The sequence below is a fragment of the Mesorhizobium sp. genome, from assembly GCF_004963255.1.
Taxonomy (GTDB): Bacteria; Pseudomonadota; Alphaproteobacteria; order Rhizobiales; family Rhizobiaceae; genus Mesorhizobium.
This window is the reverse complement of the sequence record NZ_SUGA01000019.1, coordinates 46978-99564: the sequence shown is the minus strand read 5'-3', so window position 1 is coordinate 99564 and position 52587 is coordinate 46978. Positions and strand designations below refer to the sequence as shown.

At 64.8% G+C, this 52587-nt stretch carries 67 protein-coding genes and 1 riboswitch (1 of these 68 only partly in view); of the genes, 36 read left to right on the top strand and 31 right to left on the bottom strand.

Annotation, left to right across the window (positions count from 1 at the left end; all coding sequences use genetic code 11):
- Both E5X34_RS20000 and E5X34_RS19995 read left to right on the top strand, forming a co-directional pair.
- Positions 1–24, top strand: partial view of a hypothetical protein gene (locus tag E5X34_RS20000; RefSeq protein WP_292568160.1) — the end only. It extends 162 nt beyond the left edge of the window; the window shows 24 of its 186 coding nt (coding positions 163–186); the start codon falls outside the window, past its left edge; it ends in the stop codon at positions 22–24.
- Between the two features lie 523 nt (positions 25–547).
- Positions 548–700 carry a hypothetical protein gene (locus E5X34_RS19995; protein WP_189476340.1) on the top strand — a complete coding sequence of 51 codons (153 nt, stop codon included), beginning with the start codon at positions 548–550 and terminating at the stop codon, positions 698–700.
- 29 nt (positions 701–729) lie between these two features.
- Here E5X34_RS19995 and E5X34_RS19990 read toward each other — a convergent pair whose 3' ends face one another.
- Together E5X34_RS19990 and E5X34_RS19985 are read right to left on the bottom strand one after the other, a co-directional pair.
- Positions 730–882 (bottom strand): hypothetical protein, encoded by a 153-nt coding sequence (locus E5X34_RS19990; RefSeq protein ID WP_292568158.1) that lies wholly within the window; start codon positions 880–882, stop codon positions 730–732.
- A 114-nt stretch (positions 883–996) separates the two neighbouring features.
- Positions 997–1179: a hypothetical protein gene (locus E5X34_RS19985; RefSeq protein ID WP_292568156.1), complete on the bottom strand. Its 183-nt coding sequence runs from the start codon at positions 1177–1179 to the stop codon at positions 997–999.
- Positions 1180–1423: 244 nt separating this feature from the next.
- Here E5X34_RS19985 and E5X34_RS19980 point away from each other — a divergent pair, with 244 nt between their 5' ends.
- Positions 1424–1573 (top strand): hypothetical protein, encoded by a 150-nt coding sequence (locus E5X34_RS19980; protein ID WP_108702822.1) that lies wholly within the window; start codon positions 1424–1426, stop codon positions 1571–1573.
- A gap of 34 nt (positions 1574–1607) precedes the next feature.
- Here the strand turns inward: E5X34_RS19980 and E5X34_RS19975 are convergent, their stop codons facing one another.
- Together E5X34_RS19975 and E5X34_RS19970 are read right to left on the bottom strand one after the other, a co-directional pair.
- Positions 1608–1943: a hypothetical protein gene (locus E5X34_RS19975; protein WP_292568154.1), complete on the bottom strand. Its 336-nt coding sequence runs from the start codon at positions 1941–1943 to the stop codon at positions 1608–1610.
- 232 nt (positions 1944–2175) lie between these two features.
- Entirely contained in the window at positions 2176–2931 is a 756-nt protein-coding gene (locus E5X34_RS19970) for an SDR family oxidoreductase (RefSeq protein ID WP_292568152.1), read from the bottom strand.
- Between the two features lie 98 nt (positions 2932–3029).
- Here E5X34_RS19970 and E5X34_RS19965 point away from each other — a divergent pair, with 98 nt between their 5' ends.
- From E5X34_RS19965 to E5X34_RS19945, 5 genes are all read left to right on the top strand, one after another.
- On the top strand, positions 3030–3932 hold the full coding sequence (locus E5X34_RS19965; protein WP_292568150.1) for an AraC family transcriptional regulator: 903 nt from the start codon (positions 3030–3032) through the stop codon (positions 3930–3932).
- Positions 3933–4107: 175 nt separating this feature from the next.
- Complete coding sequence (locus E5X34_RS19960) at positions 4108–4932, top strand: Ku protein (protein WP_292568127.1); 825 nt, start codon at positions 4108–4110, stop codon at positions 4930–4932.
- Positions 4933–5041: 109 nt separating this feature from the next.
- Positions 5042–5299, top strand: a complete 258-nt coding sequence (locus E5X34_RS19955) for a metal-sensing transcriptional repressor (RefSeq protein ID WP_040973109.1) — start codon at positions 5042–5044, stop codon at positions 5297–5299.
- Positions 5300–5307: 8 nt separating this feature from the next.
- The gene (locus tag E5X34_RS19950; RefSeq protein WP_292568125.1) at positions 5308–6660 is read left to right on the top strand and encodes a cation diffusion facilitator family transporter; all 1353 of its coding nucleotides are present in this window, start codon (positions 5308–5310) and stop codon (positions 6658–6660) included.
- Entirely contained in the window at positions 6657–7370 is a 714-nt protein-coding gene (locus E5X34_RS19945; protein WP_292568123.1) for a sulfite exporter TauE/SafE family protein, read from the top strand. The genes E5X34_RS19950 and E5X34_RS19945 overlap by 4 nt, the downstream gene beginning before the upstream one ends.
- Positions 7371–7374: 4 nt before the next feature.
- Here E5X34_RS19945 and E5X34_RS19940 read toward each other — a convergent pair whose 3' ends face one another.
- Positions 7375–8322, bottom strand: coding sequence for a DMT family transporter (locus E5X34_RS19940; RefSeq protein WP_292568121.1), 948 nt, complete (start codon positions 8320–8322; stop codon positions 7375–7377).
- Positions 8323–8529: 207 nt separating this feature from the next.
- Entirely contained in the window at positions 8530–8934 is a 405-nt protein-coding gene (locus tag E5X34_RS19935) for a VOC family protein (RefSeq protein ID WP_292568119.1), read from the bottom strand.
- Between the two features lie 104 nt (positions 8935–9038).
- On the opposite strand from E5X34_RS19935, the gene E5X34_RS19930 reads away from it, so the two are divergent.
- Positions 9039–9671, top strand: coding sequence for a TetR/AcrR family transcriptional regulator (locus tag E5X34_RS19930; protein ID WP_292568117.1), 633 nt, complete (start codon positions 9039–9041; stop codon positions 9669–9671).
- Positions 9672–9756: 85 nt separating this feature from the next.
- Here the strand turns inward: E5X34_RS19930 and E5X34_RS19925 are convergent, their stop codons facing one another.
- The 3 genes from E5X34_RS19925 to E5X34_RS19915 all read right to left on the bottom strand — a co-directional run bounded on the left by E5X34_RS19925 (position 9757) and on the right by E5X34_RS19915 (position 11626).
- A complete protein-coding gene (locus E5X34_RS19925; protein WP_292568114.1) occupies positions 9757–10230 on the bottom strand; it encodes a hypothetical protein in 474 nt (157 codons plus the stop codon).
- Positions 10231–10481: 251 nt separating this feature from the next.
- On the bottom strand, positions 10482–11222 hold the full coding sequence (locus E5X34_RS19920; RefSeq protein ID WP_292568112.1) for a CbtA family protein: 741 nt from the start codon (positions 11220–11222) through the stop codon (positions 10482–10484).
- 194 nt (positions 11223–11416) lie between these two features.
- Positions 11417–11626 carry a CbtB domain-containing protein gene (locus tag E5X34_RS19915; protein WP_042638334.1) on the bottom strand — a complete coding sequence of 70 codons (210 nt, stop codon included), beginning with the start codon at positions 11624–11626 and terminating at the stop codon, positions 11417–11419.
- Positions 11627–11771: riboswitch (adenosylcobalamin (AdoCbl) riboswitch) on the bottom strand.
- Positions 11772–11856: 85 nt separating this feature from the next.
- Between E5X34_RS19915 and E5X34_RS19910 the strand changes: the two genes are divergently transcribed.
- On the top strand, positions 11857–12429 hold the full coding sequence (locus tag E5X34_RS19910; RefSeq protein ID WP_292568110.1) for a histidine phosphatase family protein: 573 nt from the start codon (positions 11857–11859) through the stop codon (positions 12427–12429).
- 142 nt (positions 12430–12571) lie between these two features.
- Complete coding sequence (locus tag E5X34_RS19905; RefSeq protein WP_292568108.1) at positions 12572–12844, top strand: PilZ domain-containing protein; 273 nt, start codon at positions 12572–12574, stop codon at positions 12842–12844.
- A gap of 238 nt (positions 12845–13082) precedes the next feature.
- Here E5X34_RS19905 and E5X34_RS19900 read toward each other — a convergent pair whose 3' ends face one another.
- Positions 13083–13604, bottom strand: a complete 522-nt coding sequence (locus E5X34_RS19900) for a DUF6428 family protein (RefSeq protein WP_292568106.1) — start codon at positions 13602–13604, stop codon at positions 13083–13085.
- 42 nt (positions 13605–13646) lie between these two features.
- Between E5X34_RS19900 and E5X34_RS19895 the strand changes: the two genes are divergently transcribed.
- From E5X34_RS19895 to arsC, 3 genes are read left to right on the top strand one after another with little or no spacing between them, the layout of a single operon-like run.
- Positions 13647–13997 (top strand): metalloregulator ArsR/SmtB family transcription factor, encoded by a 351-nt coding sequence (locus E5X34_RS19895; RefSeq protein WP_127883016.1) that lies wholly within the window; start codon positions 13647–13649, stop codon positions 13995–13997.
- A gap of 32 nt (positions 13998–14029) precedes the next feature.
- Positions 14030–14728 carry an MIP/aquaporin family protein gene (locus E5X34_RS19890; RefSeq protein WP_292568177.1) on the top strand — a complete coding sequence of 233 codons (699 nt, stop codon included), beginning with the start codon at positions 14030–14032 and terminating at the stop codon, positions 14726–14728.
- Positions 14725–15135, top strand: a complete 411-nt coding sequence (gene arsC, locus E5X34_RS19885; protein WP_292568103.1) for an arsenate reductase (glutaredoxin) — start codon at positions 14725–14727, stop codon at positions 15133–15135. Before E5X34_RS19890 ends, arsC begins: the two co-directional genes overlap by 4 nt.
- On the opposite strand, the gene E5X34_RS19880 is transcribed toward arsC, so the two are convergent.
- Positions 15132–15650, bottom strand: a complete 519-nt coding sequence (locus E5X34_RS19880) for a GNAT family N-acetyltransferase (RefSeq protein ID WP_292568101.1) — start codon at positions 15648–15650, stop codon at positions 15132–15134. The genes arsC and E5X34_RS19880 overlap by 4 nt on opposite strands.
- A gap of 47 nt (positions 15651–15697) precedes the next feature.
- On the opposite strand from E5X34_RS19880, the gene E5X34_RS19875 reads away from it, so the two are divergent.
- The gene (locus E5X34_RS19875; protein WP_292568100.1) at positions 15698–16891 is read left to right on the top strand and encodes an MFS transporter; all 1194 of its coding nucleotides are present in this window, start codon (positions 15698–15700) and stop codon (positions 16889–16891) included.
- Between the two features lie 203 nt (positions 16892–17094).
- Here the strand turns inward: E5X34_RS19875 and E5X34_RS19870 are convergent, their stop codons facing one another.
- Positions 17095–17820, bottom strand: coding sequence for an outer membrane beta-barrel protein (locus E5X34_RS19870; RefSeq protein WP_292568099.1), 726 nt, complete (start codon positions 17818–17820; stop codon positions 17095–17097).
- A 405-nt stretch (positions 17821–18225) separates the two neighbouring features.
- Between E5X34_RS19870 and E5X34_RS19865 the strand changes: the two genes are divergently transcribed.
- Positions 18226–19191: an AraC family transcriptional regulator gene (locus E5X34_RS19865; protein WP_292568097.1), complete on the top strand. Its 966-nt coding sequence runs from the start codon at positions 18226–18228 to the stop codon at positions 19189–19191.
- 216 nt (positions 19192–19407) lie between these two features.
- Here E5X34_RS19865 and E5X34_RS19860 read toward each other — a convergent pair whose 3' ends face one another.
- From E5X34_RS19860 to E5X34_RS19810, 11 genes are all read right to left on the bottom strand, one after another.
- A complete protein-coding gene (locus E5X34_RS19860; RefSeq protein ID WP_095815885.1) occupies positions 19408–19692 on the bottom strand; it encodes a photosystem reaction center subunit H in 285 nt (94 codons plus the stop codon).
- A 223-nt stretch (positions 19693–19915) separates the two neighbouring features.
- On the bottom strand, positions 19916–20239 hold the full coding sequence (locus E5X34_RS19855; RefSeq protein WP_292568095.1) for a DUF2934 domain-containing protein: 324 nt from the start codon (positions 20237–20239) through the stop codon (positions 19916–19918).
- 78 nt (positions 20240–20317) lie between these two features.
- Positions 20318–21427: a mandelate racemase/muconate lactonizing enzyme family protein gene (locus tag E5X34_RS19850; RefSeq protein WP_292568093.1), complete on the bottom strand. Its 1110-nt coding sequence runs from the start codon at positions 21425–21427 to the stop codon at positions 20318–20320.
- A gap of 55 nt (positions 21428–21482) precedes the next feature.
- A complete protein-coding gene (locus E5X34_RS19845) occupies positions 21483–23921 on the bottom strand; it encodes an FAD-dependent oxidoreductase (RefSeq protein WP_292568091.1) in 2439 nt (812 codons plus the stop codon).
- A gap of 134 nt (positions 23922–24055) precedes the next feature.
- On the bottom strand, positions 24056–25054 hold the full coding sequence (locus E5X34_RS19840; RefSeq protein ID WP_292568089.1) for a L,D-transpeptidase: 999 nt from the start codon (positions 25052–25054) through the stop codon (positions 24056–24058).
- Between the two features lie 148 nt (positions 25055–25202).
- Complete coding sequence (locus E5X34_RS19835) at positions 25203–25487, bottom strand: DUF982 domain-containing protein (RefSeq protein WP_292568087.1); 285 nt, start codon at positions 25485–25487, stop codon at positions 25203–25205.
- 27 nt (positions 25488–25514) lie between these two features.
- The gene (locus E5X34_RS19830) at positions 25515–25817 is read right to left on the bottom strand and encodes a DUF982 domain-containing protein (RefSeq protein WP_292568085.1); all 303 of its coding nucleotides are present in this window, start codon (positions 25815–25817) and stop codon (positions 25515–25517) included.
- A gap of 200 nt (positions 25818–26017) precedes the next feature.
- Positions 26018–26245 (bottom strand): hypothetical protein, encoded by a 228-nt coding sequence (locus tag E5X34_RS19825; RefSeq protein ID WP_292509249.1) that lies wholly within the window; start codon positions 26243–26245, stop codon positions 26018–26020.
- A gap of 88 nt (positions 26246–26333) precedes the next feature.
- The gene (locus E5X34_RS19820) at positions 26334–26534 is read right to left on the bottom strand and encodes a hypothetical protein (RefSeq protein WP_292568082.1); all 201 of its coding nucleotides are present in this window, start codon (positions 26532–26534) and stop codon (positions 26334–26336) included.
- An 87-nt stretch (positions 26535–26621) separates the two neighbouring features.
- Complete coding sequence (locus E5X34_RS19815; protein ID WP_292076311.1) at positions 26622–26825, bottom strand: hypothetical protein; 204 nt, start codon at positions 26823–26825, stop codon at positions 26622–26624.
- A 175-nt stretch (positions 26826–27000) separates the two neighbouring features.
- On the bottom strand, positions 27001–28245 hold the full coding sequence (locus tag E5X34_RS19810) for a phospholipase D-like domain-containing protein (RefSeq protein ID WP_292568080.1): 1245 nt from the start codon (positions 28243–28245) through the stop codon (positions 27001–27003).
- A 143-nt stretch (positions 28246–28388) separates the two neighbouring features.
- On the opposite strand from E5X34_RS19810, the gene E5X34_RS19805 reads away from it, so the two are divergent.
- Together E5X34_RS19805 and E5X34_RS19800 are read left to right on the top strand one after the other, a co-directional pair.
- Complete coding sequence (locus E5X34_RS19805) at positions 28389–28886, top strand: hypothetical protein (protein WP_292568078.1); 498 nt, start codon at positions 28389–28391, stop codon at positions 28884–28886.
- Complete coding sequence (locus E5X34_RS19800; protein WP_292568076.1) at positions 28867–29151, top strand: hypothetical protein; 285 nt, start codon at positions 28867–28869, stop codon at positions 29149–29151. The genes E5X34_RS19805 and E5X34_RS19800 overlap by 20 nt, the downstream gene beginning before the upstream one ends.
- A gap of 48 nt (positions 29152–29199) precedes the next feature.
- On the opposite strand, the gene E5X34_RS19795 is transcribed toward E5X34_RS19800, so the two are convergent.
- A complete protein-coding gene (locus tag E5X34_RS19795) occupies positions 29200–29400 on the bottom strand; it encodes a hypothetical protein (protein ID WP_292076302.1) in 201 nt (66 codons plus the stop codon).
- 64 nt (positions 29401–29464) lie between these two features.
- Positions 29465–30352 (bottom strand): transcriptional regulator GcvA, encoded by an 888-nt coding sequence (locus E5X34_RS19790; protein WP_292568074.1) that lies wholly within the window; start codon positions 30350–30352, stop codon positions 29465–29467.
- A gap of 124 nt (positions 30353–30476) precedes the next feature.
- On the opposite strand from E5X34_RS19790, the gene E5X34_RS19785 reads away from it, so the two are divergent.
- From E5X34_RS19785 to E5X34_RS19770, 4 genes are all read left to right on the top strand, one after another.
- Entirely contained in the window at positions 30477–30938 is a 462-nt protein-coding gene (locus E5X34_RS19785; RefSeq protein ID WP_292568072.1) for a VOC family protein, read from the top strand.
- A gap of 32 nt (positions 30939–30970) precedes the next feature.
- Positions 30971–31699: an SDR family oxidoreductase gene (locus E5X34_RS19780; protein WP_292568070.1), complete on the top strand. Its 729-nt coding sequence runs from the start codon at positions 30971–30973 to the stop codon at positions 31697–31699.
- 207 nt (positions 31700–31906) lie between these two features.
- Positions 31907–32713 carry an alpha/beta hydrolase gene (locus E5X34_RS19775; RefSeq protein ID WP_292568068.1) on the top strand — a complete coding sequence of 269 codons (807 nt, stop codon included), beginning with the start codon at positions 31907–31909 and terminating at the stop codon, positions 32711–32713.
- Positions 32714–32823: 110 nt separating this feature from the next.
- Positions 32824–33858 carry a nitronate monooxygenase gene (locus E5X34_RS19770; RefSeq protein ID WP_366664889.1) on the top strand — a complete coding sequence of 345 codons (1035 nt, stop codon included), beginning with the start codon at positions 32824–32826 and terminating at the stop codon, positions 33856–33858.
- A gap of 160 nt (positions 33859–34018) precedes the next feature.
- On the opposite strand, the gene E5X34_RS19765 is transcribed toward E5X34_RS19770, so the two are convergent.
- Positions 34019–35563: an alpha/beta hydrolase gene (locus E5X34_RS19765; protein ID WP_292568064.1), complete on the bottom strand. Its 1545-nt coding sequence runs from the start codon at positions 35561–35563 to the stop codon at positions 34019–34021.
- A gap of 311 nt (positions 35564–35874) precedes the next feature.
- Between E5X34_RS19765 and E5X34_RS19760 the strand changes: the two genes are divergently transcribed.
- The 3 genes from E5X34_RS19760 (at position 35875) to E5X34_RS19750 (ending at position 37668) form a co-directional block, all read left to right on the top strand.
- Positions 35875–36417, top strand: coding sequence for a class I SAM-dependent methyltransferase (locus E5X34_RS19760; protein WP_292568062.1), 543 nt, complete (start codon positions 35875–35877; stop codon positions 36415–36417).
- Between the two features lie 252 nt (positions 36418–36669).
- Complete coding sequence (locus E5X34_RS19755; RefSeq protein WP_292568061.1) at positions 36670–37002, top strand: hypothetical protein; 333 nt, start codon at positions 36670–36672, stop codon at positions 37000–37002.
- 141 nt (positions 37003–37143) lie between these two features.
- Positions 37144–37668 (top strand): cupin, encoded by a 525-nt coding sequence (locus E5X34_RS19750; protein ID WP_292568060.1) that lies wholly within the window; start codon positions 37144–37146, stop codon positions 37666–37668.
- 31 nt (positions 37669–37699) lie between these two features.
- Here E5X34_RS19750 and E5X34_RS19745 read toward each other — a convergent pair whose 3' ends face one another.
- On the bottom strand, positions 37700–38059 hold the full coding sequence (locus tag E5X34_RS19745; protein ID WP_292568059.1) for a hypothetical protein: 360 nt from the start codon (positions 38057–38059) through the stop codon (positions 37700–37702).
- A 195-nt stretch (positions 38060–38254) separates the two neighbouring features.
- Here E5X34_RS19745 and E5X34_RS19740 point away from each other — a divergent pair, with 195 nt between their 5' ends.
- The gene (locus E5X34_RS19740; RefSeq protein ID WP_292568058.1) at positions 38255–38569 is read left to right on the top strand and encodes an EthD family reductase; all 315 of its coding nucleotides are present in this window, start codon (positions 38255–38257) and stop codon (positions 38567–38569) included.
- 105 nt (positions 38570–38674) lie between these two features.
- Positions 38675–38977, top strand: coding sequence for a DUF982 domain-containing protein (locus tag E5X34_RS19735; RefSeq protein ID WP_292568057.1), 303 nt, complete (start codon positions 38675–38677; stop codon positions 38975–38977).
- A 118-nt stretch (positions 38978–39095) separates the two neighbouring features.
- Here E5X34_RS19735 and E5X34_RS19730 read toward each other — a convergent pair whose 3' ends face one another.
- The 3 genes from E5X34_RS19730 to E5X34_RS19720 all read right to left on the bottom strand — a co-directional run bounded on the left by E5X34_RS19730 (position 39096) and on the right by E5X34_RS19720 (position 41191).
- Positions 39096–39392, bottom strand: coding sequence for a DUF2934 domain-containing protein (locus E5X34_RS19730; protein ID WP_292568056.1), 297 nt, complete (start codon positions 39390–39392; stop codon positions 39096–39098).
- A 79-nt stretch (positions 39393–39471) separates the two neighbouring features.
- A complete protein-coding gene (locus tag E5X34_RS19725; protein WP_292568055.1) occupies positions 39472–40029 on the bottom strand; it encodes a DNA-3-methyladenine glycosylase in 558 nt (185 codons plus the stop codon).
- Between the two features lie 13 nt (positions 40030–40042).
- Positions 40043–41191 (bottom strand): amidohydrolase, encoded by a 1149-nt coding sequence (locus E5X34_RS19720; RefSeq protein WP_292568054.1) that lies wholly within the window; start codon positions 41189–41191, stop codon positions 40043–40045.
- A 265-nt stretch (positions 41192–41456) separates the two neighbouring features.
- On the opposite strand from E5X34_RS19720, the gene E5X34_RS19715 reads away from it, so the two are divergent.
- The 7 genes from E5X34_RS19715 (at position 41457) to E5X34_RS19685 (ending at position 49244) form a co-directional block, all read left to right on the top strand.
- Positions 41457–43367, top strand: coding sequence for an EAL domain-containing protein (locus tag E5X34_RS19715; RefSeq protein WP_292568052.1), 1911 nt, complete (start codon positions 41457–41459; stop codon positions 43365–43367).
- Positions 43368–43482: 115 nt separating this feature from the next.
- Positions 43483–45636, top strand: coding sequence for an ATP-binding cassette domain-containing protein (locus E5X34_RS19710; protein WP_292568050.1), 2154 nt, complete (start codon positions 43483–43485; stop codon positions 45634–45636).
- A gap of 463 nt (positions 45637–46099) precedes the next feature.
- Positions 46100–46510: a DOPA 4,5-dioxygenase family protein gene (locus tag E5X34_RS19705; RefSeq protein ID WP_292568048.1), complete on the top strand. Its 411-nt coding sequence runs from the start codon at positions 46100–46102 to the stop codon at positions 46508–46510.
- A gap of 203 nt (positions 46511–46713) precedes the next feature.
- Positions 46714–46989: a PepSY domain-containing protein gene (locus E5X34_RS19700; RefSeq protein WP_126061599.1), complete on the top strand. Its 276-nt coding sequence runs from the start codon at positions 46714–46716 to the stop codon at positions 46987–46989.
- Entirely contained in the window at positions 46967–47557 is a 591-nt protein-coding gene (locus E5X34_RS19695) for a cytochrome b/b6 domain-containing protein (protein WP_292568046.1), read from the top strand. Before E5X34_RS19700 ends, E5X34_RS19695 begins: the two co-directional genes overlap by 23 nt.
- A 123-nt stretch (positions 47558–47680) precedes the next feature.
- The gene (locus E5X34_RS19690; protein WP_292568044.1) at positions 47681–48217 is read left to right on the top strand and encodes a cytochrome b/b6 domain-containing protein; all 537 of its coding nucleotides are present in this window, start codon (positions 47681–47683) and stop codon (positions 48215–48217) included.
- A 493-nt stretch (positions 48218–48710) separates the two neighbouring features.
- Positions 48711–49244: a flavodoxin domain-containing protein gene (locus E5X34_RS19685; protein WP_292568042.1), complete on the top strand. Its 534-nt coding sequence runs from the start codon at positions 48711–48713 to the stop codon at positions 49242–49244.
- Between the two features lie 49 nt (positions 49245–49293).
- On the opposite strand, the gene E5X34_RS19680 is transcribed toward E5X34_RS19685, so the two are convergent.
- Complete coding sequence (locus E5X34_RS19680) at positions 49294–49644, bottom strand: hypothetical protein (protein ID WP_292568041.1); 351 nt, start codon at positions 49642–49644, stop codon at positions 49294–49296.
- Positions 49645–50002: 358 nt separating this feature from the next.
- On the opposite strand from E5X34_RS19680, the gene E5X34_RS19675 reads away from it, so the two are divergent.
- Both E5X34_RS19675 and E5X34_RS19670 read left to right on the top strand, forming a co-directional pair.
- On the top strand, positions 50003–52042 hold the full coding sequence (locus E5X34_RS19675) for a hypothetical protein (RefSeq protein ID WP_292568040.1): 2040 nt from the start codon (positions 50003–50005) through the stop codon (positions 52040–52042).
- A 28-nt stretch (positions 52043–52070) separates the two neighbouring features.
- Positions 52071–52587: hypothetical protein (locus E5X34_RS19670; RefSeq protein WP_292568038.1), on the top strand; the 517-nt coding region annotated here is incomplete at its 3' end.

Below are 52587 nucleotides of genomic sequence, written 5' to 3'. Positions count from 1 at the left end.
GGCAGCCGGCTTACGCGGGCTTGAGCGTTCGTGCGTCCGGGATCCGGGTGATTCCAGGCAGGAACGTTTCGGCCCTGGCCGCTCGGACCATTGCGCCGGCGCATAGGACCTCAGCGACAATTGCGGGAGCAGGTGGAAACGGACACTGTGTCCGGGCGCCGGCTACCCCCCAAGGAAACCCAATAGTCGGCGCTTTAGCCCGGCTTGCCTGTAAGAGAGCCGTACTCTTTTACCGCCAAGGCAAGCCGGGCTACCCCACTCCCCGAACGCTCCAAGGCTGGTCCGTCGTAAAAGCGCGGCGCCGAAGAATGTATGGCCGTGGGCCATTCCAATGCTGCGGAACGAAAAGCAGGTCGGGCGCGTTCTAAAGCGCTTGCGATCTTTCAGATTCGCTCCATGCGCTTTAGTTTTTTGATTTCTACGCATGTCTTTATCCCGAAACCGGTTCCCGCTTTCGGGAGACATGCTTTAGGCCCCGATGTCGAGGAGTCCTCACCTTCACAAGACCGAAAGGCCGGTTCAGGCTTCAACAGACGAGGCGGAGCGCTTGGCGCGTGCGGAAAAGAACGCCAGGCTGAAGGAGCTTCGCACCCATGCTTCCTGGCTGGTGCTCGATCCGCAGGCGCATTTCCAGGAGGAGATCGACTGTTCGGCACTGTTCGGCGACCTGTCGATCCGAAAGGTCGGCCGCGAGGGCTAGGACAATTCCAGAAACGGGCTTTCAGCCCGTCACGCGACCTGCAATCCGGCCGCGCCATCCTCGCGCGCGATCTCGATCAGCCGCGCGATCGCCCATGGCGTCATCAGCGCAAAGAAAGCAGTGAGATCGAGTAAGAGCGACCGCGCCAGATCGAACCCGCTGTGGTCGTAGCAGACTGCCATAACGCCTTACCCCCTTTTGACCCACCCGCATCGCATGTGATTTCGCGCACTCGTCAGCATGATCCTGATTTGCATCGAATACAAGGGGTCGCTAATTCAACCGAATTTGGCCTCTCAGGCGCAGTCCTTCAACTCCACAACCTCGACGCCGAGGCGGAAAGCCTGGCCATCGGCGTAGGAACGCGCATATTGCTCGGCTTCGAAGGGGAAGATGAGCGTCGTACCGTAGGCGGTGACACGCACCGTCCACTTCTGTCCCCTGACGAGTTCAACACCGTGAAGCTTCGCCGTCGCCATCTCACCCTCCTCAGATCCGGCACGCTCGCAACATTTGCATAACGTCGCGAAAGTCATTTGAATACAAATAATTCGACTTAATCGTGTCGTTGCGATGTCGATTCCGACATTGGGTCGTCTGCGTCCGTGAAATGGTTCACCGACAGAAGCGTTTTTGCCGCCGGCCGCGCGCGGGCATCATGGTGAATCGGAACCGAGGCAGGCCCCGGGGGGTTGGAGTCATGGCCCCGCACAGGAGGTGCCCATGATCCGCAAACTGAAAACCGGCGAATACCGGCTCTATTCGCGCAAGATCGATCCAAGGACCGGCAAACGCCGCAATCTCGGCACGTTCAAGTCGCGCGAAGCGGCCGAAAAGCACGAACGCGAAGTGCAGTATTTCAAGCGGCACTAGTTGGTTTTCGTTTTCGCCTCCGGTGGCGATCGCATCACCCGTGCGGCGTCGGCTGCGTGCGCGGGCGAGGGTGGCCAGACACGTTCGAGCCGATATGGTCGAGGTCGCAACGTCTCGTCACCATCTCGACCGACCCGGTGTCGACGGTCACCCGCCCCAGCACCTGCACTGTCGTGCGTCCGAGATCCTCGTCGACATGGACGACGTCGCCCTCCAGCCTCAGCTTGTCGCCTGCCTTGGCGTTTGGCTCGACCATCGAATAGCGATGGCCGTTGCCGTCGAGGCTCAGCGTCACGCGGTCGTTGACTCGCTCGACCACGGTGGCGATCACAGCCACCCTGTCGCCGATCTCCACTCCCGGCCGTGCCATCGACGTCTCCTTTCCGCTCCGTGGTTTCGCCGCCGGAGCCGGCTGACGGCACGATGAGCGCCGGCAACCACTGAAACAAACGGGAAAACAAGGATTTGGTTGCCGCCCAATTGCCTGTCGAGAGGCGACGGAGGAGCTGAATACAAGGAGAAGTCCGAGGCCGCGCCTGTCGAGGCAGGCACGGGCCCGGTGTATTGCAGGCGAATGGGCAGCGCCGAAGCCTCGGTCTGGACTATGCGGCCTGCGCCAGGGCGACTGCGTCCGCGCCAGCGGGAAAGCGCAGTGTGCCGGTCGTGTCGTTGACGGCCCGCCAAACGCCCTCGGCGACATCGATTTCCCTGGTGGTCAGCGCCCCGGCCATCGCCGGATCGGCGAGATTGCCGAAGACTGCCCTGGCAAAGTCGGCATAGGCCTCGGGGATAAGGTCCTGGACATTGACGCCGGTGTTGGCGGTGAACCTCGTCGTCGGTCCGTAACCGGGTTCGACGAGCTTGGCTCGGACGTTGAAGGGCGCGAGCTCCAGCGCTAGCGAGCCGGTGAAACCTTCGATCGCCTGCTTGCTCGCCGTATAGGCCGCCGCCAGCGGGAAGGGCGCCAGCGTGGCGCTCGACGTCACATTGACGATGACGCCGGAACGGCGCTCGCGCATCTGCGGGATCACCGCCCGGGTCATCGCCATGACGCCGAACGTGTTGGTCTCGAAGACCTTGCGGATATGCGCCATCGGCGTCGCCTCGAAAGCTCCGGCGATGCCGATGCCGGCATTGTTGACCAATGCGTCGATCGGCCCGGCCGCTTCGAACGCCGCCGCGATGCTTTTGTCGTTCGTCACGTCGAGCGGCAGGATGCGCAGCGCCGGCGAACCCGGCAGCACATCCTCGCGCGGGTTTCGCATCGTCGCGACGACGTTCCAGCCATTCGAGAGGAAATGGCGCGCCGTCTCCAGGCCATAGCCCGAGGAAGCGCCGGTGATCAGGATGGTTTTCATGGGGTCCTCACTGTTCGGTTTGTACGGCGGCAAGTTACCGGCAGCAGACAGGACTATCTATGATTGACGGTCCTGATTTTGTTTGCAAGAGTCCTGAAATGGTCGACCCGCTCTCCGAAGTCATAGCCTTGCTCAGGCCGCGCGCCGTGTTCACCAAGGGCATCAGCGGCGCCGGGCGCTGGGGTGTCCGCTACGCGGACTTCGGCCATCCGAGCTTCGCAGTCGTCATCGAGGGAGCCTGCCTGCTGGCGGCTGACGGCCAGCCGCCCTTGACGCTCGAGGCCGGCGATTTCGTCCTGCTGCCGAAGACGCCCGGCTTCACCATGACCGGCTTCGAGCCGGTCGTTCCGACGCTGATAGATCCCAACCTTGCCATGGCCGCCAAGGAGGAGGTCCGGCACGGCCGGCAGGACGGCCCGCCGGACCTGCGCATGCTCGGCGGCTACTTCCTTTTCGACGGCGAGGATTCCGGCCTGCTGGTTTCGCTGCTGCCCGCTCAGATCCATGTCCGTGGCGTCGAGCGGCTGTCGGTCCTAGTGAAGCTGCTGGTCGAGGAGACGGCGGGCCGGCATTCGGGGCGCGACCTGGTGCTGACCCGACTGATCGAGATCCTGCTGGTCGAATCCCTGCGGCAGGCGCAGACGTCCGGCGCGCCGGCTGGCCTGCTGCGCGGCCTGGGCGACGCGCGGCTGGCGGAGGCGATCCGCCGGATGCATGCCGATCCGGCGCGGCCGTGGACGATCGCCGAGCTGGCGAAGAAGGCCGCGCTTTCGCGCTCCGCTTTCTTCGACCGCTTCGTGCGCGGCGTCGGCGTGCCACCGATGGAATATCTCTTGGCCTGGCGCATGGCGCTGGCGAAAGACCTGCTGCGCCGTCAGGAGGCCGATGTCGCCGAGGTAGCCGAGCGCGTCGGCTACGGCTCGGCCAGCACCTTCAGCACCGCCTTCAGCCGCTATGTCGGCCAGCCGCCCGGACGCTACGCCAGGGCGGCCGCGCATTAGAGCAATTCCAGGAAAAGTGTGAGCTGTTTGCCGTCCGGAATTGCGTTAAACAACGGGGGTAGAGCGGTTCGCCGTTTCCGTGAAACGGTGAAACGCCCTTGCGGTGCCTTCGCCGCGCGGAACCACGCGGGTCGCCAGATGTTCCTGTTGATCGCAACGACAACAGGAATGGCACATGGTTGCGCCACGCGCGGTCTGGAAGGGTTTTCTCAAGGTCGGGTCGGTCTCGTGCGGCGTGAAGCTGGTCGGCGCGACCAGCGAAGCCGGAAAAGTTCATTTCAGGATCCTGAACCGCAAGGACGGCCTGCCGGTGAAAAGCGCCTATGTCGACGAGCAGACCGGCGATATCGTCGAGACCGAGGACCAGACCAAGGGCTTCGAGGCGGAGAAGGACGATTTCATCGAGATCGAACCTGATGAGATCAAGAAGCTGAAACTCACCTCGGCGCATACATTGGAAGTTGACGAGTTCGTCGCCCTTGACGAGATCGACACCCGCTATCTGGAAAAGCCCTATTACCTCATCCCCGCCGATGGCGCCGCGCTCGAGGCCTTCAGCGTGCTGCGCGAGGCGATGAAGAAGAAGCGCGTCGCTGCAAGATCCTGCGTCGTGCTCTACCAGCGCGGCCGCGAGGTCGTCATCCAGCCTTTCGGCAAGGGCATGCTGCTCACCGAACTGCGCACCCGCGACGAGATGGTCTCGGAGAAGAGCGTCTTCGAAGACCTGACGTCACCGAAATACGACAAGGACCTGCTCGAGATTGCCGAGCTTCTGATCGACAAGAAGGTGACGAAGTTCGATCCTTCGAAATTCGAGGACACCTATGAGGATGCGCTGATCGCGATGATCGACGCCAAGCGCAAGGGTAAGAAGCCGCCCAAGGCCGCGCCGCCGCCAAAGCAAAATGTCATCGACCTCGCCTCGGTGCTGAGAAAGAGCCTCGCCAAGGAAGGCATCAAGGCGCCCTCAAAAGCCAAGCCTGCCCGCAAGTCGGCCTGATCGGCCGGCTGACAGGATCGTCCAAGTTCGATCGGCGGATCCGCTCACTCAGCGAGAGCTAGCCCTTTGCCTGATTGCAGTATCCTACCCTGGGGGATAGGATGTAACCATGACGATACACAGCTCCCATCCTGACATCATCGCCCGGCTCAAGCGCGCGCATGGCCATCTTGCCGCCGTGCTCACCATGTTCGAGCAGGGCCGCTCCTGCCTTGATCTCGCGCAACAGCTCCATGCCGTCGAAAGCGCCGTCGGCAACGCCAAGCGCGAGCTGATCCACGACCATATGGAGCATTGCCTTGTCGAGGGCGGCGAGCCGACCAGGGACACGCTTAAAGAGCTGAAGCAGCTCACCAAATATCTGTGAGGCCGCTCATGTTGACGAGGATTCTCGACTGGTTCGGTTTCGGCTCGCACGGGCATGACCACGGCGGTCATGGCGGGCACGATCATGGCGGGCAGGGGCATGACCATCATGGGCCGCACGGGCACACGCATGGCGTCATCGATGCGACGATCGCCACGACTGAGCGCGGCATCTGGGCAATCAAATGGTCGTTCGTCATCCTGGCGATAACGGCCGCGCTGCAGCTCGCCGTCGTCCTCTTTTCGGGCAGCGTGGCGCTGCTTGCCGACACCATCCACAACATCGCCGACGCGACGACCGCTATCCCGCTCTGGATTGCCTTCGTGCTGGCGCGACGCAGGCCGACCCGAACGTTCACCTACGGCTTGGGTCGCGTCGAGGATCTTGCCGGCATCGTCATCGTGTTGATCATCCTGGCGAGCGCGCTGGTTGCCGGTTATGAAGCGATCGATCGCCTCTTCAATCCGCAGCCGGTGCGGTTCCTGGGCTGGCTGGCCGCTGCCGGCGTCATCGGCTTCCTCGGCAATGAGGCGGTGGCCATCTTCCGCATCCGCGTCGGCCGTCAGATCAACAGCGCGGCCCTGATCGCCGACGGCTACCACGCGCGCACCGACGGGCTGACCAGCCTCGCCGTCGTCGCCGGCGCGGTCGGCGTCTGGCTTGGTTACCCGCTTGCCGACCCGATTATCGGCCTGCTGATCACCATCGCCATTTTCGGCATCGTCTGGCAGTCGGCGCGTTCCGTGCTGACGCGCATGCTCGACGGCGTGGAGCCGGGGCTGGTCGACGAGGTTCATCACGCCGCTGATCATGTCGCCGGGATCGACAGGGTGGTCGACGCGAAGGCCCGCTGGCTCGGCCACAAGCTGCATGTCGATGTGGAGATCGCGGTCAATGACGGGCTGCTGCTCGCCGCCGCCAACAACATCGCCGCTTCGCTCAAGGCCGAGCTCTTCGCGCACATTCCCGCGCTCGACGTCGCCACGGTGCGCTTTGCCGCGCCCGAGGCCGAGGGTAGCCACCACCACGCGCCTGACCCGTTCCTGGTATCGGGCAAGCTGGCCAGCGGACTGCTCGAGATCGTCGACACGCCGCAGGGCGAGCGTATGCGGCTGCGCCTCTCGCGCCATGCCGAGGGCTTGCAAGCGAACGTCGCCATCGAACGCGCCGGCGGTGCCGTCGAAAGCCTGCCGCTGTCGCCGGTCGGCGGCGACCATCACTATCTGCAAAGCCTTGTCGCGCCCGCAGAACCACACGAGTTCAGCGCCAGGCTGCAACTGGCGGCCGGTCAGGACAGCGAGGACCTGCCCTTCGCCATGGCCGAGCCGGAAGGCCACCACCACGAGCACGCGCATGGATGATACAGGCGCTCTTTGACTATCAACGCGAGATTTACCTGGCGGTGGCGCAGCACCTCAAGGCGTTCGCCGGCGACGGCAACTGGCTTACGCTCCTTGCGGTCCTGCCGATGGGCGTCGTGTTCGGGGCGGCTCACGCGCTGACGCCGGGCCATTCGAAGACACTGCTCGCCGCCTATATCGCCGGCTCGCAGGTGAAATTGGCTCGCGGATTGCTCGCCTCGCTTGCCCTTTCCTTCACCCATATCACGCTGGCGGTGCTTATCGCGGTGCTGGCGCTGCCGCTCGTGTCGATTTCGCTGGGCAGCGTCGGCCGCGCTACCGCGCTGGAAGCGCTGAGCCGTGGGCTGCTGGGTCTGATCGGCGTGTGGATAATCTGGCGCGCGCTACGCGGCCGTCACCATCATCACGTCCATGAGGGCGAAGCGGTCGGCTTCATGGCTGGACTGATCCCTTGCCCGCTGACGCTGTTCGTCATGACTTATGCCATTTCGCGCGGCATACCCTGGGCCGGACTTGTCTTCGCTGTCGCGATGATGGTGGGCGTCGCGATCACGCTCGGTATCGTCGTGCTGCTGGCGGTGCTGTTCCGCAGCGGATCGGTTGCCGCGCTGGAACGGCTGGGATCGAGCACGGCCGGCGTGGCCACCTTTCTGGAGATCGGGACCGGGATGATTCTGGTTGGCGCGGCATTGCATCAGATCTTCGGGTAGCGCGTCACCTCACGCTGATCAGCGCGGTGCCGGCGATGGCCAGCAGCGCGCCGGCCCAGGCGGCCGCGGTCGGCCTTTGGCCGCTGCGCAGCCACACCATCGGCAGGATGATGACCGGCGTCATCGAGGATAGCGTCGAGATGATGCCGACATTGCCGGTGCGCAACGCGGCCATCAGGCAGGACATGCCGAGCGAGGTGCCGACGAAGGCGGATAGCACGGCGAGCCCGACCGTGCCGAACTGGACGGCCTCCCTTCTGCCCTTGCCGAACGGCGTTGCCGTGAGCGCGATGAACAGGATGACGGCGAGGCCGGAACGCAGCGCCATGGCCGAGAACGGCTCGACGCCGGCAGCCATGGCCGGTCGCGCCAGAAGGGTGCCGATCGCCTGGCCGAGCGCCGTCGTGACGCCAAGCACGATGCCTGGTCCCATGCGGCCGGTGAGCGGCGGGCCGGGCACGGTGCTGACCGGCACGGTGGAAGGGGTGACGACCGGCATCGCCGGCGCCAGGTCGCCGCGCTTGAGGAAGCGCCGCGGCATGCCGATGGCAAGCACGATGCCCGCCAGCACCAGCGCCACGCCCAGCGCCTGCCAGCGGCTGATGGTTTCGCCGAGCACCAGATAGCCGAGCGCCAGCGCGAATGGCGAGGTGAGCGAGAAGAGCAGCGCCGTGATGCGCGGGCCGACCGAATAGATGGTGGCGAAATAGGTCGTGCTGGCGATGCTGATGCCGGCGAAGCTCGACCCGGCGAGCAGCCAGAATTCCCTCGCGCCGATCGTATGCCAGCCGCCGATCGCCAGCGACACCGAGCCGGTCATCACGAAGGTCGCGAGCATCTGCCAGCGGGCAAGCTGAAGGAGAGGAACGCGCCCCTTGAGCTCGCTGAGGAACATGGAACTCAGCGCGCTGCACAAGGCGGCGGTGACGGCAAGGGCTTCGGAGACGAACATGGTTGGCGGCTGCGGCGATTCCACCCAGGATTGGGCAGGCGCCGATGCTTACGTCAGCTCGCCGCAATGCGCTAGCCCGGCGACCGCATGGGCGGATGCACCGGGACATCAAGTCGAGAACACGGCGGGCTTGGCCCGAACACAGGAGCGGTGGGGCGGTGCCCTGCTGCTTCCTGTGTGTCATTCCGCAAAGGGCGATACGACGGTCTATTGCATGGCTGCGGGGTTCATCCAAAGGAACTCCCAGACATTGCCATCCGGGTCTTCTATGTGACGGTTGAACATGAAGCCGAGATCCTGCGCCGGGTTGGGATCGGCGCGGCCGCCCGCCGCGACGCCTTTCTCGATGGCCGCGTTGACCGCGTCCTTGCTGTCGACGGTCAGCGCGATCAGCATTTGGCTCTCGCGCCTTGCATCGCCGATCGGCCGGGCTGTGAACTGGCTGTAGTGCTGGTGCGTCAGCAACATGACCCCGATCGATTCGGAGAACATGATCGAGCTGGCCTGGTCATTTGAGAACTGCGGGTTGAGCGTGCCGCCGATCGCGAGATAAAACTGGGTCGCCGCCTGCAGGTCGCGCACCGGCAGATTGAGGAAGACCATGTGGGTCATCGAGTTGAAATCTCCGTTTCACTGACGGGTACTAGTCAGTCTAGTACTGTAGCGATGGCTATCATGCGGGAACGGTACCGTCTAGTACCGATCGAGGAGCGCTTATGAAAATTGCTGTTGAGACCAGATCGGCCCGCAAGGATCGTGAGATCATCGAGGCGGCGACCGCCGCGTTCATCGCCAAGGGCTATGATGGGACCAGCATGGAGGAGATCGCCACCAGGGCAAGTGCTTCCAAGCAGACCGTCTACAAGCACTTCAAGGACAAGGAGACGCTTTTCAGCGAGGTCGTGGAGTCCACCGCTTCTCAGGTCAACGACGTTGTCGAGTCCGTGACGATGCTGCTTTCCGAGGCAAAATTCCTGGAGGGCGGCCTGCAGCAGCTTGCCCGGCGATTGACCACGACGTTGATGAACGACGAGTTGCTGAAGCTCCGGCGTCTGATTATCGCCAATGCCGATCGGATGCCGCAGCTTGGCCGTAGCTGGTACGACAAAGGCTTTGAGCGCATGCTTGCCTCGGTGGCGGAGTGCTTTGAAAAGCTCACCAGCCGAGGCTTGTTGCAGACCGGCGATCCTCGTTTGGCGGCCAGCCATTTCTTTGGAATGCTGCTTTGGATTCCGATGAACGAAGCGATGTTCACCGGAAGCAACCCGCGCTCGAAAGCCGACCTTGAGCGCCACGCCGATGCCTCGGTCGAAGCGTTCCTCGCCGCTTATGGGGTGCGCTCGAAGTAGTGGCGGCGCCTGACGCGACCTGCGCAGCGCAACGAACCGCGTTATGTCGCCTGGTATCTCGACGTAGTTGGCCGGCCCGAGTCGGTTAAACAGCGCCTACCCATTTCGCGCCGAAGATCGACCACGCAGCCGTCATCAGCGCCGCCATCGTGACCAGCAGCACAGCCAGGCTCGGCAGGTGGAACACCATGTCCCGCCATCTGGGCTCGATCACCGCGCCGGTGCTGAAAGCCTCGCCGCTGAACTGGCAAAGGATCCAGGACGCGCCGCTGCGCACCATGTCTTCGTCGACGTCGGAGATCAGCGCCTTCGCCTGGCGTTCGGCCGCTGGCATCGTCGCCATATAGGTGAGCAGCGCCTTCGCCGCGGCGAGATAAGCGTGGCTGCATTCGTTAAAGGGGCTTTCCTCATCGCCGAGGCTTCCCGGCATCAGGCCCCAGAGGCAGTAGGTGAATTGCAGATTGCCGTGATTGTAGAGCCGCCGGAAGGTCGGGTCGGTCACGGTCTGGCGCTGGGCAAGGTCGAGGATATCGCCGCGATAGCGCGCGATCACCGCCATCTGGCCGTGGGTGAGGCTGGGGATCTGGATGCCCGGGGGAGGCGGAGCGGAGGAGCCACTATGCGCCTGCGCCGAGGCTGCCGCCAGCAGGGCGAACAGTGCCGCAACCGAGCAATTCCAGGAAAAGTGTGCCGCGGTTTTCCGTCCGGAATTGCGAGAAAACAAAAGACCAAAGCGGCTCAGCGGTCGTGTCGACCGTTGAGCCGCTTTGGCCGCCAGGGCAAGGAACCGTGGCGGCCAGCGCATGGGCTTCAGGCGTAGCGGCGGGCGGAGCCGCGCTGGTCGCGCACCGCGACCACGCGCTCGACAACCGCGCCGAAGCCGAGCCCGACGACGGTCCACAGCACCAGCTGGATGCCGAGCGAGGCGACGCGGAACTGCCACAACACCGTTGCCGAGAAGTTCTCCGGCACTTCGTTGATGTCGGGCAGGGCCGCCTTCACCAGCGCGAAGACGACGATGAAAGCGAGCCCGGCGACGATCGAGGCATTCCAGGCGCCGAGCCTGCTCCACAGCCGCTGCGCCAGGCCGACCGCCGCCACCATCGCGGCGATCGAGATGACGATCATGATGAAGAACAGTTCGGTGCGGTAGGCGATGGTTTCGGGATTGCCGACCGCGGGCGGGTTGGCCGGGTATTTGAGGCTCGGAACCACAATCACGGCAAGGAAGCCGAGCAGCGCCAGCAGCGCCGAGGTGCCGCGCGGGCCGAGCGAGCCCAGCCGGCCATAGGCATAGGCGAAGACCAGCGAGAACAGCCCGCCAAGCGCCGCGCCATAGACCAGCACGCCGGTCGCGAGACCGATGCCTGCCTGCGTGGCGCGGCTGACCATCTCGGGCTCCGGCGCCTCGCCGGCGGCCTGCGCCTGCTGTTCCTCGAAGGCGATCGCCTTGTCGACCTGCGGCTCGCCATAGACGCGGGCGAAGGCGAACGCCAGAATCCCCGCCACCAGCCCGACAAGCATGCCGCGCAGCAAAAGTTTTCCGACCATGTCAGAGTCCCTTCAAGCAATTTCCCGGAAAAATTAAGCGTTTTTCGCCCGGAATTGCGTTAGGCCAAAACTCAGAACGGCATCAGCGATGCCGAAGCCGCTCCAGAGCAATTCCAGAAAAGTGTGCAACGGTTTTCCGTCCGGAATTGCGTCAGACCAAAACCTAGGACGGTTCAGCCTTCGCTGAACCGCTCCTAGTGGCAGGGGAAGCCGAGCAGGTGGCGGCCGTCATGCACGAATTCATGCACCATCGTGCCACGGATCAGCGAGGTCGCGCCTTCTTCCGCGCCGACGAAATAGATCATCAGCATCAGCATCAGGCCGGCGAAGATTGCCCAGGGCAGAAGCTCGCGGACGGGAATCGCAACCGGGCCGTAGGTCGGGGCGAAGGTGGTGTCGGACATTTTGACCTCCTACTGGGATGCTGCGTCCCGTTGATCCAACTATGCTGCGGAATAAGGCCTGACTTTCGGCTGGTGCCGATCACAGTGGCGCGACCGTGCCGGACTCGCACCGGCTTCCAATCCCGTATAGCGCTAAAACACTTGTCAGCACTTCGTTCGCCTGTCAACGACATGTAATGGCCAACGCGGCTTCGCCTGGCCGAAATTTCACTGGACCACGGAGTTTTGGGATGCTCGCCCGCCTGACGATGATCGCAAGCGGCGCGACGCCCGGTATGCGCAAGGGCCGCTTTCCGACGGACGAGGCGCCGGAGGCGAGCGCCTTCGACAGCGCCGGCGCGATCGCTTCGTCGCTGCGCCGGGCCGACCGCGTCTGGACAAGTCCGGCGCTTGCCGCGCGCAGGACGGCCGAGGCGCTCGGCCTGGAAGCGACCGTCGAGCCGCTGCTTGCCGAGCAGGATTTCGCGCGCTGGGCCGGCAAAAGCTTCGAGGAGGTGCAGGCTGAGGACCCGGCAGGCATGGCGGCCTGGTTTGCCGATCCGGACGCAGCACCCCATGGCGGCGAATCGCTTGCCGCGGTGGCCCGGCGGGGTGCCGCTCTGATGGAGCGGCTGGCCGGCGAGCGCGGCCACACCATCGCGCTCACCCACGCCGTGCCGATCCGCGCCGCCATCGTGCATGTGCTGGGCGCGCCGCTCTCCTCGGTCTGGAAGATCGACGTCGAGCCGCTGTCGTTCACCGAGTTCCGCAGCGACGGCCGCCGCTGGGTGCTGCACGCGAGCGGGGTCGCCGGCGCGAGATAGCGCCGGAACAGCTTTTCTGCTGACAATGGGCCGCGGTGAAGACGAATCCTGCTGTTTCAGCAATCGCTAACGGAACGGAAACGCCTTGCTGCTATGGTGCTGCCCTGTGGCGAGGAGAGCCTTGCCTTAGGAGCCGCCGGATATGGCCAATTATCCCGAGACCGAGCGCCGTCTTCATGCGCGCGAATTCGTGCTCAAGGAAGCCACGATCATTGCCGGAGCCGTCAGGATCGGCTGCTCGGTCAGGAATCAGCACGAGCAGGGCGCGGAGTTGCGCGTCGCCGCCGATACGGAGATCCCGGAACGCTTCCTGCTCGAGGTCCCAGCCGACGATATGACCTATCGCGCCCTGGTGCGGTGGCGGCGCAACGATCGCATCGGCGTGGCGCTCTACAGCAACGCGCCGAGGGGCTGACGCGCGGTTCTCAGCAATTCGTGACTTGATCCTGTCCGGATGGAATGCAACCCGGCACATCGGGAACGCAACCGCGGCGCGTGCGTTCATGAGGGCCGATCAACTGGGATTTTCGCGCATGAGCAGGACAGCCGTTTGGGTGGCGCTGATCGCTATCATTCTCGTGGGCCTCTATTTGTTGCAGGCCAATGGCATGATCAGATTCTGAAGCGGCGGCGCTTGGGCGCCGTTCGCCGGGTCAGCAGCAGCTGTTCTCTCCGCAGCACGGCTTGCCCGCGGCCGCCTGTTCCTTCAGCCAGCGGTCACGCGGCTTGCAGCTCGCTGGCCGCGGCGAAAGCTCGACCTCGATGGCGCCGCCAACGACGCTTGGCTGGGCCGCGCGGTGCAGTTCCATCGGGCGGACGCCGTCGCTGACCTCGAAGGTCAGCTTCGCCGACTGGTCGAGGGCCACGTGATCCGAGACGTTGCGGATGATCGCCGCGAACTTGCCGGCCGGCATATGGACCGGCCCGCCTTCGTCCACGTCCCATAGCTGGACGAAGATCTCCGACCAGGATTCCGGATTGGCCTCGCAATCCAGCGCCGAGAACTGGCCCGCCTTCACCTCGGTGACATGATAGCCTGGTTTAACAGGCCGCCCGTCATAGCGGAAGACCAGCGGCCTGTCCTTGTAGTCGGCCAGCGCGCCCAGCAGGTCGCCGATGGTCAGGTCGGAGGGGTCGATCGGGGCGGCGTTTTTATGATTGTCAGAAGACAGCATGTCGGCTATTCCTCATTTCAATATTTCAAGGATTATTGAAACGTGGATGAACGTCAAGCCCTGATCGCCTTTGGCGCGCTGTCGCAGGAAACCCGCCTGCGCCTGCTGCGCCTGTTGGTCGTTGCCGGACCGGAAGGCATTTCCGCCGGTTCGCTCGCCGAACAGGTCGAGGTCTCGCCCTCCAATGTCAGCTTCCACCTCAAGGAACTGGAACGGTCCGGCCTCGTCACCGCGCGGCGTGATGCCCGCTCGATCGTCTACAGCGCCGAGTACGACGCGCTGTCCGGCCTGATCCGATTCCTGATGGAGGATTGCTGCTCGGGCCGCCCGGAAATCTGCGCGCCGGCGCTTGCCGCGCCTTGCTGCCGGCCGGGCGAGGGGACCACGCAATGACTGCCGCGCCCTTGGCCCAGCGGGGCAAACCGATGAGCGGCTTCGATCCATTGCGCCGGTTGGTCGCCGAAGCCCTGGGCACCGGTCTGCTGGTGGCGACGGTCGTCGGTTCCGGCATCATGGCCGAGACGCTGACGCACGACATCGCGCTGGCGCTGCTCGGCAACACGCTCGCGACCGGCGCCATGCTGGTGGTGTTGATCACCATCCTCGGTCCGATCTCCGGCGCGCATTTCAATCCCGCCGTTTCGCTGGTGTTCTGCCTCAATCGGTCGCTGCCTGCCCGCGATCTCCCTGCCTATATCGCCGCGCAGTTTGCCGGCGGCATCGCCGGCACCATCGCCGCGCATCTCATGTTCGCCCTGCCGGTTCTGGAGGTCTCGACGAAGCTGCGGACCGGGCCGGCGCAGTGGTTTTCCGAAGGCGTCGCGGCATTCGGCCTTGTCGCCGTCATTCTCGCCGGCATTCGCTTCGACCGGCGGGCCGTGCCGTGGCTGGTCGGGCTCAATATCACTGCGGCCTATTGGTTCACCGCGTCCACGTCCTTCGCCAATCCTGCGGTTGCCGTTGCGCGCTCGCTCACCAACAGCTTCTCCGGCATCAGGCCGGTCGATCTGCCGGGCTTCATCGTCGCCGAGCTGCTCGGCGCCCTGATCGCGCTTGCGCTGATGGGCTGGCTCCTCAAGCCCGAAACCGTTCAGCAATCCCATCTCTTGAAAGCCGAACCATGACGGTCACGATCTACCACAATCCCGCTTGCGGCACCTCGCGCAACACGCTCGCCATGATCCGCGCCAGCGGCGAGGAGCCGGTGGCGATCGAATATCTGAAGACGCCGCCGAGCCGCGAGCGGCTGCTCGAACTGATCGCGGCGATGGGGATCACACCCCGCCAGTTGCTGCGGGAGAAGGGCACGCCTTACGACGAGCTAGGCCTCGCCGATCTGACATGGAGCGACGAGGAGTTGGTCGATTTCATGCTTGCCCATCCGATCCTCATCAACCGGCCGATCGTCGAGACGCCGAAAGGGACAAGACTGTGTCGGCCGTCGGAAGCAGTGCTGCCGCTGCTCGACAATCCGGTGCGCGAATTCGTCAAGGAAGACGGTGAGAAGGTCGCCTATACGTCCGTCGCTTAGGGCGCCAGATGCTTCATGAAATAGATGGACGCCCTGGGTTTGCCGAACGGGTCGACGGAATGATGCGGCACGACGCCGACTTGCCGCCAATTCATGCGCCGATAGAGCCGCTCGCTCGCTCCGCCCTCGGCGGTGTCGAGAAGGAGAAGGGAGCGTTTGCTCTTCCTTGCCTCGTCTTCCAGGGACGCCATGAGCGCGGAACCGATGCCTTGCCGCCGGAAATCTCGATGCACGAGCAGCATGTAAACCTCCGCACGGTGCAGCGCATTCGGTTCCGGCGACAGATAGAGCTGGACGGTGCCGACGAGATTGTCCTCGAGATAGGCGCAGATGAGAAGGCGTTCCCCGGCCGCCAGCGAAGGGAAGATGCCTTGCCAATAGGACCGGGCCTGTTCGGCATCGAACGGCAGGACGAAGCCGACGAGCGCGCCATCCTCGATGCTCTGCATCAAGAGCCCGGCGAGGGCGTCGAGTTGCGCCGTTGCTTCGGCCTCGTCGATTACCGCGATACGCATGTGCACTCCCCTTCGAGGCTCGATTGATAATGGGCTTTGAGCAATCCGTGAAGGCCGAAGCGCCTGCGCCTGTCCAGCGCAACCGTCATGTTCTCGTCACGGCCCTCGGCATCACTCAGATCCTCGCCTGGGGATCGTCCTACTATCTGCCCGCGGTTCTTGCCGCGCCGATCGCGAAAGAAACCGGCTGGTCGCTCGCCTCGATCGTTGCCGGCCTGTCCTGCGGGCTGCTGCTTGCCGGGTTTGTATCCCCCATCACGGGCCGGCTGATCCAGCGCCATGGCGGCCGTCCGGTGCTTGCCACCGGCTCGCTGCTGCTGGCGGCCGCGCATTCGTTGCTGGCGACGGCAACCGCCTATCCGCTTTACCTGGTTGCCTGGCTGCTGATGGGCCTCGGCATGTCGAGCAGTCTCTACGACGCCGGCTTCGCCACGCTGGGGCGGCTCTATGGGCAAGGCGCGCGCAGCGCCATCACCAACCTGACGCTCTTCGGTGGTTTCGCCAGCACCGTCTGCTGGCCGCTCAGCGCCTACCTTGTCGAGCATGGCGGATGGCGCATCGCCTGCCTTTCCTATGCCGCGATCCATCTGGCGATCTGCCTGCCGCTCCATCTTTGGGTCATACCGCCGCCTCCGCCCGCGGCGCCCGCCCCGGTGAGAGGCAAGTCGAAAGAGGCATCCGCGACGGGCAGGACGCGGGCACGCTTCATTCTGCTTGCCTTGATCCTGACAGTGGCCGCGATGATCGCATCCACGCTCTCTGTCCACCTGCTCACCCTTCTGCAATTGCGCGGCGTCGGCCTGGCGGCGGCCGTCAGCCTTGGCGCCCTGGTCGGCCCGGCACAGGTCGGCGCGCGCGTGGCCGAGCTGCTGATCGGCCGCAACCGGCATCATCCGATCTGGACGATGCTGGCATCCGTATCGCTGCTCGCGGCCGGGATATGGCTGCTTCTGGTGGGCCACGCATTCATCGCGCTCGCCCTGATCCTCTACGGCGCGGGCAACGGCATCCACACGATCGCGCGCGGCGCGCTGCCGCTGGTGCTGTTCGATCCGCAGCAATACGCCGTCCTGATGGGCAAGCTCGCAACGCCGAGCCTCATCATCCAGGCGGCGGCTCCTTCCATCGGAGCGCTGCTTCTGGGCATGGGCGGCGGCAATCTTGTCCTGACCGCGCTGGCGCTCGCGGCGACGCTCAATGTGGGGTTCTCTGTCTGCCTGCTTGCGGCCGTGCGCCGCTGATCCTCGGAGCGGTTTGACGCACGGTGAAATCGCCGAATCTGTCCCGGGGATCTGCTTTCAGGCGGCTCCCGACGGACGCCGCCGCACATCTTTTGGACGAATTGTGCAATGCATGTCGCTCAAATGCGCCGTGGTTTCGGCTGAGCGACATGCATCGGATAAGGCTTAACTGTGGGTAGCGAATCTGAACGATCGCGAGGCGCTCAGAAACGGTAATTCACGAAGGCCTTCAGCGTGTGGAAAGCCACGTCGTCCTTGACTGTCAACCCCTCGCCATTGTCGAGTATCTGCTTCGAGCCAAGGTCGACATAGGCATACTCCGTGCCGAAGGAGATGCGATCGGTGATGGCGTGCTCGAGGCCAGCACCGATCGTCCAGCCGGTGCGTGTCTGCTCCTCGTTGAAGACGGTCGTCCCGCCGACCGTGAGTGTCTGCTCGGTCTTGCCAAAGGCAAGGCCGCCATGGCCGTAGATCAGCGTGCGGTCCCAAGCGTGGCCCAGCCGCGCGCGAACGGTGCCGAGATATTTGAGGTCCACGTCGCCATTGAAGATCTCGGTGCCGCCCACCGAGGCCGTAACCGAAGCGCCGTAGCTGGACGCGGCAAGATCCGCCACGGCGCCGATCACCCAGCGGTCGGCGAACTGCCAGTCATAGCCGGCCTGGATGCCGCCGAGAAAGCCGCTGGCGGAAATCTCGAACGCGCCGTTGATCGGCGGCGGGTTTCCGTCGGCAAAGATCTGCCGCGAATTGAGCTTCATGTCGCCAACCGCAAACGAACCGAATCCGCCGAGATAGGGCCCCGTCCAGTTGAAGCTCTCCTCCGCCGGCGGGGTCGGGGCCGCTTCCGGAGCGAGCGCATCGGCCGCGAAAGCGCTGCCGGCGGCAAGAACGATCGCCATGGCAGCCATGGACGTGGGTATGATCTTCATCGGATACGTTCCTCGTTGAATTGCCAGTTTCGAAATTGCGTCCACATTCCTTCCCGCCCATGCATGAGCGGGCTTCCGGAGCCGGCAGCCAATCTGCAAAGACATGTCCGCTCATTGCGGAAATGAAAATCGAGTGCCACCCCTTCAATGCACCGCTAGCAGAGAAAATCCGGGCGCGTGTGGCGGATACGGAAGTCAAAATTGCAATAACGGAACAGTTGTTGTTCCGGAATTTCAGTCTTGCAAATTTGTCACACTTAACTCACTTTCCGAAAGCTGAGAGACCATTCTGGATCGGGCTCAAACCAAGGCGGAAATGGTGTTTCTCAAGCGCCAACGGACAGGCAAACGCCAATTGCGGGGCAGGCGCCGTCCAACTTCATGCAGTCTTCGACAGGGAGCACGATGGCGAGCGCTGATCGGGTGGCCTTATTCTCGGCGGACGACATTCCCGAAGATCATCGGGACGAGTTCATTCGCGATTTTTACGGTCGCATCCAGATGCGGCTGGACATCACGCCGCGTGCCGACACGCCTCTCAAATTCTCGGCTCGCACCCTGATCCTGCCCGAGATGAATCTCACCAAGGGCACCGTCTCTCCCATGGTCTGGGAGCGCAACAGTGCGCTGATGGCCGACGGCAACGACGATATCATCCTGTCCTGGAACAAGGGCGGCTACCGCTTCACCATGCCTGGGCGTGGCGACTTCAGCACCGATCCCGGCACCGCGGCGATCCTGCCGATGGACCGCCGCTACTCGGTCGCCAGCGAGGATTCGCAATGGACCATGGCGCTTCAGTTCAAGCGCTCGCTGCTGGCCCCGCTGGTGAAGAATCTCGACGACGTGCGGCCCGACAGTCTCGGCCGCACGCTTCCGGCCCACCGGCTGCTGTTCGATTACCTCTGGTCACTGCTGCATATGGAGGAGCCCGACGCGCTCGCGCCTCTTGCTTCCCGCCATATCACCGATCTTCTTGCCGTTTCCTTCGGTGGGATGGAGGCCCATACGCATCCTCCCGGTGTCCGCGCGGCGAGGCTTGCGGCCATCAAGCAGCACATCGCCCGCAATCTCACCGATCCCGGGCTCAACGCCGGGCAGATATCGCGCAAATTCGGTATCAGCGAGCGCTATGTCCGCCAGCTCTTTGCCGGGGAGGGCACAAGCTTTTCCGACTATGTCAACGGGGAGCGGCTCGCCTATGTCCATAGCTGCCTCACCGATCGCCGGCAGTTGCTGCGGCGCATCGCTGACATCGCCTTCGAGGTCGGCTTCAATGAGCCATCCACTTTCTATCGGCAGTTCCGCCAACGCTACGGCCTGACGCCGACGGAAGTTCGTGCTTTGACCGAGAAGGGCGATAGCGGCTGAAGAGCCGGGGTTCGTTGCCGTCTTCACCCGATGCCGCGCATCGGCTCGTTTGCCCGCAGCCTGATTTCCGCGCAGCTATTTGTCCATCGCCAGCGTCTCCGTTGAGCATGGTCGCCAGGGGAGCCGCCGAGCGTCAGCTCGATCGCGCCGCCTCCAAAAAAGACCCGGCAATTGCCGGGTCGGGTTCGTCTCATTCATTCCACGAGCGCTTCCGCCTCAGTCGCGATGTTCCGGCATCGCCTTCAACTGGTCCTTCGTCCAGCTGGTGACGGCATGGACGTCGCCGTCCTCGTCGCGCATGAAGTCGAGCTGGCTGGCGGTTACGGCCACCGGCTTGGCGCCGATGCCGAGGAACCCGCCGACATCGATCACGACCTGGCTGCCGTGCAGGTGGTCGACCGAGCCGATCTTTTCGTCATCCGGGCCGTAGATGGTCGCGCCTTCGAGGATGGCGGGCGTGAGCTCGGCATTGGTCAGTCTTACGTGACTGGTGTGGTCCATGGCGCATCTCCTGTGGGTGTACAGGAGGAACCGCCGATGCGGCCGAGGGTTCCGCCGATGGAGCGAAAAGCGAGCGCTGCTCAGCGAAGCGCTGCCCGTCCCATCACGAGGCTGAGGACGAGCGCGACCAGGGCGCCTGAGATCGCGAGCCGGGCGCGGGCGCCGGGGGCGTGTCCTGGGCATGCCCGTGGTTCTCACCGCGGATAGGTTGTTTGCCGGCTCGTCAGCTGCGCCGCTTGGCCTCGAGACTCCGCGCCGCCTCCTCGATCGCCGCGCGATCGTTGCCCAGCCGGTCGAGCAGTTCCTGCGCCTCGTCGCCCGAAATGCCAGTGCGCATGGCAAGCGCCTCCACCGTCAGCACATCCGCGCTGTCGATCTCGCGCGTTTCGGGCAGGGCGTCGCCCGCCGTCAGCGGCAGGGCGGCCTCTCGGTCGATCTCCAGCTCGGCCTGTTGCCAGTGCCGTTCATGATTGCCGAGGATGCCGCCCTCGCGTTGAAAGATCTCATAGGCTCGCTGCCTGATCTTCTCGGTCCGATCGTCGTCCATCGCCGTTCCTCCTTGCGTGTCACAAGAACGCGGGACAGGGCGGAACGATCCGTGTCGTTCACGAAGTGATCGACCAGCCTACGGCCCGTAAATCGCCACCGGCTTGCCGAACATGCCGGGCTCGGGTTTCACGCCCAGCCCCGGCCGCTGCGGCACGTCGATATGGCCTTGCCTGATGACGACCGGGTGCTTCTGGTCGAAATGGCCCTCGATGTATTCCTGGGCGATCCAGGCGCCTTCCATGCGGCGCGGCTCGACGGTGGCGGCCAGATGCACGCAGGCCGCGGCGATGACGTCGCCGCCCCAGGCGTCGTCGCAGCTATGCGGCAGCGAGCGGATGGCGCAAAGGTCGCGCACTGTCGCCATTTTGGTCAGCCCACCGAGGCGCGTGACCTTGAAGCCGAAGCCGTCCGCGATGCCAAGCGAGATTGCCCTCAGCACCGCGTTCTGGTCCTCGGTGCTCTCGTCGAGATAGACCGGATGCGTGACGCGGCCTTTCAGCGTCGCGATCTCGTCCATCGTGTTGCAGGGCTGTTCGAACACGAAAGGAATCGCCTGGCAGAGCCGGTCGAGATGGATCGCGGCGGCGACCGTCAGGCCACGGTTGCCGTCGACCGCCAGCCGCGCCTTGTAGCCGACCGCTTCCCAGACCTTGTGGACCACGGCGACGTCCTCTTCCAAATCGCGCCCGCCGATCTTCACCTGCAGCCGCGGATAGCCGGCCTTCGCCTTGTCGGCGGCGATCCGCGCCGTCTCCTCCGGCGCCCCGACGATCAGTGAATAATAGGTCGGCACGCGGTCGGTCAGCGCCCCGCCCAGCAGCGTCGAGACCGGCACGCCGAGCTTTTGTCCGAGCAGGTCGAGGAAGGCCATGTCGAACGCGGCCTTGGCATAGCCGTGGCCGTTGAGCCGCTCGTCCATCCGCTTCGCAAGCAGCCTGATCGAGGCGATCTCCGAACCGATCAGGCCGGGTGCGATTTCGGCGATGGCGGCGCGCGCGCCCAGCGCGTGATGCGGCTGGTAGACCGGGCCGATCGGGCAGGTCTCGCCCCAGCCTGTGAGCCCGTCATCGGTGATGATCTCGACCAGCGTTGAGTCCAGCGCTTCCACATCGGCGCTGGCCATGCGGTAGACGCCGTTCTTGACCGGCAATTGGGCCGAATAGACGTTGATCCGCTCGATGCGCATACGGGCTTCCCTCCAAAGGACAGGTCGGCAACAGGGCCCTTGCAGGCCCCGCCTGTTACATCCGCGCCCTGGCCGAGGTCGGGTCGTAAGGCGAGTCCGCGATCACCTCCGCGACCTTCCAGTCGCCCAGGATCGCGACGTCGAGCTTGGTGCCAGGCCTGGCAAAACGCTCGGGCAGCAGCGCCAGCGCCACGTCGTGCCCGAGCGCGTAGCCATAGCCGCCGGAGGTGATGCGCCCGACCAGCTTGCCGTCGCTGTAGAGCCCCTCATTGGCAAAGGTGCTGGCGCCGTCGGTGTCGATCCTGAGCGTCACCGAGCGGCGCTGGTCGTTGCGCTCCTTGTATTTCAGCACCGCGTCGCGCCCGACGAAGTCGCCCTTGTCGAGACGGATGAAGCGCTCCAGCCCGCTCTCCAGCGCGTTGAGCTCCGGGTTCATGTCGCGGTACATGGCGCGATAGGATTTCTCGAGCCTGAGCGACTCCAGCGCATGCAGCCCGACCAGCCGCATGCCGTGCTTCTCGCCCTCTCTCAGGATCGCGTCGAGCAGATGCCGCTGGTAGGGCAGGGGATGATAGAGCTCCCAGCCAAGCTCGCCTTCATAGTTGACGCGCAGCAGCCGCACGTCGCTGGCCAGAGCCACGCTGCCGGTCTTCACGCCGAACCAGGGGAAGCTTTCGTTGGAAAGGTCGATCCCGGTCAGCGGCTGCAGCACTTCGCGCGCTTTGGGGCCGACAACGGCAAAGCAGCCGCGATCATTGGTGACGTTCCTCAGGCCCACGCTGCCGTCGGCGGGGAGCAGCCTGGACAGATCGTCGAAATTCCAGCGCTCGGCGCGGGGCGTCGAGATCAGGTAGAACAGATCCTCGCCGAGACGCGCCACCATATACTCCGCCTGCACGCCACCGGCGGGCGTCAAATGATGCGCCAGCGTCACCTTGCCGACCGCGGGAAGACGGTTGGCGATGATCCTGTCCAGCCACCGGGCGGTATTCGGGCCGGAGACCTCGAATTTGGTCATCGGCGTCATCTCGACCAGGCCGACGGCGTTGCGCACCGCCAGCACCTCCTCGCCGACGAGGTTCCCCTTGGGCGTCCAGAGCCAGCTATACTGGTCCTTGGCCTCGACGCCGCCACGGGCGAACCAGTTCGGCATCTCCCAGCCGTTGAGCACGCCCCAGACCGCGCCCAGCTCGGTCAGCCTGTCATAGGAGGGCGCGGTCTTCTGCGGCCGTGCTGCAGGCATGTCCTGCCCCGGATATTTCTGCTCGGCATGCGTGCCCCAGGCCTCACGCACCTTCGCGCGCGTCCATTCCTTGTTGGCGTAGTCGCCGAAGCGGCGCGGGTCGAGGTCGGACGTGTCGAGACTGTTGGAGCCCTCGACGATCCGCTCCGACAGGTAATAGCCGATCGTACCGCCCCACAGGATGCCACCCGGCACGCCTTCGGCGAGCCAGACATTGGGCAGGCCCCAGGCCGGTCCCATCAAGGGCAGTTCGTCGGCCGTCATCTGGAAGGGCCCGCGCACATTGGCCTTGATGCCGACGCGCCCCAGCGCCGGCACGAGCCGCAAGGCCTGCTCCCAGTTCCACGACACCGCCTCGAAATCCTCTTCCAGCAGGTCGGCGCCGAACCAGGCGGGAACACCGTCCTCGGCGAACAGCTTCAGGTGCTCGGTGCGCTCGTAAGGCCCGAACATCAGCCCGTCGCCTTCCTCACGCAGATAGCCCTCAAACCCTTCATCGCGCAGGATCGGCATTTCGGGCCGCCCGGCGCGCTTGCGCTCCACCACTTCCGGCACCGCTTCGGTGATCCAGTATTGGTGCAGGATTGGGATCGCCGGGATGTCGAGCCCGAGCATCGCGCCGGTCTGGCGCGCGTAGTTGCCGGTGGCCGTGACCACATGCTCGCAGGTGATGTTGCCCTGATTGGTCCGGACCAGCCACTCGCCACTGGCCGTTCGCTCGAAGCCGGTGACTTCGGTGTTCAGATAGACCTTGGCGCCAAGATCGCGCGCGCCCTTGGCCATGGCGTGCGTGACATCGGCCGGCGCGATATGGCCGTCGTCGGGATGGTAGAGCGCGCCGAGCATCTCCTTGTTGTCGAGCAGCGGCCAGAGCTTTCGCGCCTCGTCGGGCGTCAGCAATTGCGCTCGCATGCCTTGCACCTCGGCAACGCTCATATAGCTCTTGAACTCGTCGAGCCGGTCGCGCGAATTGGCGATGCGCAACTGGCCGCATTTGTGCCAACCCACAGGTTGGCCTGTCTCAGCCTCCAGCCCCTCATAGATCTCGATCGTCTTGTTGATCATGCGCCCGACATTGATGTTGCGGGCATAGGACGGGATCAGCCCCGCCGCATGCCAGGTCGAGCCGGCCGTCAGCTGCGTGCGCTCCAGCAGCGCCACGTCGGTCCAGCCGCGCTTGGCGAGCCCGTAGAGGATACCCGCGCCGACGCAGCCCCCGCCGACAATCACCACCCGCGCATGTGTCTGCATCAAATCACCGATTTTTTGACCGAGCCGAGAACAACCGCGGTCGAAGCTACAGGCGGTGATTGGCGCTGTAACGTCTTCAAAAATTAGGGGTCATGATAAGCTGGATTTATGCAGCAGCCTGCTGGCTGCCGCAGTCACTGCGCCTGCCCGTCCTGAGCCGTCTCGTCCTTGAAGTCGACCTTCGTTCCCGGCTTGACCATGGCGGCGAGGTCTTCGGCGTCCCAGTTGGTCATCCGGATGCAGCCATGCGAGAAGGTGGTGCCGATCTTGCCCGGGTCTGGTGTGCCGTGAATGCCGTAGCTCTCGATCGAGAGGTCGATCCACACCGATCCGACGGGATTGTTGGGCCCCTTGGCGATGGTGAAGGGATGCTTGGTCTTCACCCCCTTGAAGGCGAATTTCGGATTGTAGTGATAGGTCGGATTGCGCACCACGCGCTTGACCTCGGCCGCGCCGCTCGGCGCCGGTTTCTCCTCGCTGCCGATCGAGGCCGGATAGACGGCAATCGCCTTGCCCGACGCATCGAGCGCGCGCACCTGGCGCGATGCCTTGTCGACCTCGACGCTGGCTATCTGTGAAGGCGGATCGCCGCGGCCGACATCGGGCACGACCAGAGTCGTGCCGGTCTTGCTGAATCTGGCTTTGGGATTGAGCATCCTCAGCAAGTCTTCGCTGACATGAAACCGCTCGGCCAGCTTCTCGCGCGCGTTGCGATAACCCAGGCGCTTGAGATGCGCCATGCGCTCCATGCGAGCCGGGATGCGCCTTGTAAAGGGGCCGCGCACATCCTTCGCCTTCGTCTCATAGCTCGTCAGTACCGGGCCGGCGAAGGTCGCCGCGACCTTGTCCCACGTCTCCCGCGTGAGCTTGCCGTCGGAGGGCAATCCGTTCGCTGCCTGGAAGGCCGCGACCGCCTTGGTGAAGTTCTGCGACGCGCGGCCGTCGATCAGGCCGGGGGAGAAGCGGGCGCGATCCAGAAGCACCTGCGCCTTGAGCAGCATGGGGCTGACGCCTTTGGGTTCGGCTTCGCTGAATTGCGCTTGATTGACGGCGTCGGGTTCCAGTCTCGCTGCCTGCGTGGCGCCGCACGCGATGCCGAGCGTCACCGCGACGAAAACAAGGAACCTGACCATCGACGTCACTCCGAACCGCGACAAGGACCTGCCTCTATGACGCGGCAGCCCCGATCTGGTTCCTATCGAGGGGCAACGTGTCGTGCTTCGCTACCGGCGATCGTGACGGAGAACGAATGAGGCGGCGCTGGCCGCCGCCTCATCTGCATCAGGCATGTTTTGGGTGAGCTTTTTCAAGCATGGGGGGAATGGTGCCATCCTCGATGAGGATGTCCTTCTTGCGCGCAAAGGCGACGAAAACGCCTCTCGCTGTTTCCGCATCGACATCCCCGGCCAGGGCGGCCCTGCAGGCACGGATGGCCGCCTTCTGCTCCGGGCTGTTACCGCACCAGTCGATGACGAACTGATAGGCGTCCACGACGGTGTTCAACTGACGCGGAAATCCCAGTCCTACCCAAACGCGAATTGGTTTTTCGAACGGTTTGGCGAACATCGCTAACGTCCTCGATCCGCGACGATGCTAGGCGGTCAGCCCGCCGCCCTTGCGGCCTTTGCCGACCATCCAGGGCAGGGTGGTGCTCACGTCTTCATGGATTCTGGCGGATTTGGCGAAACCGCAAAATGCGTCTCTGGCCGCCGTCAGCGGCAAGCCGCTGTCGAAGGCCCTCTGGCAGGCGCGCAGCGCCGTTTCATAGATCGGCCCGCGCCGGTTCTTGGGCCATTCATAGAGGAATTCCAGGGCGTCCTCGAGGCACGCGATTTCCTGGATGAGGCTGTTCCCGCTGTTGACGAAAACAGGGCTGTCGAACATCCGATCGTTCATAAGATCCTCCAAGTCGAACGAACAATTTGAGTTTGATAGGGGCGGGGGCCGCGGCGGCCCGCGCCCGACTTCGATATGGGTTTATGAGTTTGAACCGTCAAGCACTTGGCGGATGCTCTCATGCCCCATTGCTCGGGACCGATGTTCGGCGCGCCGCTCGGTCGATCAGCCGGCATCCGAGCCGCCGTCGGGCGGCCTTCTCACCGACTGGAATTGAGCTTCTGGATACGCCCCTTGTCCAGCCGGAAAACGCCGTCGGTGCCGCCTTGTTGCTCGAAGTCGGTTTGAAGCTCATCCCACGTGCCGAGATATTCGCCGCACTCGGCGCAGTGGATCGGCGTTGTGGGTTGGGCATCGGCTGGAATGTTCAAACGGATGACGCCGCAAAACGGGCACTCAAGTTTGTGGTCCAGATATTGGGTGGTCATCACCGTTCAGCATCGCGCAAACGGCACGCCCGTGCAAGCCGGCGGATTTGGACGAGCCGCGGCCTTGTCCAGCGCCGCACTGCGCCGTTCACACGCGCCCTGACGTGGACGTTTGGGCACGCGCCCTTATGATCCGGGCTTCCCGCAGAAGCGACGGACGGTCGCGCCCGACGGACTTTATCAGCCTCCTGGCCTGAGCGTCGGAGATGCCGGTTTTTTCCTTCAGCAGAATGACGAGCTGCTTGTCGTCAATTCGACCATGGGAGCTGCCTTCACCGGGTTCAGTCATGTCGAAGATCCTCCTGCCAACCGAACCGGAAAACCCGTCGAAAGTTTCATCACGGTCTCTTGCTTTGTCCGGCCGCCACGCCGCGCGTTATCTGCCCAGCGGTCTTCGCGATAGCTCAGCCAGCTCCCGCTCGTCGGTGATGCCCGCCATGTAATTCGCGATGATGCGCGCTGCCCGCCGCTCGCGCTGCTCGTCGGTTTCATCCGCGCCGGCGCTGAGTTCAAGGACGCGGCCAAGGAAGGTCACCTCGTCCGGCAGGAATGCGCCTTTCGACAGTCTCGTAATCGGCATGTCTCCTCCTCCGTGCCCCGAGCCCAAAGGATGCCCGGCCGGCGGACAGGTTCGTCACACGAAGACCACCGATCGGGCGTGCCACCCCAACATTCTGGCACGTCCATCCTGCACGTTTGTTGATGATCCGCTCTAACCCAGGTGAATCGGTCACGAAACTCTTCGCGCACCGAACCTAGAGCTGCGTGTGCAGCTTGCTCGCAAGCCAATCGGTGACTTTCTCGGTCAGCGGACGCGCCTGCCACTCCGCCAGGCTGATCTGCCTCGACCGTTTCAGGTCCTCGTCGAACAAGTCGATCTGCGTCTGCGCAAAATCCCTGCCGTAGACATTGAGGCTGGCTTCGTCATTCAAGCGCAACGAGCGCTCGTCCAGGTTGGTGGAACCGAAGCTTGCCCAGACGTCATCGACGATGAGCAGTTTGGGATGATACATCGTCGGCTGAAACTCGTAGATGCGCACGCCCGCTTCGAGCAGTTCTCCCCAGAAGTGGCGCGAGCCCTTTCGCACGATGGGCACATCGGTCAGCGAATTGGGCACGATGACGTCGACGGCCACGCCTCGTTTCCTGGCGTCGAGTATCTGCTGCAGCGCGATTTCGTCCGGCACGAAATAGGCCATGCCGATGCGCAGGTGATCCTTGGCCGCGGCGATCGCGGCCAGCATCATCAGCTCCATGTTCTCGGAGCCGTTCGGTTGCGATGAAAGGACCAGCTGGGCGCTAAGCGCGCCTGCGGGTTGGGGTGGCGGATAGAACTTCTCTCCTTGCAATGTTTCGCCTGCGGTCTCCAGCCAGTTCTCGGCGAAGGCCGCCTGGAACGCGCCTACCGAAGGCCCTTCGATCCGATAATGGGTGTCACGCCACTCGTTCGGATTGCGCGCATCGCCCAGCCAGTTGTCCGCGATGCCGACCCCGCCGGTGAACGCGACCCGCCCGTCCACGATGAGCAGTTTGCGGTGGGTCCGGTTGTTCACCCGGTCCAGCGTGTACCAGTGGATTGGCCGGTAGCGCTGGAACCGCACCCCGGCGCCCGTCATGATGTGGATGAGGTTCTCGTCGAAGGGCAGGCTGCCGAGCCAGTCGACCAGCACTCGGACCTCGACGCCTTCGCGGGCTTTCGCGGCCAAGGCCGCGGCGAATTGATAGCCGACCGAGCCCGACCAATAAATGTAGGTTTCCATGTCGATGCTGGATCGGGCCGTGCCGATCGCTTGCAGCATCGCCGGGAAAATTTCGTCGCCGTTGACGAGGGTTTGCACGGCGTTCTGCCCGGAGATCTGCCCTTGCGAATAGCTGCTCATGCTTTGCACGAATTGCGGATCCGTCGCGTCGAAACGGTGCGGAACGATCGTGCGGATGACACGCGACTCCGGGGTCAGGTTTACCGCGGCCAGCGTGACGACGGCAGCGGCGACGGCCACGGCGACATATTTGACGATGTCGAGCCAATAGCCGGCCTTGCGCCCGGCAGCGAGTGTCTTGCTGGCCAGCAGCGCTCTAAACCCCTGAGCCTTCACGTCTTTCGCCTGCGGTCAGTTTATCCCAACAGCAAGAATGTTCGACCGTGATTCAGGTTCCCGGCTGGGCCTGCGCGGGCCCCGACCGGCGCTTCGTCAGCCGATCCCCGGCCCACCGCTCACCATCAACCGAGCGCTGCATCCTTTGTGACCAATCGGCGTTGAAGAAGATCATTCGAGGATCGTCTTGCATGGATATCAAGCTGGAACAGCCCGTAGCCGAAGCCTCGCCTGAGGCCGACATGCTCGTGAACAAGACGGCGCATTTCGTGGAGGAATGGATCAATGAGCATAAGGCCGAACCTCGGGTCTCGATGCCGGCCGAGATAGCCGCCGCCGAATTGGCCGACCAATGTATCGCCGACGCCGAAAGCCAAGGCATAGAGCCTGACGAGATCAGCGAGGAAGTGGGCGACCTCAAGGAATATATCGCCGAGACCGTGCTGGAGGAACAACGCGACGGCGGCGGCGATGATCATGGATCGATTGCGCCTGCGCCGCCCGCTGCTGGAAACGGAGAGCCGAATGCCGAAATTCCGCTTTGAGTTCCTCGAATCCACGAGGCAGCCGCCGATCCACGTCGAGATGGAAAATCTCGAAACGGCGAAAGCCGAGGCCAAGCGAGCTGCGAAGGAAGCCATGCTCGACGGCATTGCCGCCGGGTCGGACCCGACATCATGGGTGACCAAGATCTACGACGAGGCCGGCTACCTGGTGACGATCATCGAATTCCAGGATCTGGTGTCCGAAGCCCAGCGGCCCAGTCAGGCGGACGAGGCCGGAGAGCCCGGCGTGATGCGCTCAGGTTGAGGCTTGATTCCACGCCGGCGGGGACTGCTCGCGTTAATATCCGGGCCCTTATTCGTCACCCTTGTAGGTCTTGGCGGCTTCCTCGATCTTGCGCCAATCGTTGCCATAGCGCCGCACAAGTTCCCGCGCCTGCGCAGGTGACAGTCCCTGCGTCTCGACGACGTGCTTCACCTCCGTCTCTTCGCCCTTCAGCGGCCGCGAGCGCGGCCGCCTGGAATGTCTGGCCGTCGCCGTTTTTTGTCTCGCCATGAATGACCCTCTCTCGGATCGGTATCAACCGCGGAGCCGAAGGAAGGTTTCCTGAACCCGCGCGTCAGCCCGGCTCGATCTCCTCAAACAGCCAGTCGCGAAACGCCTTGACCTTGCGCTGGCGGATCGCTTCCGGCGGGTATACCAGATAGAAGCTGGAGACGGCCTTCAACGCATGGTCGAACGGCCGCACCAGCCGGCCGGTGGCAAGGTCGGCGGAGACCAGCATGGTGCGGCCGAGCACCACGCCTTCGCCCTGGACGGCGGATTCCACGGCGAAGGTGGCGGAATCGAAGGTGAGCCCGCTGTTGGGATCGATGCCTTCGACGCCGGCGCTGGCCAGCCACGCCGCCCAGTCGATGCGGTAGCCGTCGCGGATCAGCGTGTGGTGCTTGAGGTCCTGCGGGTGCCTGAGCGGATGCGGCCCTTCCAGCAGCTTCGGGCTGCAGACGGGGAACACCTCCTCGCCGGTGAGGAATTCCGAGGTCAGCCCGTGATAGTGGCCGCCGCCATATCGTATGGCGACGTCGATGCCGTCGCCGCGGAAATTGGTGAGCCGGCCGGTGGTCGAGACGCGCACGTCGATATCGCCATGCGCGCGGTGAAAACGGTAGAGCCGCGGCACCAGCCATTTGCCGGCAAACCCGTCCGACGTGCTGACGTTGAGCGTCGAGCCGGAGTGGCGCGAGGTCGCGGTCTGCGTCGCCAGCGCGAGCTGGTCGAGCGCCTCGCGCACGGCAACCGCATAAGGCTCGCCGACCGGTGTGAGCCGCACCGAGCGCGTCGCGCGCTCGAAGAGCTGAACGCCGAGCTGATCCTCCAGATGTTTTATCGCCCGGCTGATCGCGCCATGCGTGAGGTTGAGCTCGTCCGCGGCCCTGGAAAAATTCAAATGCCGTGCGGCGGCCTCGAAGGCCGGCAAGGCGCTAAGCGGCGGCAGTCTGCGGGTCATGGCGAAGCTATTTGTGAGTTATGGTAACAGATACTTGCCAAACTTTGGTTTGTCCGTCGAGCTTTTTCCAGCCAAAAATCCTCACAGAACTTGTGATCAAAACTCACCAACGTGCGAGGACGCCATGGCCACCGTTCATCCCTTCCTCTGGTTCAACCTCGATGCCGAGGCCGCGCGGGATTTCTATCTGTCGGTCTTCAAGAACAGCCGCGCGCTCGGCGCGATCGAGTTCACCGACAAGCCGCATGCGATCTTCGACTTCGAGCTCGAAGGCCAGCGCTTTACCGCGCTCAACGCCGGCGGCGTGCCGCCTTTCAACGAGCGCATCTCGCTCTACATCGAGACAGGGGACCAGGAAGAGACCGACTATTTTTGGAACGCGCTCACCGCCGGCGGCGGCTCGGAACAGCCCTGCGGCTGGCTGAAGGACAAGTTCGGCGTCTATTGGCAGGTCATCCCGGGCGAAGCCTTGCGGCTGATGAACGATCCGGATCGCGCGAAGGCAGACCGGGCGCGCCAGGCGATGTATTCGATGAAGAAGATCATCCTCGCCGACATCGCCGCCGCCCACGCCGGCCGCGCCTGATTCAACTCATTACTGCAAGACGGAGAAAACCCATGACCAGTCTCACTGGAAAGAAGATCATCGTCGTCGGCGGCAGCTCCGGCATCGGCTTCGGCGTCGCGGCAGCCGCGCTGGAACACGGTGCGGAAGTCGTGATCGTCGGCCGCTCCGAGGACAAGCTGAAGGCCGCCGAAGAGCGGCTCGGGGCAGGGCGCGTGACGGCCATCCCGGCCGACATGGCCAACGAGGCAGACGTCGCTCGCCTGTTCGACGCGGTCGGCGCCTTCGATCATCTCGTGGCGACGGCCGGCACGCCGCCGCCCAACTTTCCGATCGGCGAGACCGACATGGATTTCGTGCGCGGCTTCGTCGACGGCAAGCTGATCGGGTCGGTGATGCTTGCCAAGCATGCTGTGCGCAAATTGAACAAAGGCGGCTCGATGATCTTCACCTCCGGCATCAACAAGGACCGCCCGCCGGTTCCGGGCGGCGCGGTGGTCGCGACGGTCGCCGGTTCCTTCACCTATTTCGCCCGCGCGCTGGCGCTGGAGCTCGCGCCAACCCGCGTCAACATCGTCTCGCCCGGCTGGGTTGACACCGAAATGTGGGACGAGATCGTCGGAGAAGCCAAGACAGGCTATTTCGAGCAGATGGGCGGCCGCATCCCGGCCGGCAGGATCGCCAGGCCCGCCGACATCGCGCCGGCCTATCTCTATTTGATGCAGAACGAATTCATGACCGGCGAGACCGTCCATATCGACGGCGGGCAGCGGCTGGTCTGAGCGAGCGAGCACAGACTTGATCAGGACGTTCGGTTCCGCCGGTGGCGATGGCTTCGGTGCCAAACGCGATGCGGATCTTGCAGTTCCAATCGCTTCATCGATCCGTATCCGGCCGGGGCAGGGGACGTCGAGGGGACGCCGGCCTTTTATCTATCCCGCAGCGTCGGATCGATCGGGCCCGGCAAAGAGACACCCTCGGAGCGGGAAATGTCACTGGTCAATACTGTCACCCACCATCGCATGCTCAAGGCTGTTGCCGAGGATGGTATCTTTATCGCTTACGAGGACCTGGGTCGTGGCGAGCCGCTCGTACTGCTGCATGGCGCGACCGAAACCAGCGAGTCCTGGCACGAGGCGGGTTACGTCGACCGATTGCTGCGACGCGGGCGCCGGCTGATCCTCATCGATTGCCGCGGCCATGGCCGGAGCGGAAAGCCTTATGACCCGATCGCCTATTCCGACCGCAGACGGGCAGCGGATGTCGTTGCCGTGCTCGACCGTGCTGGTGTCCAGAATGCTGCTTTGATGGGGCATTCGATGGGCGGCGTGGTCGCACTTGCCGCGGCGGTCCATCACCCGGACCGCATCAGCGCGTTGGTCGTCAACGGCGCGCATCCATTCGCGGAGGATATCACCTTCCTGCGTACGACGCTCAAGAATGACTTCGAGGCTTGGGTCGGCCTCTTGACGCAACTGGCCCCCGGCCTTTCGCAGGCCGCATGCCGGCGGATCCGGGCCAACGACATCGCCGCTGTTCAAGCAAGCCTCGCCACGGACAGGCTAGATTTCTCGGCAACCTTCGCGGAGCTGGGCATACCGGTGCTCGCAATCAGCGGCACGCTCGATCCGCGCTGCCAGTCCGTTCGGAATTTCGCCGAACTGGCGGGCGGCGAGTTTCTGGCGCTCCCGGGCAAGAACCATGTCACGGCCTTCCTCGATGTCGACACCGTGGCGCCGGTTGTCGACTCTTTTCTGGAGCGTGTCCGCGTCCAGAAGACCAGGCAAGGAGGCTAAGCGATGTGCCGGTCCTGTCCATCGTGTCGGAAATTCCTTCGCTGGCCACGATCACGATGCGACCATGACGATCAAACCCCGGTCAGTGCGTCACGCGCAGGCCGTCCTCGATCAAATCAAGGATACAGTCTATGATTTCGACATGCATCACCCGGGACTTCGGCCTTGCAACGCCAATAGTCAATGCAGGTATGGCGATGATCGCCCGTCCCGCCCTCGCGGCTGCTGTATGCGAAGCCGGCGGGCTTGGTACGATCGGCTCCGACATCAACCCGCCCCACGTCCTGCGCGAACTCATCCGGAAGACCAGGGCACTTACGAAGCGGCCCTTCGGCGTCGACCTGATCGGCGACTTTGTCACCGACGAACACATATCCGTTCTCGTCGAGGAGCAGGTGATGCTCGCGATCTTCTTTTGGACGTTGCCGACCTCCGAGCATGTCGAACGTCTGAAGCAGGCCGGCATCAAGCTCTGGATGCAGGTCGGCCGCGTCACCGAAGCTGAGCAAGCGGTTGCCCTGGGCGCCGAAGCTCTCATCGTCCAGGGTGCCGAGGCGGGCGGCCACAATCGGGCGGAAGCGTCCACCATGACGCTCTTTCCCCGTATTCGCAGACGCTTCCCCGGTCTGCGGCTGCTTGCTGCAGGCGGCATAGTGGATGGTACGACCATGGCCGCCGCACTCGCGCTCGGCGCTGATGCGGTCTGGTGCGGCAGCCGTTTCCTCGCCTCGAAAGAGGCCGAAGCGCACGATGCTTACAAGGACCGCGTGCTAGCGGCCGATGTGGGCGACACGGCGATCCTATCCATCTACGGTCCCGAGTGGCCCGATCAGCTCATGCGGGCCATCGTCAATGACGGCGCACGTGCGGCGCTGGGTCGGGAGACCCAAGCCACCAAGGATGCAGAAGGCCAGTTCATCGGCTCTACTGTCCTCAACGGCCAGACGGTCCCGGTGCCGCGCTACAGCGCTATCCTGCCGACGCCTGATTTCAACGGGGACATAGAGCAGGCATGCCTGACGGCCGGGCAAAGCGCCGGCAACATCGACGAGATTCTGCCGGCGGGCGAGATAGTCCGGCGCATGACGGCCGAGGCAAATTCCGTGCTCCAGCGCTTGACCAGAGCAATTCCAGGAAAAGTGTGAGCGGTTTTCCGTCCGGAATTGCGTAAAAACAAAGGCATGGAGCGGTTCGCCGTTTCCGAGAAACGGTGAAACGCTCTAGCATAGCGGAGGCCGCCTGACGCGCGGCCTTCACAGATCCATTTGCAACGATCATCCCGGGCAGCGCGCTGCGGCCAAGCGATCAGGCGCGTCGAGCAAACGCGCTGATGCTGTTGAGCAGCGGCTGTTGGTCGCCCACCCAGAACCAGTGGTCGTCACCGTCGATTTCGATGAACCGCGCACCTGGGATCTTGGCCGCCAGGAACCGCCCGGCCTCGACACGCACGGCGCGGTCGCCGGAGCGGTGCAGAACCGTCGTCCGAGCCGAGACGTTTGCGAGCAAGTGACGGACATCGGCATCGCGCAGCGCTTCGAGCAGGCCTGCGACCGCGCCGGGACTAGACGCTGCCCTCAGCAATCCGGCCCACCAGGTTTCCGCTTGGCGGTCTGCGGCGAGGCTCGGGGCGAAAGTTTGGATTTCCGCCGGGCCGCCCCAGCCGGCGAGCAGGCGTTGCTTCCAGAGGTCGTATTGCGCGACGGTCAGGGCGAACGGATAGTCGGGCGCGCGGCTTCCTTTCGCCAGTGAACCCCAGAGAATAAGGCCGATCAGGCGATCGGGGTGATCTACAGCAAAACGGATGCAACCCGGCCCACCTTCTGACGCGCCGACGAGCAAGGCCCTGCGGCTGCCAGCAGCATTCATGACGGCCAGAATATCCTGGGCCGTCGCTTCGACGGTCGGGCGGGCGCCGACGCGGTCGGAAAGTCCCATGCCGCGCCGATCGAACAGGATCAGGCGACCCAGGCGCGAAACAGCGCTGATCCAGGCGCGGCAGCTCCTGTCTTCCCAGATGCGCTCGACATGCGAAATGAAGCCGGGAACAAGCACGATGTCCGTCGGGCCGCTGCCGACGATCTGATACGCGATATGGATGCCGCCCACTTCGACGTAGCGCGTTCTGGGCAGGTCCAAGGTGGCATCGCGCGTTGGCTCACGCAGCATGGCAAGCGTGGTGGGGTCGGGCGCTATGCCGAGTTCCTCCCGCAACAGGCGGATACAGGTTTCGCCCTGGCGCTCCGCGGCCGCCCTGTCCCCGGCCGCCAAGTGGGCCCGGATCAGGTGACGGTGCGCGCTTTCGCTCAGCGGGTCCAGTCCCGCCAGGCGCGTCGCGTGCACGACCGCGCTACGCGGCTCGCCGTCGGCGATCTTCGCCTCGATCAGCCTTTCCAACGCCTGCACCAGCCGGCTGCGCAAGGCCTCGCGCCTGAAGAAGATCCATTCCTCGATTTCGGGACAGTCCGGCAGTGAGAAGCCGGCGAGATAGTCGCCCCGGTAAATGTCGGCGGCCGCATCGAGAGGGCCGACATTGCAGGCATGCTCGAAAACCCTGGAATCGGCCTCGACGGACAGCGCGGGGTTCAGGCTGAGCGATGCTCCGGCCGCAGCGATGACCTCGCTGCCGAACGCGATGCGGATTTTATACAGGGTGCGCCGAAGGCGTGCCCGTGCGGCTTCTTCGTCGGTCTCGGGCCATAGAAGCGTGGCGGCGACCTCCCGCGCCACGGGCCCGCCGGCTTCGGCGAGGTAGATGAGGAGTGCCGCCGCCTTGCGCAAGGCAAGCTCCACCGTCCGGCCGTTCAGACGGAACTCCGGAAAACCCATAAGTTGGAGTTCCAACCGCTTCATCGATCGGTATCCGGCCGGCGGGGGGGACGTTGAGGGGACGCCGGCATTCTATCCACCCCCATGACGTCGGGCCGATCGGGCCCCATCAGGAGACTCCCTTGGAGCGAGAAATGTCACTGGTCAATACTGTCACCCACCATCGCACGTCCGAAGCTGTTGCCGAGGATGGCGCCCTTATCGACATTCGGACGACCGGACAGGGAGGTTGAGACATGTGCCAATCCTGTCTCTCCTGGTATGCGCGCTGCATTGCTCCCTACCTCGTCCACGCCGGGTGTTCGGCCGGCGCATTCGCGCGCATGCGAAGGCGCATGATCCCACGGGCAGAGGGCATTGTCGTCGAAGTCGGCTTCGGGTCCGGCCTGAATCTTCCCTATTACGACGCCGCCAGGGTGGAAAGGCTGGTCGGCGTCGATCCCGACGGCACGATGCTCGGTCTCGCCGAATCGAAGAGCCGCTCCTTGTCATTTGAGGTCGAATGCCTACGCGCCAATGGCGAAAGCCTGCCGTTGAGCGATGACTTGGCCGACACGGTCGTCGTGACCTACGCCTTCTGCACCATTCCCGACCCTCAGGCGGCGCTGGACGAGATCCGGCGCATCCTGAAGCCCACGGGCCGGCTGATCTTCCTCGAGCATGGCCAGGCGGAGGGACCGCGTTGCCGCAGGTGGCAGGCGCGCCTGAATGGGCTGTGGGGGCGGCTCGCCGGCGGTTGCCATCTCAACCGCGATCCACTGCGCTTGATCCGCGCGGCGGGCTTCCATGTCCTTGAAGAGGAGCGCGGGCGGTTCCAACTGCCCTTCTGGCAATTGGGAAGTCACCACGCTGGCGTCGCGGCACCCCCGAGACGTTGATGGCCCGCGAACCTGCACTTCCGAAAACAAATAAGACGTCCGCGTACCTCTATGGATAGGCGAGACGTTTCATGGGCGGTGGCCGGGGCGGGTAAGACTTAGATTGAAATTCCGCTTTCATCCATTGCGGTCTTTCAGTTCCGAGCGCCGCTTGCCGGAGCAGCGTCCGCCCCTCGCGGACCAATGGCATCTTTAGCGGAACGCTATATACGTTGACGCTTGAGCAGCGCCTCCGCTTCGTCGAGGAACGCCATGCGAAGGGTCATCGTCACCGCCATCTGCCTTGCCGCCGCGACAGGCGCCAACGCCCACGACTGGTACCAAAACAAGGTCGATCCGATAACGAACTTCAAATGTTGCGGCGGCACGGATTGCCGCCCCATACCGGAGTCCTCGGTGCAGTCCAGGGCCGACGGCGGCTATGTCTATCTGCCCGATGGCTTCAACATCCCGCGCGAGCGCGTGCAGGAATCGCCGGACGGCCGATACCATATCTGCGAGAACAGATACGTCATCACCAACCAGCCCTATCTGCGCTGCTTCTTCGCGCCGCGGCTCAAGGTCTCGCGGTTGCTCACGCAGTAACCACCGGCACATGCTCTTTAGGCGCTCACTGCCGACTACCGGCCCGCTGGGCGCGCCCAAGTCCATGCTGACGACGTTGCTGACCGGAGCAAAGCGCGCCGCAAACCGTTAGACCCGACAGTGCTGCAGGGAGTGACAAGGATGGCGCAACAGGTCAAAAGGCAGGAGCCTCTCACCTTTCGCTTCGCCGATGACGGGCTGGTGCCCAATCATCCGCGCTGGCCCATGCTTGTCTATCCCGGCGCTGTGCCGCTGCCGGACGGCGCCGATCCGGCGGCCGTCTTTGAGGATATTTTTGGCGCCAATGGCTGGGGCGACAGCTGGCGCAACGGCATCTACGGCTTCGTCCATTATCACTCGCGCATTCATGAGGTGCTGGGCATCGCGCGCGGCTCCGCCGAGCTGCGCTTCGGCGGCGACAAGGGCAAGGTGCTCGAGGTCAAGGCGGGCGACGTGGCGGTGCTGCCCGCCGGCACGGGCCACCAGCGCCTGTCCGGCTCGGCCGATCTCCTGGTGGTCGGCGCCTATCCGCCCTTCGGCACTTACGATCTGTGCCGGAGCCCCGAGCAGCACGCCGAGGCCCTGCGCTCGATTCCGGAGGTCCGCCGGCCGGACAAGGATCCGCTTTTTGGCGAAGATGGCCCGCTGCTGAAGGCGTGGAGTTAGTTTGCGCCTGAACCGCAACGCGGCGGTCAGCTTACGGATAATGCTCCTTCTTCGGCGCATAGATTGCCGGATCGAAATCCAGCTCCTTCGGCAGCGGCCGGCTTGAGCACTGCAGGTGCGTCTGGCGGGCGAGCAGCAGCCGCTGCTGCCGCTCATGCTCCTTCACGGCCGCCACCATCCCCATGCTGTAGGGTCCAAGCAGCACGCCCATGCCCCAGCCGGGATGGTCCTTCTCGCGCTGCGCATAGTCAGCGGCGGCGGCGCGGGCCTGCTGGCAGCCCGGCGATGCCCATTTCGGATCCTGTTGCGACAGCGACGCGCCGTAGTCGGCCGGAGAGGACACGCATCCAGCCACACCCGCGCAGAGCGCGGCGATCACCGCATGTCTCATCCTTGAGTCCTCGCTAATTTAAGGCCGGAGAGACCACAGAATCCTTCTTCGCACAAGCGAGATGGCGGCAAAGGAGAGAGCCGGACAAGCGCTGTCGCCGCCCGTCGAGGCGTTCTCCGAAATTTTTCAACACCTCGTTCCGTTTTCACCCGCCGCTTCGTCCTTGGTTCGTCCGCACCGAAAAGGAGAGCCGCAATGGCTGGAATGATCGTCATCTACAAGCAGCCAGCCGACGCGCAGGCGTTCGACAGGCACTATTTCGAGACGCATATACCGCTGGCCAAGAAGATACCGGGCTTGAGGAAATACGAAGTAAGCCGGGGGCCGATCACGGCGCTCGCCGGACCGTCCGACGTCTACCTGATCGGGACACTTCATTTCGACGATCTCGACGCCATGAAAAAGGGCTTCGCCAGCCTCGAGGGAAAAGCGGCCGGCGCGGATCGCCGGCTCTACGCGCCGGATGAGTCAGGCGTTCAGATTTTCATTTTCGACAGCATGCTAGTGTGAACGGAAGGGCAGGGCTCGGCGGTCCGACGCCGGATAATCGTTTTCAGGCTGCAACCCCGATTGGCGGTGTGCGTTGTGCAAGCACCCCACCACAGGAGTTAATCCATGCCCGCCATGCGCTTTTCGAGGCCCGTCGCTGTTTTCGTCGGTCTCGGCTTTCCCCACGAGATCGACTCGGTCATCGAGGCTTATCAGTTTCTGGACGAATGGACGGGCAGCCGCAGTCCCAGCCACGCCGCGACATTGGCCTTATGTCAGGCCGCTCTCGGCGGCGAATGCGATGCCGAGGCCGTTCGCGTTGCCTTCGAGGCCTTCGCCGCTGCCCGCGGCATTCTGGCGCCAGACGCATTCGAGCTCGCGGCGGCGCGAGCGGCCGAGGAATGGATGACGCCTTCGCAGCCCACGTGAGGAGAGCGGTCGCCGCGGCTCCCCGGCCGCGGCGTTCGACGATCGACGTGCCCAGCACTCCCGCCGGTGGCGCAGCTTCCGCGAGCCCGCGACCACCCACATCTATCACGATGACGGCTCAGCCTTTGCGCCGGCTGCGCTTCGTCGGGGCCGGATTGTGCGCGGGCCCGTCGGGTCGGTTGCTCGTTGCTTTGCGCGCCAGCGCCTCGGCTGCCAAAGGATCCGGTTGGCCGACAGGGATCGTCACCGCTCCGGGCATCGCGGCGCCCGGCTGTTCCCCCAAGCCTTTGTCCTCGCGCTCGATCTCCTCGCGCGCCTGGTGCCAGTGCTCCTCGTTCTGACCGTGGCCTTCGCCGCTCTGCTTCCAGATCTCGTAGGCGCGGCGCTGGATACGTTCGTATTTGTCGGTCGCCATCATCTCCTCCTCAATCACTGACCTCAACGCGCGCTGACCGCGATTGATCCGCGCAGGAGGCGGAAGAGGACAAGCAGGATCAGAACCTGCGGCTGAGATAGGCCGACCCGGCAAGCCCGAACCGCCACTCGAATTCCACCGCCTTGGTCAGGCCGATCCGGCGGCCGCTGACGATGGCGGAGGGATCGGCCCGCGACGGGGCGAACTCGAAAGGCGGCGTGGAGAGCGGCAGGCGATTGTGCGAGCCGTCGATGCCCAGCGCCTGGCAGAGCTTGCCGGGACCGGAGCAGAGCAGCCGCTCGTCATCTACGCCGCGCCGGCCCCGCATCTCGGCGATGCCGGATAGTGGCTGGAGCGCGCGGATCAGCACGGCGCTGCCCGGCAGGCATACCGCGTTCAGGCACCAGTGCAGGCCATAGGAGCGGTACACATAGGCCGAGCCGGGCGCGCCATACATCGGCGCGTTGCGCGGCGTGCGGCCACGATAGGCATGCGAGGCGGGATCGTCGGGCCGGTAGGCCTCGGTCTCGACGATGATGCCGCCGACACCGGAGAGCGCAAGCGTGGCGCCGATCAGCGCGCGGGCGACCACAAGCGCGTCGCGGGCGAAGAAATCGGCGTCGGCCGGATCGACCATCGTAGGCGTTCGATCAGCCAAGCAAATTGCGCGCCGCGCGCATGAAGATCCGCGAGCCGATCGGGATCAGGTCGTCGGGAAAATCATAGTCGGGGTTGTGCAGCGATGGGTGCCTTTCGCCGGCGCCGAGGAAGAACATGGCCGATTTGGCGCTGTGGCCGAAAATGCCGAAATCCTCCGAGGCGCGCATCGGCAGGGCCGCCTCGCTGCGGGCAACGCCTTCCTGGTCGAGCGCGCGGGCGAGATGTTCCACCGCGTCCGGCGCGTTGACGCTGGCGACGAAGATCTCGTGATAGTCGAAGCGCACCGAGAGACCGTGCTTGGCCGCGATTTTCCCGGCAAGCGCCTCCGCGGCGGCGACGAGTTCGGCCATGCGCTCGTCGCGCCTGGTGCGCAGCGTCGCCCACACTTCCGCATAGCCCGGCGCGATGCCGAACACGGCTTCGCCCATCGAACAATGGGTGACGGTCACCATGCCGAAATCGTCGTCGGCGAAGGTGCCGCGCCCGAGCGCGGGCAGCGCCGGCATCAACTCGCTCACCGCCGGCATCGGCGAGGTGCCGGTTTCCGGCATCGAGGAATGCGCGGTCTTGCCCTCGAGCACGATGCGCATGCCGCGCGAGGCGCAGTTGACGGTGCCGGCCTTGAGCCGCGCCTCGCCGAACGGCACGCCGGGCAGATTGTGCAGCGAAAAGGCGAAGTCCGGCGCGATCTCGGCAAAGCGCGGATCGGCGACGACGCCGGCCGCGCCATTGCCGGTTTCCTCCGCCGGCTGGAACATCAGCACGACGCGCCCGCGCGCCGGCCGGTCACGCCCGAACTGGCGGCCGAGCGCGGCCAGGATCGCGGTGTGCCCATCATGCCCGCACATATGCGACTTGCCCGGCACTTGCGAAGAATGCGCGACGCCCGAAAGCTCCTCGATGGGCAGCGCGTCGAGCTCCGAGCGGAACAGCACCGTCGGCCCGACCTGGCCGCTGTCATAGACCGCCGCCACGCCATGGCCGCCGAGCCCCGTCAGCACCTTGTCGGGCCCGGTATCGGCGAGGAAGTCCACCACTTCCTTCGCCGTCTTCTCCTCCTCGTTGGAAATTTCCGGCTGCCGGTGCAGCTTGCGGCGCCATTCGGTCAGCTCGACGATGTCTCGATTGGTGAGGGTCATGGGTTGGAACTCCGCTTGGGCTTGCCGGTCACACAAACACGATAGGGTTTTTCTCGCGCCGTGCCATGGCGATAAATTCCGCTAGGCCATCGGCGCCCTGTTTTCTCCGAGCTTCTGGCGCCGTCAGTTCCTAATCAGGAAATGCTCCGTAAACCGCTGAAATCCTTAACACGATTTTCATCCCGGTCGCCTAACCAATTAGGTCATGACATGGCATGATGAGCGGCTGGCTGCGGGTCCCTCTTCCGGAGGGCGGAGCGAAGCCGTGGACGCCGGCATCCTGCGCGATCAGCTTGCCGATATGAGCAAGGGCGTCTTCATCTCGATGCCTATCGGCACGGTGCTGGCGGCCCTGATCCTGGCGGTGCAGCTTCTGTCGGGCCGCGGCCTTGCCGCGGTGGCGTGGTTTGCCGCGATCGCCCTGGTCAATGGCGCGCGCGTGGTGCTCGCGCTCGCCCAGTCGGGCGCGGCCGACGAGCGGCCGGAGGCGGTCGGCGTCCGGCTTTCCCTCTATGGCCTGCTGGCGCTGGCGTCGGGTATCGCCTGGTCGTTCCTGGCGCTGCTCAGCGACGGATACACCACCGCCCAGGCGCCGCTCTATCTGATCGTGCTCGCCGGCGCCTCGGCCGGCTCGGTCACCTACTGCACCTCCCACGCGCCGGCCTCGATCAACTTCATCACGCTGCCGCTTCTCACCGCCGCCGCCTGCGTGCTGGCGCAAGGCCGCGTCGAGAACGACGTGCTGGGCTTCACCATCCTGCTGTTCCTCGGCGGCATGATCAGAAGCGCGCTTCTGGGACAATCTCGCTTTCGCGAGACGAGCCGGCTCAAATACGAGGCGCGCGAGTTCGCCGCCGAGATGGAACGCAACTCCAGGCGCGATCCGCTGACGGGCCTGCTCAACCGCAACGGGCTGGAGCAGGCGATCGCCGGGCTCGGCGTTTCCGACGGCCCGTTCGTGGCCATGCTGATCGACCTCGACGGCTTCAAATCCGTCAACGACACCTATGGCCACACCATCGGCGACGGCCTGCTGGTCAAGGTGGCGCGCCGGATCGAGGACCACGCCCCGCATGGGGCCACGATCGCGCGCATCGGCGGCGACGAGTTCGTGCTGCTCTTCTCCGCCTGCAGGTCGCCGCAGGCGGCCGGCGAGCTTGCATCCACCATCATCGCGGCCATCGCCAATCCGGATCCGGAGCTGAATTCGGTGCGCGTCGGCGCCTCGATCGGCATCTATCAGGCGGACAAGCCGCAATTGACGGAGATGCTGCTCAAGGCCGATTTCGCGCTCTATTCGGCCAAGCGCGGCGGCAGGAACGAATACTGCCTGTTCGACGCGGATCTCGACGCCGCGCTGGAGCGCAGGAACCGCATCGAGCGCGATCTGCGTGGAGCTATCGAAAACGGTGCTCTTTGCTGCTGGTTCCAGCCGCTGGTGCGGCTCGACACCAGCGCGGTCGTCGGCTTCGAGGCGCTGCTGCGCTGGCAGCACGAGGTCCATGGCGCCATCTCGCCGCCCGAGATCGTCACCGCCGCGCGCGAGACCGGCCTGCTTTCGCTTTTGACCGAAACGGTGTTCCTCAATTGCTGCGCCATGATCGCAGAGCTGGTGCGGCAGGGTCGGCCGGATGTGCGGGTGGCGATGAACCTTTCACCGCGCGAGCTCGAGGCCGGCAATGTCGACGACATGATCCTCGACGGCCTCAAGGCGAAGAACGTGCCGGCCGCGATGCTCGAGATCGAGATCACCGAGGAGGCGCCGGTCGACCGCGACCGGGTCGGCCAAAAGGTCGGGCGCCTGGCGGATGCCGGCATATCGATCGTTCTCGACGATTTCGGCACCGGTTTCTCGACCCTGGTGTCGCTGAAGGACAGCCGCATCCGCAAGATCAAGATCGACAAGGATTTCGTGCGCGACCTTGCGAAATCCGTGGAGGACCAGGCCGTGGTCGAGGCGGTGATCGGCCTTGGCCGCACGCTGGGGATAGAGGTGATGGCCGAGGGCGTAGAGACGGATGCCGACCGCATGATCCTGCGCTCGCTGGGCTGCATGATCGCGCAGGGCTATCTGTTTTCGGCGGCACTGCCGATGCACGACGCGCTCGCTTTCGACGCGGCCGGCGAGGTTATTTTCGAGCCGTTGCGCAATCCCCGCAGCGGCAGCGCCGCCTGACAAAGGCGGGGGAGAGGTGGCTGGGCGAAGCCGAGACGGAGAGCGGGGCGCCCTATGCGATTGCTTTGGGTGGCGCTCTCGTGAAACCTTTTGATTTTTGGGCCGTTGTCGCGCGATGCCCCCGGCCAAGCGCAAACCGAAACCGGACGACAGTGCCATTGAGCGCGGTGAAAGCAAGCCGCGCCCGGCGTCGCGCGCCAATGCCCCGCGCCACGAAAAGCCGCGCCAGCCGAAACCGCGTGGCGCTGTGAAGCCGCGCGCGGATAAGGCAGCGGAAGACGAACCAGAAGACAGGCTGAAAGGCGACAAGGCGCGCCAAGGCAGGCCACCGGCCGGCGGGAGCCCGCCGGAGGAAAAGCCACCCGCCGATGCCGCGCCCGAGGCCATCGGCCATGCCGGGTCGCCGCCGCCCGAGGCCGCCGAGCCGGGTCCTCAGCTTTCGCCCGAAGAGGCCGAGCGGGCGCGCAAGAAGTATCTTCTGCGGCGCTTCTGGATCAGCGGCCGCGGCTATTGGGGTTTGCACGGCGACAGGCTCGCCTGGCCCCTGACCATCGGGCTGCTCACGCTGATCTGCGTCAATGTCGGTTTTCAGTACGGCATCAACCGCTGGAACCGCGCGATCTTCGACGCCATCGAGCAGCGCGACGCCCACACCGTCTATTGGCTGAGCGCCATCTTCCTGCCGCTGGTCGCCGGCAGCATCACCTTGGTTGTCGCCCAGGTCTATCTGCGCATGACCATGCAGCGCCGCTGGCGCTCCTGGCTGACCACGGCGGTCATCCAGCGCTGGCTGGCCAGCGGCCGCTACTACCAGCTCAACCTCGTCAAGGGCGATCACGCCAACCCCGAGGCCCGGCTGACCGAGGATCTCAGGATCGCCACGGAATCGCCGGTGGATTTCGTCGCCGGCGTCCTCAACGCCTTCCTGTCGGCCTCGACCTTCATCGTGGTGCTGTGGACCATCGGCGGCGCGCTGAGCTTTTCGCTCGGCGGCTCGGTCATCACCGTGCCCGGCTTCCTCGTCGTCACCGCCGTCATCTATGCGGCGATCACCTCGACCTCGATGTTCTTCATCGGCCGCCATTTCGTCGAGCTTTCCGAGCAGAAGAACCAGACGGAAGCCGAGTTCCGCTACGTGCTGACGCGCGTGCGCGAAAACGGCGAGAGCATCGCGCTGCTCGGCGGCGAGGAGGAGGAAAATGCCGGCATCTTCCGGTCCTTCGCCGCAGTGCTCAGCCGCTGGGCGCGCCTCACCGGCCAGCACATGCGCACCACGCTCGTCTCGCAGGGCTCCAGCCTGTTCGCGCCGGTCGTGCCGGTGCTTTTATGCGCCCCGAAATTCCTCGACGGCTCGATGAGCCTTGGACAGGTCATGCAGGCGGCCTCCGCCTTCGCCATGGTGCAAGGCGCATTTGGCTGGCTGGTCGACAATTATCCCCGGCTTGCCGATTGGAACGCCTCGGCCCGCCGCATCGCCTCGCTGATGATGTCGCTCGACGGGCTGGAGCGGGCCGAAGCGAACGACAGGCTGGGCCGCATCCAGCGCGGCGAGACCGAGAACGGCGCCATGCTCAGCCTCAGGAATCTCTCCGTGACGCTCGACGACGGCACTTCGGTGGTGAAGGAAACCGAGGTGGAGATCCAGCCCGGCGAGCGCGTGCTGGTCTCGGGCGAATCCGGCACCGGCAAGTCGACGCTGGTGCGCGCCATTGCGGGCCTGTGGCCCTGGGGCAGCGGCAGCGTCGATTTCCACCCGGGCAAGCGGCTCTTCATGCTGCCGCAGCGTCCCTATATCCCGTCCGGCACGCTGCGCCGCGCCACCTGCTATCCGGCCGCCGCCGACAATTGGAAGACGAAAGAGATCGCCGCTGCCCTCGACAAGGTCGGTCTCGGCTATCTGAAGGACCGGCTGGAGGAGGAGGCGCCGTGGGACCAGACGCTGTCCGGCGGCGAGAAGCAGCGCCTCGCCTTCGCCCGCCTCCTGCTGCATGCGCCCGACATCGTCGTGCTCGACGAGGCGACCTCGGCGCTGGACGAGAAGAGCCAGGACACGATGATGCAGACGGTGATGAAGGAACTGCCCACCGTCACCATCATCAGCGTCGCCCACCGCGCCGAGCTGGAAGCGTTTCATACGCGCAAGATCACGCTGGAGCGGCGTGAGGGCGGCGCGCGGCTGGTGAGCGATGTCGAGCTCGTGTCGAGGAAGAGGAAGCGCGGCCTGATCCGGCGGGCGCTGTGGGGAAGTGGCGTGAATGGCAAAGGGTAAGGGGAGCGGACCGAGGTTGCGCGCAGCTTGGCGCATGCATCGTCCAACGTAGCGCTGGTCGACCCCCACTCCGTCTCGACTTCGCCGAGCCACCTCTCCCCCGATCGACGGGGTAGAGGAAAGGCGCCAGCAGCGCTCCCTTCCTTTCCCTCCGGAGGGGGAAAGGTGGCGCTGCGAAGCAGCGACGGATTGGGGGAACCACGTGCAATCAAGCCTCAGGTCTATCAGTCACGCCAATCACAGAGGATGTGCATAGCGTAGACGAAGTGGGGGAGAGGTGGGCTCGGCGCGCAGCGCCGAGACGGAGCGGGGGCAGCGCTGTCCGGCGATTGTCCACCACGATTGGCCCGCCAAGTCTCGCCGACCCTGAACGCACCGTTGAGCGGTTCACCGTTTCCATGAAACGAAGAACCACCTAGAGTCCCGGACGGCAGACGGGAAACTACGGGGAGGGAACACCGAGATGAGCGAAGTAAGGCAACTCGGCGAGATCGCCAGCTATCACGCCCATATCTATTTCGACGGGCCGGCCGAGCGCCGGCACGCCGAATGGCTGCGCGAGCGCATCGGCGAGCGGTTTCGCGTGCGCCTGGGCAACTGGCATGACAGGAAGGTCGGCCCGCATGACCAGGCGATGTACCAGGTCTCCTTCGCCACCGGCCTTTTCGCCACGCTGGTTCCGTGGCTGATGCTGAACCATGGCGGCTTGAGCATCCTGATCCACCCCAACACCGCCAACGCCAGGCGCGACCACCTCGTCGACCCGCTCTGGATCGGACAACCCCTGGCGGTGCATGGCGAGGTCCTGCCCGACGAGGATCACGAGGCGGAAGCGGCGCTGGAGGTCAACACCGAGCCGACGCTCGCTGTGTAGCAGCCCGTCGGCCTAGCCCCCAAAATCAGTGGTGTCGGGGCGCGTCGCCGCCCGGTTCTCCGCGTAGGTCGCTCTTTCCGGGACTTCTGTCAGTCGGTTGTCAGCTTGGATTCGCTATGCCTCGCCAATGACGCGCCCAAGCCGTCACGGCCTGTGGCTGAATCCTCAGCCGCGCCGCAACCTCCCAACCAGATGGAGATCCCATGTATCGCACTCTTCTTATCGCCGCCCTCGCGGGCGTGATCGCCGGACCGGCTCTGGCGGCCGGCACCTGCAGCACCGCCGCGAAATCCAAGTTCCAGCCCAAGGCGACGCTCGAGGCGCAGTTGAAGGCCGAGGGCCTCAAAGTGCGCCAGATCAAGACCGAGAAGGGCTGCTACGAGGTCTATGCGATCGACAAGGACGGCAAGAAGGTAAACACCGCCTACAATGCCGAGACGCTGGAGAAACTCGACAATGCCGAAGCCGGCGAGAACTGATCGGGCCTTGCCGGCACAGGCCCAGGCGCACCGCGACGTGGTGCGCGTCTGGGACCGTGTCGTGCGCGGCTTCCACTGGGCGCTGGTGCTGAGCTTCGCAATCGCCTGGTTCACCCCTAAAAGCGCCGAGAACATCCACCACTGGGCCGGCTACGCCGCCGCCTCGCTTGTCGCAATGCGGCTGGTGTGGGGCATCGTCGGCACGCCCTATGCGCGCTTCTCGCAATTCGTGCGCGATCCCGCGACGGTGCTGCGCTATCTCCTTGCCATCATCAAGGGCAGCGAGGCCCGCTATATCGGCCACAACCCGGCGGGCGGCGCGATGGTGATCGTGCTGATGGCCATGATGGTGTCGGTGGCGGTGACCGGGTGGATGCAGACCACGGACGCGTATTTCGGCGTGTCATGGGTGGAGGACGCGCACAGCCTGGCCGCCCACGGCCTGCTCGCGCTGGTGCTCGTCCATATCGGCGGCGTGGCGCTGGCAAGCCTTCGCCACAATGAAAACCTTGTTCGCGCCATGATCACCGGCCGCAAGCGCAAAGCCGCGCCTGCCGACATCGCCTGAACGCGCCCCGGACGGGGCAACCGCGGGCGCCTGCCTGACGCCCGCGGAAACATATGAACGTTGCGCGCCGAGGCGTTCCCGGCCTCGGCATGTGCGCGTGCCTGAAAAGACGGAGCAAGCCCGATGCGGCGCTATTCACAGATCACCATCGCCATTCACTGGCTCACGGCCCTGCTGGTCGTCATTACCTGGTTGACCGCCGAGGGCGGGCGCCATGCGCGCGCCGACCCGCCCTACCTGCATTTCACCCTCGGCCTCGCCGTGCTGCTGCTGGTCGTGCCGCGCCTCTTGGCGCGCTGGCTGGGCGCTGCCCCCCGCGTCGAGGACCCGCAGAGCCGCTGGATGGACCTTGCCGCGCGCGCCGGGCACACGGTGCTCTATCTGTTCCTCATCGCGCTGCCGCTGAGCGGCTGGTATGCCGCCTCGCGGCTCGGCATCCAGATCTCCTTCCTGGGGCTGGACCTGCCGGCGCTCGCCGCGCCCGTGCAGGGCGCGCCGGGCCTGATCGCCGACCTGCACGAAACCGGCGGCACGCTGATCCTGTGGCTGGCCGGCGCCCATGCGCTGATCGCGATATGGCACCAGTTCGTCATGAAGGACGGAACGCTGGAGCGCATGAACCCGCTCGCCTCGAACGAGCTCGCCGACAGCCGCGAATAGCAGCGCCCGGGCTGGACCGAAGGCTGCGCCGGCGTTGGCTGCGCAAGCGGCGCCGGCGGTCAACACCGGTCCGACGCGTGACCAGCAGGCCGCGTTCCGGGTGGCCGGCGCCTGTTGCCTGATTGGGAGCACCCGCCCCGACGCCGGCCCGGCGAACCTGCGTCCGCCGCATATTCAAGATAGCTAAAAAACAGCCGCCGCGGGATGGCGCGATCGCATAAGCCTTGGCGGGGGCCGTCGTCCCACAACTCCGCCCGGTTCTCCCGCGCCGGCCGGCCGAGCGCACGCGGCTCGCCGGTGGCCGGCGCGCAGGCGTCAGCGCCAAGCGGCCCGCGAAACGGCGCGAATCCCGGCATCCGCGCCGCCGCGAAAATCGGTGCGTGAAACCCCTTTCATGCGCTATGATGCGCTCCGCCGCATTGGGGGGCGGCATGCCTGTCGAGACGGCACTGGATTGTCCCCATCAATGCCTTTCCACCGCCGGAGGGACATCGTGAACCTCTTGATTGTCTATGGAACGACTGAAGGGCAGACCAGGAAAGTCGCCGATCGGATGGCGACCGACATTCGCGGGCGCGGGCATCAGGTCGAGCTGCTGGACAGCGCGAAGTTCACGCCCGATTTGAAGCTCGGGCATTTCGACGCCTTCATTATCGCCGCGTCGGTCCACCAGGAGCACCATCAGGAAGCCGTCACGACCTTCGTGTTCGCGCATCGCGACCTGTTGAGCGGCAAGCCTTCGGCGCTGATATCGGTCAGCCTGTCGGCGGCGCTGGAAGGCCACGAGGCCGCTGCCCAAAAATATGTCGACCGCTTCGTCTCCGTGACCGGGTGGCAGCCCAGCATGACGCTTCTGCTGGGCGGCGCCTTGCGCTTCACCAAATACGATTACTTCCAGGAGCAGTTCGTCAAATTCGTCGTCATGAAGGGCGAGGATCCAGGCCCCGGGCAGGATCACGAATTCACCGACTGGAACGCGCTCGCCGGCTTCACCGACCGGTTCCTCGCGATGATCGGGCAGGCATAGGCTGAGCCGGCCGGTCAAGCACCGGCTCCCGGCTCATGCAAGCGCGCGGTCAGCGCCGTTTCGAAAGCCGGTCGAAATTGCGCCGCACCTGCCTGGCCGCGGGCAACAGGGCAGCCGCCGCCGCCTCCATCGCCACCGTCCCATCGCAAAGCGACGGGCTTTTGCCGGAAAGGACGTCAGGCCAGAAGCGCAAGGCCGCCTCGAGCATCTTTGCCTGCGCCGCGAACAGCCCTTGTGTTCCCGCAAGCGCCTTTTCCTGCAACGCCTGCAAGGCTTCCCGCCCGTTGGGCGCGTGGCTCATGGCATCCAGCACCAGCAGCGGCACCCGCATACCGATCACCGCTGGTGCCAGCAAGAGATCGCTGCCGGAGTGCTTCCTGCGTTTCCTGCGAACAGCCATGGATACCTTGCCTCTTGTGCCGGGAACGATGGCGAAACTACGCGCCAGCGGCAGGATGGTTCCACGCCAGGGGTGCAACTGTGCCGGGAAGGGGACAACCGGACCAGCTAACATATTCAGAGTTGCTAAATTAGCCTGTGCGACACGCGTGTGTGTGTCCAGTTCATGTCGGGGCCGCGCAACGGGTGGCATAATCCAGGCTGGAAAAGAATCTGAACACAGCCCGGCCGTTACTGGTGATGTTCTGGGAACACACCCGCGATAAAGCCCGGTAGCGAGCGCTTCTACTGCTTGCCAAACCGACGGCCGGCACATAAGCCTGCATATCTGCGATCATCGATCCTCGGGGGAGGGGCTTGTGGCGAAACCAAAACAGCTTGCGGCGAAATGCGTGGCGTTGCGCCTCGGGGCAGCGATCCTCGCCATGCCGGTCGCCGACGCGCTGGCCGATAATGTCGTTCCGGACGACCAGATCGTGCAAGGAAGCCTCTGCGTCGGGTTCGACTGCGTCGACAACGAGTCCTTCGGGTTCAACACGATCGTCGTGAAGGAAAACAACACGCGCATCTACTTCGACGACACGAGCACGAACGCCGGATTTGCCGCCAATGACTGGGCGCTGATTGCGAACGATCCCGGCTCCGGTGGCGCCAACTACTTCGGCATCCAGGATGCGACGAGCAACAAGATGGTGTTCCGCGTCGATGCGGGCGCTCCCGAAAATTCGGTCTATGTCAACAGCTTCGGCAATCTGGGCCTGGGTACGTCCAACCCGGCTCTCGGGCTGCAGATAACCCGAAGCGACACGCCGGCGATCCGCCTGGAGCAGACAAGCGCCGGCGGCTTCACGGCGCAGACCTGGGACGTCGGCGGCAACGAAGCGAATTTCTTCATACGCGACTTGACGAACGGCAGCCTGCTTCCTTTCCGCATCCGGCCCGGCGCGCCCACGAGCAGCCTCGACATTGCCTCGAACGGCAATGTCGGTCTCGGCACCGCTGCCCCCACCAGCAAGCTGCATGTCTATGGAGCCGCCAACCAGGATACGTTCGAGACGATCGGCGTGTCCTCGGCGGCCAACGCCGATGCGCTGACCTTCGGCTATGGCGGCGCGAGCCTTGGCGTCGGCACCTCGCTGATCAACGCGCATTCGGCCACCGGCTCGAGCGGCCGGCTTCTGCTTGCCACCGATGGCGTGACCCGCATGACCATCGCTGCAAACGGCAATGTGGGCATCGGCACGACCGCGCCGGCCGCCGGCCTCGATGTCGTGGGCACCGTTCGTTTCGCATCGCTTGCGGGTTGCACCTCCGGCATCGGCACCAATGCCGCGGGCGACCTGGCCTGCATCAGCGGTGGCGGCGGAAATCCGCCCTATTATGACACGACCGCCTCCGGCACGCAGCCGAACGCCAGCGGCACCAACTCCACCGCGGCCGGCTCCGGCAGCAACGCCAGCGGCACCAATGCACTGGCCGGCGGCACCAACAACCAGTCGCAAGGCGACAACACCACCGTCATCGGCTCGAACAACAGCGTCACCGGCGACGACAGCGGCGCCTTCGGCACCGGCAACACCGTCAGGGGCAATGGCAGCTACGCGATCGGCGACCCCAATGTCGTCAATGGCGACAAGTCCTTCGTCTATGGCGACGACAATGTCGTCAACGCCCCGAACGTCGCCGGCAACGGCAACGGCATCCAGGTCTTCGGCTCGAACAACATTGTCGCCAGCACCGCCAATTCGTCGGGATCGGTGGTGATCGGATCGGGCAGCACGGTCAACGCCACCAATGCGATGGCGTTCGGCAATGGCACGACGGTGACCGGCGCCAACGCGATCGCCATGGGGTCTGGCGCATCCTCGGCCGGCCTGAACGCCGTTGCGATCGGCACCGGCGCCAGCGCCGCCTATGCGGGCTCGGCCGCCTACGGCTCGGGCGCGGTCGCCACAAGGCAGAACGAGCAGGTGTTCGGAACGGCGGGCAACACTTATTCGATGCCCGGCCTGACGTCGTCGGCGAGCTCATCGGCCCAGAGCGGCGCGATCGAGATCGTCACCACCGATGCCAGCGGCCATCTCGCTTCCGTGACCCCGGGCGCGCTCGGCTTTGCCGATCCCGCGCAATTCAACAGCCTCAACTCCCGCATCGACAGCGTCGGCAGCCGCGCCTATTCCGGCGTCGCCATGGCGATGGCGCTGGCCGGCGCGCCGACCGTGCTGCCGGACGAAAAATTCGTCACCACCTTGAACTGGGGCACCTTCGAGGGCGCCAACGCCTTTGCGCTCAGCGCCGGCGCCCGGCTCGGCTCGCAACTCCAGCTCAATGGCGGCATCGCCTTCGATCCCAACCGGAACATGGCCGGCGGACGGCTGGGCCTGAGGATGAGCTGGTAGGAAGCGCCGGCGCGCCAGGATGATCCCAATGCGAACAGTGACGATTCTCCTGGCGGCGATGCTGGCCGTGTGCGCCGCCGGACCTGGCCTTGCCCAGACGCAGACCCAGGCGCCGGCGCCGGGCAAGAAGAAGGCGGCGCCGGCAGCGCCGGCGCCGGCGGCCCCCGCCTGGCCGGCGAACGCCGCGCAGGCCATCTACCTCGCTCGCAGCACGATGATGGCCCTCCAGCAGGCGGTGGAAACAGGCAACTTCACTGTGCTGAGGGACATGGGTTCGCCAGGCTTCCGCGCCCAGAACACCGCCGCCGACCTTGCGATCAGGTTCCAGGCGCTGCGCCAGTCCGGCGCCGACCTGACGGCGGTTGCCGTCATCGCCCCGCAGCTCTCCACGCCGCCCTTTCTCGATCCCCAGAAGCAGCTGCACCTTGTCGGCCTGTTTCCCACGCAGCCGCTGGAGATCGATTTCGACCTGTCTTTCGAAAACGTCGACAACCGCTGGCGGATATCAGCCATCGGCGTGACGACCGCCCCGGCGCCGAAAGGGC

Excerpts from the sequence above, each read along its gene's own strand:
- E5X34_RS19990 (WP_292568158.1), bottom strand. The coding sequence starts at position 882 with ATGGCAGTCTGCTACGACCACAGCGGGTTCGATCTGGCGCGGTCGCTC.
- E5X34_RS19985 (WP_292568156.1), bottom strand. The coding sequence starts at position 1,179 with ATGGCGACGGCGAAGCTTCACGGTGTTGAACTCGTCAGGGGACAGAAG.
- E5X34_RS19980 (WP_108702822.1), top strand. The coding sequence starts at position 1,424 with ATGATCCGCAAACTGAAAACCGGCGAATACCGGCTCTATTCGCGCAAG.
- E5X34_RS19975 (WP_292568154.1), bottom strand. The coding sequence starts at position 1,943 with ATGGCACGGCCGGGAGTGGAGATCGGCGACAGGGTGGCTGTGATCGCC.
- E5X34_RS19970 (WP_292568152.1), bottom strand. The coding sequence starts at position 2,931 with ATGAAAACCATCCTGATCACCGGCGCTTCCTCGGGCTATGGCCTGGAG.
- E5X34_RS19965 (WP_292568150.1), top strand. The coding sequence starts at position 3,030 with ATGGTCGACCCGCTCTCCGAAGTCATAGCCTTGCTCAGGCCGCGCGCC.
- E5X34_RS19960 (WP_292568127.1), top strand. The coding sequence starts at position 4,108 with ATGGTTGCGCCACGCGCGGTCTGGAAGGGTTTTCTCAAGGTCGGGTCG.
- E5X34_RS19955 (WP_040973109.1), top strand. The coding sequence starts at position 5,042 with ATGACGATACACAGCTCCCATCCTGACATCATCGCCCGGCTCAAGCGC.
- E5X34_RS19950 (WP_292568125.1), top strand. The coding sequence starts at position 5,308 with ATGTTGACGAGGATTCTCGACTGGTTCGGTTTCGGCTCGCACGGGCAT.
- E5X34_RS19945 (WP_292568123.1), top strand. The coding sequence starts at position 6,657 with ATGATACAGGCGCTCTTTGACTATCAACGCGAGATTTACCTGGCGGTG.
- E5X34_RS19940 (WP_292568121.1), bottom strand. The coding sequence starts at position 8,322 with ATGTTCGTCTCCGAAGCCCTTGCCGTCACCGCCGCCTTGTGCAGCGCG.
- E5X34_RS19935 (WP_292568119.1), bottom strand. The coding sequence starts at position 8,934 with ATGACCCACATGGTCTTCCTCAATCTGCCGGTGCGCGACCTGCAGGCG.
- E5X34_RS19930 (WP_292568117.1), top strand. The coding sequence starts at position 9,039 with ATGAAAATTGCTGTTGAGACCAGATCGGCCCGCAAGGATCGTGAGATC.
- E5X34_RS19925 (WP_292568114.1), bottom strand. The coding sequence starts at position 10,230 with ATGGCGGTGATCGCGCGCTATCGCGGCGATATCCTCGACCTTGCCCAG.
- E5X34_RS19920 (WP_292568112.1), bottom strand. The coding sequence starts at position 11,222 with ATGGTCGGAAAACTTTTGCTGCGCGGCATGCTTGTCGGGCTGGTGGCG.
- E5X34_RS19915 (WP_042638334.1), bottom strand. The coding sequence starts at position 11,626 with ATGTCCGACACCACCTTCGCCCCGACCTACGGCCCGGTTGCGATTCCC.
- E5X34_RS19910 (WP_292568110.1), top strand. The coding sequence starts at position 11,857 with ATGCTCGCCCGCCTGACGATGATCGCAAGCGGCGCGACGCCCGGTATG.
- E5X34_RS19905 (WP_292568108.1), top strand. The coding sequence starts at position 12,572 with ATGGCCAATTATCCCGAGACCGAGCGCCGTCTTCATGCGCGCGAATTC.
- E5X34_RS19900 (WP_292568106.1), bottom strand. The coding sequence starts at position 13,604 with ATGCTGTCTTCTGACAATCATAAAAACGCCGCCCCGATCGACCCCTCC.
- E5X34_RS19890 (WP_292568177.1), top strand. The coding sequence starts at position 14,030 with ATGAGCGGCTTCGATCCATTGCGCCGGTTGGTCGCCGAAGCCCTGGGC.
- arsC (WP_292568103.1), top strand. The coding sequence starts at position 14,725 with ATGACGGTCACGATCTACCACAATCCCGCTTGCGGCACCTCGCGCAAC.
- E5X34_RS19880 (WP_292568101.1), bottom strand. The coding sequence starts at position 15,650 with ATGCGTATCGCGGTAATCGACGAGGCCGAAGCAACGGCGCAACTCGAC.
- E5X34_RS19870 (WP_292568099.1), bottom strand. The coding sequence starts at position 17,820 with ATGAAGATCATACCCACGTCCATGGCTGCCATGGCGATCGTTCTTGCC.
- E5X34_RS19865 (WP_292568097.1), top strand. The coding sequence starts at position 18,226 with ATGGCGAGCGCTGATCGGGTGGCCTTATTCTCGGCGGACGACATTCCC.
- E5X34_RS19860 (WP_095815885.1), bottom strand. The coding sequence starts at position 19,692 with ATGGACCACACCAGTCACGTAAGACTGACCAATGCCGAGCTCACGCCC.
- E5X34_RS19855 (WP_292568095.1), bottom strand. The coding sequence starts at position 20,239 with ATGGACGACGATCGGACCGAGAAGATCAGGCAGCGAGCCTATGAGATC.
- E5X34_RS19850 (WP_292568093.1), bottom strand. The coding sequence starts at position 21,427 with ATGCGCATCGAGCGGATCAACGTCTATTCGGCCCAATTGCCGGTCAAG.
- E5X34_RS19845 (WP_292568091.1), bottom strand. The coding sequence starts at position 23,921 with ATGCAGACACATGCGCGGGTGGTGATTGTCGGCGGGGGCTGCGTCGGC.
- E5X34_RS19840 (WP_292568089.1), bottom strand. The coding sequence starts at position 25,054 with ATGGTCAGGTTCCTTGTTTTCGTCGCGGTGACGCTCGGCATCGCGTGC.
- E5X34_RS19835 (WP_292568087.1), bottom strand. The coding sequence starts at position 25,487 with ATGTTCGCCAAACCGTTCGAAAAACCAATTCGCGTTTGGGTAGGACTG.
- E5X34_RS19830 (WP_292568085.1), bottom strand. The coding sequence starts at position 25,817 with ATGAACGATCGGATGTTCGACAGCCCTGTTTTCGTCAACAGCGGGAAC.
- E5X34_RS19825 (WP_292509249.1), bottom strand. The coding sequence starts at position 26,245 with ATGACCACCCAATATCTGGACCACAAACTTGAGTGCCCGTTTTGCGGC.
- E5X34_RS19820 (WP_292568082.1), bottom strand. The coding sequence starts at position 26,534 with ATGACTGAACCCGGTGAAGGCAGCTCCCATGGTCGAATTGACGACAAG.
- E5X34_RS19815 (WP_292076311.1), bottom strand. The coding sequence starts at position 26,825 with ATGCCGATTACGAGACTGTCGAAAGGCGCATTCCTGCCGGACGAGGTG.
- E5X34_RS19800 (WP_292568076.1), top strand. The coding sequence starts at position 28,867 with ATGCCGAAATTCCGCTTTGAGTTCCTCGAATCCACGAGGCAGCCGCCG.
- E5X34_RS19795 (WP_292076302.1), bottom strand. The coding sequence starts at position 29,400 with ATGGCGAGACAAAAAACGGCGACGGCCAGACATTCCAGGCGGCCGCGC.
- E5X34_RS19790 (WP_292568074.1), bottom strand. The coding sequence starts at position 30,352 with ATGACCCGCAGACTGCCGCCGCTTAGCGCCTTGCCGGCCTTCGAGGCC.
- E5X34_RS19785 (WP_292568072.1), top strand. The coding sequence starts at position 30,477 with ATGGCCACCGTTCATCCCTTCCTCTGGTTCAACCTCGATGCCGAGGCC.
- E5X34_RS19780 (WP_292568070.1), top strand. The coding sequence starts at position 30,971 with ATGACCAGTCTCACTGGAAAGAAGATCATCGTCGTCGGCGGCAGCTCC.
- E5X34_RS19775 (WP_292568068.1), top strand. The coding sequence starts at position 31,907 with ATGTCACTGGTCAATACTGTCACCCACCATCGCATGCTCAAGGCTGTT.
- E5X34_RS19765 (WP_292568064.1), bottom strand. The coding sequence starts at position 35,563 with ATGAAGCGGTTGGAACTCCAACTTATGGGTTTTCCGGAGTTCCGTCTG.
- E5X34_RS19760 (WP_292568062.1), top strand. The coding sequence starts at position 35,875 with ATGATCCCACGGGCAGAGGGCATTGTCGTCGAAGTCGGCTTCGGGTCC.
- E5X34_RS19755 (WP_292568061.1), top strand. The coding sequence starts at position 36,670 with ATGCGAAGGGTCATCGTCACCGCCATCTGCCTTGCCGCCGCGACAGGC.
- E5X34_RS19750 (WP_292568060.1), top strand. The coding sequence starts at position 37,144 with ATGGCGCAACAGGTCAAAAGGCAGGAGCCTCTCACCTTTCGCTTCGCC.
- E5X34_RS19745 (WP_292568059.1), bottom strand. The coding sequence starts at position 38,059 with ATGAGACATGCGGTGATCGCCGCGCTCTGCGCGGGTGTGGCTGGATGC.
- E5X34_RS19740 (WP_292568058.1), top strand. The coding sequence starts at position 38,255 with ATGGCTGGAATGATCGTCATCTACAAGCAGCCAGCCGACGCGCAGGCG.
- E5X34_RS19735 (WP_292568057.1), top strand. The coding sequence starts at position 38,675 with ATGCCCGCCATGCGCTTTTCGAGGCCCGTCGCTGTTTTCGTCGGTCTC.
- E5X34_RS19730 (WP_292568056.1), bottom strand. The coding sequence starts at position 39,392 with ATGGCGACCGACAAATACGAACGTATCCAGCGCCGCGCCTACGAGATC.
- E5X34_RS19725 (WP_292568055.1), bottom strand. The coding sequence starts at position 40,029 with ATGGTCGATCCGGCCGACGCCGATTTCTTCGCCCGCGACGCGCTTGTG.
- E5X34_RS19720 (WP_292568054.1), bottom strand. The coding sequence starts at position 41,191 with ATGACCCTCACCAATCGAGACATCGTCGAGCTGACCGAATGGCGCCGC.
- E5X34_RS19710 (WP_292568050.1), top strand. The coding sequence starts at position 43,483 with ATGCCCCCGGCCAAGCGCAAACCGAAACCGGACGACAGTGCCATTGAG.
- E5X34_RS19705 (WP_292568048.1), top strand. The coding sequence starts at position 46,100 with ATGAGCGAAGTAAGGCAACTCGGCGAGATCGCCAGCTATCACGCCCAT.
- E5X34_RS19700 (WP_126061599.1), top strand. The coding sequence starts at position 46,714 with ATGTATCGCACTCTTCTTATCGCCGCCCTCGCGGGCGTGATCGCCGGA.
- E5X34_RS19695 (WP_292568046.1), top strand. The coding sequence starts at position 46,967 with ATGCCGAAGCCGGCGAGAACTGATCGGGCCTTGCCGGCACAGGCCCAG.
- E5X34_RS19690 (WP_292568044.1), top strand. The coding sequence starts at position 47,681 with ATGCGGCGCTATTCACAGATCACCATCGCCATTCACTGGCTCACGGCC.
- E5X34_RS19680 (WP_292568041.1), bottom strand. The coding sequence starts at position 49,644 with ATGGCTGTTCGCAGGAAACGCAGGAAGCACTCCGGCAGCGATCTCTTG.